This is a genomic window from Kocuria rosea subsp. polaris (assembly GCF_001483755.1).
Taxonomy (GTDB): Bacteria; Actinomycetota; Actinomycetes; order Actinomycetales; family Micrococcaceae; genus Kocuria; species Kocuria cellulosilytica.
In genome coordinates this window covers 280,863-336,433 of record NZ_LQBK01000002.1, presented here as the reverse complement: position 1 = coordinate 336,433, position 55,571 = coordinate 280,863, and the positions used below count along the sequence as shown (strand labels likewise).

51 protein-coding genes and 1 tRNA gene (2 of these 52 cut by a window edge) are annotated in these 55,571 nt (G+C 74.8%); 21 read left to right on the top strand and 31 right to left on the bottom strand.

The genetic code is table 11. The annotated features are described in order from the left end of the window. A protein-coding gene (locus tag AVL61_RS01750) for a putative acetyltransferase (RefSeq protein WP_231738237.1) crosses the window boundary here: on the top strand, positions 1-107 show its 3' end. It extends 184 nt beyond the left edge of the window; only the last 107 of its 291 coding nucleotides appear in the window; its start codon lies off the left edge, out of view; it ends in the stop codon at positions 105-107. Between the two features lie 13 nt (positions 108-120). Here the strand turns inward: AVL61_RS01750 and AVL61_RS17710 are convergent, their stop codons facing one another. The 6 genes from AVL61_RS17710 to AVL61_RS01720 form a co-directional block, all read right to left on the bottom strand. Next, on the bottom strand, positions 121-1,479 hold the full coding sequence (locus AVL61_RS17710; protein WP_231738236.1) for a PIG-L family deacetylase: 1,359 nt from the start codon (positions 1,477-1,479) through the stop codon (positions 121-123). A gap of 37 nt (positions 1,480-1,516) precedes the next feature. Next, a complete protein-coding gene (gene typA / locus AVL61_RS01740; protein WP_058872611.1) occupies positions 1,517-3,430 on the bottom strand; it encodes a translational GTPase TypA in 1,914 nt (637 codons plus the stop codon). 221 nt (positions 3,431-3,651) lie between these two features. Further along, positions 3,652-4,074 carry a glutaredoxin domain-containing protein gene (locus AVL61_RS18325; RefSeq protein ID WP_058872610.1) on the bottom strand — a complete coding sequence of 141 codons (423 nt, stop codon included), beginning with the start codon at positions 4,072-4,074 and terminating at the stop codon, positions 3,652-3,654. Beyond that, complete coding sequence (locus AVL61_RS01730) at positions 4,071-4,769, bottom strand: maleylpyruvate isomerase family mycothiol-dependent enzyme (protein WP_058872609.1); 699 nt, start codon at positions 4,767-4,769, stop codon at positions 4,071-4,073. Before AVL61_RS01730 ends, AVL61_RS18325 begins: the two co-directional genes overlap by 4 nt. A 75-nt stretch (positions 4,770-4,844) precedes the next feature. Beyond that, positions 4,845-5,966, bottom strand: a complete 1,122-nt coding sequence (locus AVL61_RS01725; RefSeq protein ID WP_058872608.1) for a winged helix DNA-binding domain-containing protein — start codon at positions 5,964-5,966, stop codon at positions 4,845-4,847. Further along, on the bottom strand, positions 5,963-7,354 hold the full coding sequence (locus tag AVL61_RS01720) for an MFS transporter (RefSeq protein WP_197412608.1): 1,392 nt from the start codon (positions 7,352-7,354) through the stop codon (positions 5,963-5,965). Before AVL61_RS01720 ends, AVL61_RS01725 begins: the two co-directional genes overlap by 4 nt. Before the next feature lie 164 nt (positions 7,355-7,518). Here AVL61_RS01720 and AVL61_RS01715 point away from each other — a divergent pair, with 164 nt between their 5' ends. Both AVL61_RS01715 and AVL61_RS01710 read left to right on the top strand, forming a co-directional pair. Further along, a complete protein-coding gene (locus AVL61_RS01715; protein ID WP_058872607.1) occupies positions 7,519-9,102 on the top strand; it encodes a cation:proton antiporter domain-containing protein in 1,584 nt (527 codons plus the stop codon). A 67-nt stretch (positions 9,103-9,169) separates the two neighbouring features. Further along, entirely contained in the window at positions 9,170-9,922 is a 753-nt protein-coding gene (locus AVL61_RS01710; protein ID WP_058872606.1) for a YoaK family protein, read from the top strand. A 24-nt stretch (positions 9,923-9,946) separates the two neighbouring features. Here AVL61_RS01710 and AVL61_RS01705 read toward each other — a convergent pair whose 3' ends face one another. After that, positions 9,947-10,825 (bottom strand): aminoglycoside phosphotransferase family protein, encoded by an 879-nt coding sequence (locus AVL61_RS01705; protein ID WP_058872605.1) that lies wholly within the window; start codon positions 10,823-10,825, stop codon positions 9,947-9,949. Positions 10,826-10,926: 101 nt separating this feature from the next. Here AVL61_RS01705 and zupT point away from each other — a divergent pair, with 101 nt between their 5' ends. Next, positions 10,927-11,712 carry a zinc transporter ZupT gene (gene zupT / locus AVL61_RS01700; protein ID WP_058872604.1) on the top strand — a complete coding sequence of 262 codons (786 nt, stop codon included), beginning with the start codon at positions 10,927-10,929 and terminating at the stop codon, positions 11,710-11,712. Positions 11,713-11,729: 17 nt separating this feature from the next. Here zupT and AVL61_RS01695 read toward each other — a convergent pair whose 3' ends face one another. Next, positions 11,730-12,338 (bottom strand): mismatch-specific DNA-glycosylase, encoded by a 609-nt coding sequence (locus AVL61_RS01695; RefSeq protein ID WP_058872603.1) that lies wholly within the window; start codon positions 12,336-12,338, stop codon positions 11,730-11,732. A gap of 141 nt (positions 12,339-12,479) precedes the next feature. Here AVL61_RS01695 and AVL61_RS01690 point away from each other — a divergent pair, with 141 nt between their 5' ends. The 4 genes from AVL61_RS01690 (at position 12,480) to arfB (ending at position 14,576) form a co-directional block, all read left to right on the top strand. Next, a complete protein-coding gene (locus AVL61_RS01690; RefSeq protein ID WP_058872602.1) occupies positions 12,480-13,148 on the top strand; it encodes an alpha/beta hydrolase family protein in 669 nt (222 codons plus the stop codon). A 92-nt stretch (positions 13,149-13,240) separates the two neighbouring features. Next, positions 13,241-13,684 (top strand): lipopolysaccharide assembly protein LapA domain-containing protein, encoded by a 444-nt coding sequence (locus AVL61_RS01685; protein ID WP_058872601.1) that lies wholly within the window; start codon positions 13,241-13,243, stop codon positions 13,682-13,684. 77 nt (positions 13,685-13,761) lie between these two features. After that, positions 13,762-14,055, top strand: a complete 294-nt coding sequence (locus AVL61_RS01680; protein ID WP_058872600.1) for a hypothetical protein — start codon at positions 13,762-13,764, stop codon at positions 14,053-14,055. 80 nt (positions 14,056-14,135) lie between these two features. Further along, positions 14,136-14,576, top strand: a complete 441-nt coding sequence (gene arfB, locus AVL61_RS01675; protein ID WP_058872599.1) for an alternative ribosome rescue aminoacyl-tRNA hydrolase ArfB — start codon at positions 14,136-14,138, stop codon at positions 14,574-14,576. 30 nt (positions 14,577-14,606) lie between these two features. Here the strand turns inward: arfB and ychF are convergent, their stop codons facing one another. Further along, complete coding sequence (gene ychF, locus AVL61_RS01670) at positions 14,607-15,692, bottom strand: redox-regulated ATPase YchF (RefSeq protein ID WP_058872598.1); 1,086 nt, start codon at positions 15,690-15,692, stop codon at positions 14,607-14,609. Positions 15,693-15,819: 127 nt separating this feature from the next. On the opposite strand from ychF, the gene AVL61_RS01665 reads away from it, so the two are divergent. The 3 genes from AVL61_RS01665 to AVL61_RS01655 all read left to right on the top strand — a co-directional run bounded on the left by AVL61_RS01665 (position 15,820) and on the right by AVL61_RS01655 (position 18,959). After that, on the top strand, positions 15,820-16,749 hold the full coding sequence (locus AVL61_RS01665; protein WP_058872597.1) for an ABC transporter ATP-binding protein: 930 nt from the start codon (positions 15,820-15,822) through the stop codon (positions 16,747-16,749). Between the two features lie 49 nt (positions 16,750-16,798). Next, on the top strand, positions 16,799-17,560 hold the full coding sequence (locus AVL61_RS01660; RefSeq protein WP_058872596.1) for an ABC transporter permease: 762 nt from the start codon (positions 16,799-16,801) through the stop codon (positions 17,558-17,560). A 91-nt stretch (positions 17,561-17,651) separates the two neighbouring features. Beyond that, positions 17,652-18,959 carry a DNA recombination protein RmuC gene (locus tag AVL61_RS01655; protein ID WP_058872643.1) on the top strand — a complete coding sequence of 436 codons (1,308 nt, stop codon included), beginning with the start codon at positions 17,652-17,654 and terminating at the stop codon, positions 18,957-18,959. Between the two features lie 21 nt (positions 18,960-18,980). On the opposite strand, the gene AVL61_RS01650 is transcribed toward AVL61_RS01655, so the two are convergent. Next, positions 18,981-20,063, bottom strand: a complete 1,083-nt coding sequence (locus AVL61_RS01650; RefSeq protein WP_058872642.1) for a 4-hydroxy-3-methylbut-2-enyl diphosphate reductase — start codon at positions 20,061-20,063, stop codon at positions 18,981-18,983. Positions 20,064-20,073: 10 nt separating this feature from the next. Continuing rightward, entirely contained in the window at positions 20,074-21,018 is a 945-nt protein-coding gene (locus tag AVL61_RS01645; RefSeq protein ID WP_058872595.1) for a hypothetical protein, read from the bottom strand. 64 nt (positions 21,019-21,082) lie between these two features. Between AVL61_RS01645 and xseA the strand changes: the two genes are divergently transcribed. Continuing rightward, complete coding sequence (gene xseA, locus AVL61_RS01640) at positions 21,083-22,384, top strand: exodeoxyribonuclease VII large subunit (protein WP_058872594.1); 1,302 nt, start codon at positions 21,083-21,085, stop codon at positions 22,382-22,384. Positions 22,385-22,460: 76 nt separating this feature from the next. After that, on the top strand, positions 22,461-22,736 hold the full coding sequence (locus AVL61_RS01635) for an exodeoxyribonuclease VII small subunit (RefSeq protein WP_058872593.1): 276 nt from the start codon (positions 22,461-22,463) through the stop codon (positions 22,734-22,736). Positions 22,737-22,920: 184 nt separating this feature from the next. Here AVL61_RS01635 and AVL61_RS01630 read toward each other — a convergent pair whose 3' ends face one another. Genes AVL61_RS01630 through AVL61_RS01615 form a run of 4 tightly spaced genes read right to left on the bottom strand, consistent with a single transcriptional unit; the run spans position 22,921 to position 26,604 of the window. Beyond that, positions 22,921-23,790, bottom strand: coding sequence for a PPK2 family polyphosphate kinase (locus AVL61_RS01630; protein WP_058872592.1), 870 nt, complete (start codon positions 23,788-23,790; stop codon positions 22,921-22,923). 50 nt (positions 23,791-23,840) lie between these two features. Next, positions 23,841-25,058 carry a pyridoxal phosphate-dependent aminotransferase gene (locus tag AVL61_RS01625; protein WP_058872591.1) on the bottom strand — a complete coding sequence of 406 codons (1,218 nt, stop codon included), beginning with the start codon at positions 25,056-25,058 and terminating at the stop codon, positions 23,841-23,843. 44 nt (positions 25,059-25,102) lie between these two features. Further along, a complete protein-coding gene (locus AVL61_RS01620) occupies positions 25,103-26,134 on the bottom strand; it encodes a glycine betaine ABC transporter substrate-binding protein (protein WP_058872590.1) in 1,032 nt (343 codons plus the stop codon). Further along, positions 26,131-26,604 carry an NUDIX hydrolase gene (locus tag AVL61_RS01615; protein ID WP_231738235.1) on the bottom strand — a complete coding sequence of 158 codons (474 nt, stop codon included), beginning with the start codon at positions 26,602-26,604 and terminating at the stop codon, positions 26,131-26,133. Before AVL61_RS01615 ends, AVL61_RS01620 begins: the two co-directional genes overlap by 4 nt. 126 nt (positions 26,605-26,730) lie before the next feature. Here AVL61_RS01615 and corA point away from each other — a divergent pair, with 126 nt between their 5' ends. Beyond that, positions 26,731-27,771, top strand: coding sequence for a magnesium/cobalt transporter CorA (gene corA, locus AVL61_RS01610; protein WP_058872588.1), 1,041 nt, complete (start codon positions 26,731-26,733; stop codon positions 27,769-27,771). A 9-nt stretch (positions 27,772-27,780) separates the two neighbouring features. On the opposite strand, the gene AVL61_RS01605 is transcribed toward corA, so the two are convergent. Further along, a complete protein-coding gene (locus AVL61_RS01605) occupies positions 27,781-28,512 on the bottom strand; it encodes a DedA family protein (protein ID WP_058872587.1) in 732 nt (243 codons plus the stop codon). Positions 28,513-28,635: 123 nt separating this feature from the next. Between AVL61_RS01605 and AVL61_RS01600 the strand changes: the two genes are divergently transcribed. Continuing rightward, positions 28,636-29,643 (top strand): mechanosensitive ion channel family protein, encoded by a 1,008-nt coding sequence (locus tag AVL61_RS01600; protein ID WP_058872586.1) that lies wholly within the window; start codon positions 28,636-28,638, stop codon positions 29,641-29,643. Next, a complete protein-coding gene (locus tag AVL61_RS01595; RefSeq protein WP_058872585.1) occupies positions 29,640-29,951 on the top strand; it encodes an antibiotic biosynthesis monooxygenase family protein in 312 nt (103 codons plus the stop codon). The genes AVL61_RS01600 and AVL61_RS01595 overlap by 4 nt, the downstream gene beginning before the upstream one ends. A gap of 11 nt (positions 29,952-29,962) precedes the next feature. On the opposite strand, the gene AVL61_RS01590 is transcribed toward AVL61_RS01595, so the two are convergent. After that, positions 29,963-30,865 (bottom strand): LysR family transcriptional regulator substrate-binding protein, encoded by a 903-nt coding sequence (locus AVL61_RS01590; RefSeq protein ID WP_058872584.1) that lies wholly within the window; start codon positions 30,863-30,865, stop codon positions 29,963-29,965. A 119-nt stretch (positions 30,866-30,984) separates the two neighbouring features. Here AVL61_RS01590 and AVL61_RS01585 point away from each other — a divergent pair. Further along, positions 30,985-31,057: transfer RNA gene (locus AVL61_RS01585), tRNA-Ala, on the top strand. A gap of 83 nt (positions 31,058-31,140) precedes the next feature. Here AVL61_RS01585 and AVL61_RS01580 read toward each other — a convergent pair. The 4 genes from AVL61_RS01580 to galU form a co-directional block, all read right to left on the bottom strand. Next, a complete protein-coding gene (locus AVL61_RS01580) occupies positions 31,141-32,811 on the bottom strand; it encodes a CYTH and CHAD domain-containing protein (RefSeq protein ID WP_058872583.1) in 1,671 nt (556 codons plus the stop codon). Between the two features lie 169 nt (positions 32,812-32,980). After that, positions 32,981-33,886, bottom strand: a complete 906-nt coding sequence (locus AVL61_RS01575; protein ID WP_231738234.1) for a hypothetical protein — start codon at positions 33,884-33,886, stop codon at positions 32,981-32,983. 155 nt (positions 33,887-34,041) lie between these two features. Beyond that, complete coding sequence (locus AVL61_RS01570; protein WP_058872582.1) at positions 34,042-34,674, bottom strand: GNAT family N-acetyltransferase; 633 nt, start codon at positions 34,672-34,674, stop codon at positions 34,042-34,044. Between the two features lie 14 nt (positions 34,675-34,688). Further along, on the bottom strand, positions 34,689-35,603 hold the full coding sequence (galU, locus tag AVL61_RS01565; protein ID WP_058872581.1) for a UTP--glucose-1-phosphate uridylyltransferase GalU: 915 nt from the start codon (positions 35,601-35,603) through the stop codon (positions 34,689-34,691). 161 nt (positions 35,604-35,764) lie between these two features. Between galU and AVL61_RS01560 the strand changes: the two genes are divergently transcribed. The 3 genes from AVL61_RS01560 (at position 35,765) to AVL61_RS01550 (ending at position 37,651) form a co-directional block, all read left to right on the top strand. After that, a complete protein-coding gene (locus AVL61_RS01560; protein ID WP_058872580.1) occupies positions 35,765-36,406 on the top strand; it encodes a 5-formyltetrahydrofolate cyclo-ligase in 642 nt (213 codons plus the stop codon). 63 nt (positions 36,407-36,469) lie between these two features. Continuing rightward, positions 36,470-36,805 carry an FmdB family zinc ribbon protein gene (locus AVL61_RS01555; protein WP_058872579.1) on the top strand — a complete coding sequence of 112 codons (336 nt, stop codon included), beginning with the start codon at positions 36,470-36,472 and terminating at the stop codon, positions 36,803-36,805. A 129-nt stretch (positions 36,806-36,934) separates the two neighbouring features. Continuing rightward, positions 36,935-37,651, top strand: coding sequence for an SAF domain-containing protein (locus AVL61_RS01550; protein WP_058872578.1), 717 nt, complete (start codon positions 36,935-36,937; stop codon positions 37,649-37,651). 311 nt (positions 37,652-37,962) lie between these two features. On the opposite strand, the gene AVL61_RS01540 is transcribed toward AVL61_RS01550, so the two are convergent. From AVL61_RS01540 to groES, 10 genes are all read right to left on the bottom strand, one after another. Then, positions 37,963-41,757, bottom strand: a complete 3,795-nt coding sequence (locus tag AVL61_RS01540) for a hypothetical protein (protein ID WP_058872576.1) — start codon at positions 41,755-41,757, stop codon at positions 37,963-37,965. A gap of 132 nt (positions 41,758-41,889) precedes the next feature. Beyond that, the gene (guaA, locus tag AVL61_RS01535; RefSeq protein WP_058872575.1) at positions 41,890-43,497 is read right to left on the bottom strand and encodes a glutamine-hydrolyzing GMP synthase; all 1,608 of its coding nucleotides are present in this window, start codon (positions 43,495-43,497) and stop codon (positions 41,890-41,892) included. 23 nt (positions 43,498-43,520) lie between these two features. Next, positions 43,521-44,117, bottom strand: a complete 597-nt coding sequence (locus AVL61_RS01530; protein WP_058872574.1) for a DUF3817 domain-containing protein — start codon at positions 44,115-44,117, stop codon at positions 43,521-43,523. Then, positions 44,110-45,126, bottom strand: coding sequence for an SURF1 family cytochrome oxidase biogenesis protein (locus tag AVL61_RS01525; RefSeq protein WP_058872573.1), 1,017 nt, complete (start codon positions 45,124-45,126; stop codon positions 44,110-44,112). Before AVL61_RS01525 ends, AVL61_RS01530 begins: the two co-directional genes overlap by 8 nt. A gap of 98 nt (positions 45,127-45,224) precedes the next feature. Continuing rightward, positions 45,225-46,346: a GuaB3 family IMP dehydrogenase-related protein gene (locus AVL61_RS01520; RefSeq protein WP_058872572.1), complete on the bottom strand. Its 1,122-nt coding sequence runs from the start codon at positions 46,344-46,346 to the stop codon at positions 45,225-45,227. A gap of 34 nt (positions 46,347-46,380) precedes the next feature. Then, positions 46,381-47,943 (bottom strand): IMP dehydrogenase, encoded by a 1,563-nt coding sequence (gene guaB, locus AVL61_RS01515; protein ID WP_082696881.1) that lies wholly within the window; start codon positions 47,941-47,943, stop codon positions 46,381-46,383. Between the two features lie 42 nt (positions 47,944-47,985). Next, complete coding sequence (locus AVL61_RS01510; protein ID WP_058872571.1) at positions 47,986-50,085, bottom strand: acyltransferase family protein; 2,100 nt, start codon at positions 50,083-50,085, stop codon at positions 47,986-47,988. A 202-nt stretch (positions 50,086-50,287) separates the two neighbouring features. Next, complete coding sequence (locus tag AVL61_RS01505; RefSeq protein WP_058872570.1) at positions 50,288-52,351, bottom strand: acyltransferase family protein; 2,064 nt, start codon at positions 52,349-52,351, stop codon at positions 50,288-50,290. A 172-nt stretch (positions 52,352-52,523) separates the two neighbouring features. After that, positions 52,524-54,131, bottom strand: coding sequence for a chaperonin GroEL (groL, locus tag AVL61_RS01500; RefSeq protein WP_058872569.1), 1,608 nt, complete (start codon positions 54,129-54,131; stop codon positions 52,524-52,526). 150 nt (positions 54,132-54,281) lie between these two features. Continuing rightward, complete coding sequence (gene groES, locus AVL61_RS01495) at positions 54,282-54,578, bottom strand: co-chaperone GroES (RefSeq protein WP_047801805.1); 297 nt, start codon at positions 54,576-54,578, stop codon at positions 54,282-54,284. Between the two features lie 431 nt (positions 54,579-55,009). On the opposite strand from groES, the gene AVL61_RS01490 reads away from it, so the two are divergent. After that, positions 55,010-55,571: the 5' portion of a siderophore ABC transporter substrate-binding protein gene (locus AVL61_RS01490; protein ID WP_058872568.1), read on the top strand. It continues 434 nt past the right edge of the window; the window shows 562 of its 996 coding nt (coding positions 1-562); it begins with the start codon at positions 55,010-55,012; its stop codon lies off the right edge, out of view.

Sequence of the window (55,571 nt, the reverse complement as noted above, 5' to 3'; positions counted from 1 at the left end):
TCACGGTGCGGACCCGCCGCGGGGACGTGCTGATCGGCGCCGGCGCGGTGCGCGCCGCCCGGGTGGTCCCGCCGGCCCCGCCGCGGCGCCGGCCGCGGCGGGACTGAGCAGCACCGGGGCTCAGACGGCGCGGGCCGGCCGCCGGGTGCGCAGCCAGCGGGCCGTGACCAGCACGGAGAGCAGGGTCACCGCGAACACCAGGACGAACCACGCGAGGCCGAGCAGGCCCACGGGCGTGCCGGGGTCCGTCACCACGATCACAGAGCCGTCCCCGCCGTAGGCGAAGAGCCAGGAGACGAGGTAGCCGATCAGCCCCGGCACGGCGGCGGCCCACACGCGGCGGGTGGCGGTGCCGACCCACAGGGACACGCTGAGCAGCAGGGCGGTCGCGAAGAGCAGGCCCCAGGGCAGCCACCACCCGGCGCCCGAGGACCAGACGGCGCTGTGCAGCACGGTGGCCACGGACGCGGCCACCGCTCCCGCCGCCACGGACGTCACGAGGGCCGAGAGCACGGAGGCCGGGGCGTGCCCGGGCGCCTCCTCGTCCTCCGGGACGACCGCGTCCGGGTCCCCGGCGAGCAGCCGGTAGGTCTCCAGGGCGCTGAAGGGCTGCCACACCCCGTTGGAGAGGGCGAAGCGCGCACCGTCCTCCGCCAGCACCAGCTGGGTGGCGTGGGCGGCCATGGCCGACCGCTTGCGCTCGGCGGAGCCGTGCACCGCGGCCTGCGGCCGGGGGTCGCCGGGGCGGGCCTCGCCCTCGACCGCCCACACGAGGGGGGTGCCCCAGGGCTCGGCGGCCGCCCCGTCGGCGTCCGTCCCCGGGCGGGCGGCGAGCTCGGCGCCGCGCCGGGCGACGGCGGAGGTCCGGACGTGGTCGGGGTGGCCGTAGCCGCCGTCGTCGTCGTAGGTCACGAGCACGTGCGGGCGCACGGCCCGGACCGCGGCCGCGACGTGCGCGGCGGCCTCGTCGGCGGCGGCCGCGGTGAGGCTGTGCGGCGAGGAGTCCTCGGCGGGGGCGGCCCGCCCGTCGGCGCCCCAGGACATGCCCGAGTCGTGGTAGTGGCCGGTGCCGCCGGCGAAGCCCACGGCCGGGTCGAGGGCGGGGGGCTCCCCCGCGAAGAAGCGGTCGGCCACGCCCAGGCGGGCCGCGGCGTCGTGGAGCTCGCCGACGCGGTAGCGGCCCAGGGCCGTGCCGTCGTCGGAGCATCCGGCGCGGCCCACCTCGAGCGCGTGCAGCGGCTCGGGGATGACCTCGCCGCGCTCGCCGCGGGTCATGGTGAGCAGCACGACCTGCGCGCCCAGCTGCGCGTACCGGCCCATGGTGGCCCCGGTGGCGATGGACTCGTCGTCGGGGTGGGCGTGCACGAACAGCAGCCGGGCGTCCTCCGGGCGCAGGCCCGGGGGCAGCAGCCCCGGCAGGGCGTCCTCGCGCACGAGGGCGCCCTGCTCGGGGTAGTACGGGACGGGCTGCTGGGTCACGGCCGGGCCTGCTGCACGGTGCTGCTGCGGGCCGGGATCAGGCGCGGGCCCGGGCCCGGTTGGCCTTCATCCGCTCGTTGGCGTCGAGGATCACCTTGCGGATGCGGATCGCGTCCGGGGTGACCTCCACGCACTCGTCCTCGCGGGCGAACTCGAGGGACTCCTCGAGGGTCAGCTTGCGCGGGGGCGTGAGGTTCTCGAAGGTGTCGGAGGAGGCCGCCCGCATGTTGGTGAGCTTCTTCTCCTTCGTGATGTTCACGTCCATGTCGTCGGCGCGGGAGTTCTCGCCCACGATCATGCCCTCGTAGACCTCGGAGGTGGGCTCCACGAAGAAGGAGCCGCGCTCCTGCAGGTTGATCATGGCGAACGGGGTGACCACGCCGGAGCGGTCGGCGATCATCGAGCCGTTGGTGCGGTACTCGATGTCCCCGGCCCACGGCTCGTAGCCGTCGGCGTAGGAGGACGCGATGCCGGCGCCGCGGGTCTCGGTGAGGAACTTGGTGCGGAAGCCGATGAGGCCGCGGGCGGGGACCTTGAACTCCATCCGCACCCAGCCGGTGCCGTGGTTGGCCATGGCCTCCATGCGGCCCTTGCGCCCGGCCATCAGCTGGGTCACGGCGCCGAGGAACTCGTCCGGCACGTCGATGGTCATGTGCTCGTAGGGCTCGTGCACCTTGCCGTCGACGGTCTTCGTCACGACCTGGGGCTTGCCGGCGGTCAGCTCGAAGCCCTCGCGGCGCATCTGCTCCACGAGGATGGCCAGGGCCAGCTCGCCGCGGCCCTGCACCTCCCAGGCGTCGGGGCGCTGGGTGGGGAGCACCTTGAGCGAGACGTTGCCGACGAGCTCCTTGTCGAGGCGGTCCTTGACCTGGCGGGCGGTGACCTTGGTGCCCTTGGCGCGGCCGGCCAGCGGGGAGGTGTTGATCCCGATGGTCATGGAGATCGCCGGGTCGTCCACGGTGATCAGGGGCAGGGGCTGCGGGTTCTCCGGGTCGGTGAGGGTCTCGCCGATGGTGATCTCCTCGATCCCGGCCACGGCCACGATCTCACCGGGGCCGGCGGACTCGGCGGGGACGCGGTCCAGGCCCTTGGTGGCCAGCAGCTCGGAGATCCGCACGTTCTTGAGCTCGCCGTTCGCCCGCGCCCAGGCCACGGTCTGGCCCTTCCTGAGGGTGCCGTTGAAGATGCGCAGCAGGGCGAGGCGGCCCAGGAACGGGGAGGCGTCCAGGTTGGTGACGTGCGCCTGGAGCACGCCCTCGGGGTCGTAGGAGGGCGCGGGGACGTGCTTGATGATCGTCGCGAACAGCGGCTCGAGGTCCTCGTTGTCCGGCAGGCCGCCGTTCTCGGGCTGCGTGAGGGAGGCCCGGCCGTCACGGCCCGCGGCGTAGACCACGGGCACGTCCAGGACGGCGTCCAGGTCGAGGTCCGGCTCGTCCTCGGAGATGTCCGAGGCCAGGCCCAGCAGCAGGTCCATGGACTCGTGCACGACCTCCTCGATCCGGGCGTCCGGGCGGTCGACCTTGTTGACCACGAGGATCACGGGCAGCTTGGCCTCGAGGGCCTTGCGCAGCACGAAGCGGGTCTGCGGCAGCGGGCCCTCGGAGGCGTCCACGAGCAGCACGACGCCGTCGACCATGGACAGCCCGCGCTCGACCTCGCCGCCGAAGTCGGCGTGGCCGGGGGTGTCGATGACGTTGATGGTGATGGTCTCCCCCTCGGCGGAGGGACCGTCGTAGAACACCGTGGTGTTCTTGGCGAGGATCGTGATCCCCTTCTCGCGCTCCAGGTCACCGGAGTCCATCACGCGCTCCTCGACCTCACCGTGGGAGGAGAACGCGTGCGTCTGCTGGAGCATCGCGTCCACGATGGTGGTCTTGCCGTGGTCGACGTGGGCCACGATGGCCACGTTGCGGAGGTCGGCGCGCTGGGCGGTGGTGGAGGTGACAGGCATACGCGTGGGTCTCTCTTCGGGTGGAGATGCGGGGGGAGGTGCAGCCCTCCCGATGGGTGCGGCCGGGGCGCCGCCGCGCACCCGGAGGGACCCGGGCGGGAGCGCCCGCACAGCGGGCCGTCGACCATTCTACCCCGCGGGACCGCCCGGACGGCACCCCGGACGGCTGTGACCCCGCCGACCCGCCGTCCCCGGGCGCGGTGCGGCGCCCGGCGGCGCGCTCAGGCCCGGTGCTCCAGCGCCGCCCGGACCGTCGCGGGGGGCGGATTGGTGTGCGGGACGCCGTCGAGCACGACGGTCGGCACGGTGGCGTCGCCCCCGTTGACGGAGCGGACGTAGGCGGCGGCCTCCGGGTCCGCCCAGATGTCGACCCAGCGCGCGCGCCGGGCGAGGGAGCCGAGGGAGGCCCGCAGGCGCAGGCAGTACCCGCAGCCGGGACGGTAGTACACGGTCACGGCGTCCGGGGCCGCACCCCGGCGCGGGAACACCAGCGGGGAGCACACCGCCACGCCCGCGGCCCCGGCGAGCAGGACGATCCCCGCCTCGCCCGGCTCTCCGCGCCCGAGCCGGACGGCCACGGCGGCGCCGGTCACGAGCAGGACCAGCACCGCGAGCCACCAGCTGCGCACGGAGCCCCGGCTCACCAGGAGGGCAGCACCGGCAGCGGGCCGTCGGCCTCGACGTTCTCGTCGTCGCCGCGGGCCAGCCACCCGAGCAGGCCCTCCCGGTCGGACTCCACGCGCAGGGCGCCGTCGCCGATCACCCACTCGTCGCGCTCCTCGGTCACCAGCGTCATGCCGGGGGCCCCCTTGGCCCGCATGGTGCGCACGGCCGCCTCGAGGGCGTTGAGCAGCGAGTCGGGATCGGCCTCCTCGATGGTCCAGGCGGTGTCGAGGTCGTGGTGGTGGACGACGACCTCGGCGATGCGCAGCGCCACGATGGAGGTCGCGGGGATCTGCTTGCCGTGCAGGTGCACCTCCTCGACCGCGAGCTCCCCCGCCAGCCGCTGGGACTGCTCGGCGAAGTAGGCCGCGGACTCGCGCGCCCGCTCGAGCAGCTCCTCCCGGGGCAGGTCCGCCAGCTCGGCGATCTCCTGGTTGCGGGCCTCGGGGGACGCGTAGGGGGCCTGCTCCTCTCCGGTGACGGCCCAGTCGATGAGGTTGACGAGCGCGCGCCCGTTGGACGCGAGGTGGGCGACGACGTCGGCGCGGCGCCACCCGTCGCACAGCGAGGGGGCGGCCAGCTCGTCGTCGGACAGGGACGCGGCGGTGGCCAGGAACATCTCGGTCTCGCGGCCGAGGCGGGAGAGGTCCGAGTGCAGGCGGGCGGGATTGATCATGGCCTCACCCTACCGAGGGCCGGGTGAGCCGGACCACCTCCCGGGCCTCCGGACCCATACCGGGTTCGTCTCGGCTCAGAGCGCCGGCAGCCGCGCGAAGGCCCGTTCGGCGGCCCGGCGGCGCGCGGGCGAGAGCTCCTCGAACGGGTCGAGCACGAGCGCGGGCCCCCCGGCGCGGCGGGCGCGCCCCCAGGTCCCCACGATCCGCCCGCCGGCCACGACGGTGGGCTTGAAGACGCCGTTGCCGCCGGGGACGATGCTGCTCGCCCGCTCCGGGGCCAGCACGTGGGACCGGTCCCCGTAGCCCAGGACGAACTCGTCGAAGGGCGGCAGCAGGAAGACCCCGGCGGCCCGCCGGTCGCCGGGGGCGGGGCCGTCCAGCACCTCGGGGGCGCACCACAGCTCGCGCCCGGCGCGGTCGTGCACGGCCACGACACCGTCCAGGCCGGCCAGGGCCTCGCGCACCGCGGAGCGCGGCAGGGCCGCCCACCGGGCGGCGTCCGCCACGGAGGCCGGGCCGTGGCCGCGCAGGTACCGGCGGACCCAGCGCGCGACGACGGGCGGGGCGCCGCCGGCGCCCGTCCCGGGCCCGGCCGCCCCCTCCCCGGCCGCTCCCTCCCCCGCCGCCGGGATCCAGTCCGCCACGGGGACCACGAGCTGGTCCCGCGCGTCCGCGCTCAGCGGGCCCATGCACAGGGTCGCGTCCAGGTGCAGGGCGAGCATCAGGTGGTAGCCCCGGCCCGGCTCCCCCAGCAGCCCGGCCTCCTCCCACGCGGCGTGCAGGCGCTCGCGGGGCTGCGGGCCGTGGCGCAGCGCGGCGAGCGCGGCCTCCCGCGCCGCGTCCAGCCGCTCGTCGATGCCCAGAGCGCGGCGGCGGGCCGCCGTCGAGGCGACGGTGCGGGGACCCAGCACCGCCAGCCAGTCCCGCAGCTCCTCGGCGGGCACCAGGTGCAGGGTCCCGCGCATCGGCCAGGTGCGCACGATCCGGCCGTCGTCGAAGGCCTGCCGCAGGCCGGCGGACCCGCCGGCCCGCCGCAGGCCGACCGAGACCAGGGCGCCGGGCAGGTCCTGCGCCTGGACGGCCCCGAGAGCGCGCACCACGTCCTCGGGCGCCACGTCCTCGGGCCGCACGAGCCCGTGGGCGACGAGCCGCGCGAGACCGATCTCGCGGTCGGTCAGGACGGCCGGGGCGGTCACTGCAGGGCCCGTCCCCGCTGCTCGGGCAGCGCGAACGCGGAGAGCGCCGCCACGAGGAAGGCCGCGCCGAACACGGCGAAGACGGTCACCACGTCGTAGTCCTCCCCGCCGAGCGCGAGCAGCACCGGCACGGCGAGGGGCGCCAGGATCGAGGCGATCCGGCCGAAGGCGGCCGCCGCCCCGGTCCCGGTCCCGCGCAGCGCGGTGGGATAGAGCTCCGGGCCGATCGCGTAGAGCGCGCCCCACGCGCCCAGGTTGAAGAAGGACAGAGCCATGCCGGAGCCGATCACCTGCCACGGGAGCACGATGCTGCCCATCGACACGATCCCGAACAGCACGGCGCTCAGCGCGGAGCCCCCGAGGAACACGGCCAGGGTGATCCGCCGGCCCCAGACCTCGATGAGCCAGGCGGCCGCGGCGTAGCCGGGGAGCTGGGCGAGGGTGATGACCAGGACGTAGCCGAAGGACGTCGTCAGGGTGAGGCCCTGCTGGAGCAGGAGCGTGGGCAACCAGGTGAACGCCCCGTAGTAGGCGAAGTTGATGCAGAACCAGACGGTCCACAGCGCCGCCGTGCGCCTCCGCAGCGCCCGGCTCCAGATCCCGGCCCGCCCCGTGACGCGGACCGGCGGGGACTGCTCGGCGGCCCGGGCCTGCTCCGTGGTCTCGGCCCGGGAGCGGCCCAGGGGCCGGGCGCCCTCGAACGCGCGCACCGCGGCCTCCGCCTCGTCCGTCCGGCCCCGGTGCTCGAGGAAGCGCACGGACTCCGGCAGGGCCCGGCGCACCACCACGGCGTAGAGGGCCGGGACGAGGCCCACGACCAGCGCCCAGCGCCAGCCGTCCGGGGAGGAGGGCACCACGAAGTAGCCCACGAGCGCGGCGAGGACCCAGCCGACGGCCCAGAAGGACTCGAGGACCACCACCACGCGCCCGCGGATCCGGCGGGGGGCGTACTCGGAGACGAGGGTCGAGGCCACGGGCAGCTCGGCGCCGAGGCCGAGGCCCACCACGAAGCGCAGGACCACGAGCGCGGCGAGGGAGCCGGCGAGCGCGGACGCGCCGGTGGCCAGGCCGTAGACCAGCAGGGTCAGGGCGAAGACCTGGCGCCGGCCGAGCCGGTCGGCCAGGAGCCCGCCGAGGCTGGCGCCCACGGCCATGCCCACGAAGCCGATCGAGGCGAGCAGGGACAGCTCCCCGGAGCCCAGGCCCCACTCCTGGGCGAGCGCGGCCATCACGAACGAGATGAGGCCCACGTCCATGGCGTCCAGGGCCCAGCCGACGCCGGAGCCCACGAGCAGCTTCCGGTGCTCGGTGGTGAAGGGCAGCCGGTCCAGCCGCTGGGACCGCGTCAGCACGGACCCGGCGCCGCCGGGCCGCTCGCTCTCCTGCATGCTCCGGTCCTTCCCTCGCCGCCCCGTGCTGCGACCACTGTAGGCGCTCGGCGGACCGGGCGCCGCCGGGCGGACCGGCGCATGCCGTCCCGGCCCCGCCCGGGCTCCGCCGCGCCCCTAGACTGGAGGGGTCCCCACCCACCGGCCCGGCGAGGGAGCCTGCTGTGACAACGGTCGCCGTGTACCTGGTCGTCGCCTTCGGCGCCGGCGCCCTCGCGGTCCTGCTCCGGCTGCCGCCCCTGGTGGGCTTCCTGGCCGCGGGCTTCGTGCTCAACGGCCTGGGCGTGGAGCGGCTCCCCGAGCTCGACCAGCTGGCCGACGTCGGGGTGACCCTGATGCTGTTCGGCATCGGCCTCAAGCTCGACGCCCGCTCGCTGCTGCGCAAGGAGATCTGGGGGACCGCCGGGATCCACATGGTCCTCAGCACGGCCCTCGGAGCGGGGTTCCTGGGCGTGCTCATGCTGGTGGGACTGCAGCTGCCGGGCGAGAACCTCCGCGCGCTGCTGCTGGCCGGATTCGCTCTGTCCTTCTCCAGCACCGTGCTGGTGTTCAAGGTGCTCGAGGAGCGCAGCGAGACCACGTCCCTCTACGGGCGCGTGGCGATCGGCATCCTCATCATCCAGGACATCGCCGCCGTCGCGTTCATCACGGTCACGAGCGAGCACCCCCCGAGCCCGTGGGCCGCGGCCCTGCTGCTGCTGCTCCCGGCGGCGTGGCTGTTCCGCCGGATCTGGGACCGGATCGGGCACGGGGAGCTGCAGGCCCTGTTCGGGATCGTCATGGCCCTGGTGCCCGGCTACATCGCCTTCTCCTCGGTGGGCCTCAAGGGGGATCTCGGGGCGCTGCTGGTCGGCATGCTCCTGGCCTCGCACGCCAACGCCGGGGAGCTGTCCCGCACCCTGTTCACCCTCAAGGACCTCCTGCTGGTCGCCTTCTTCGTCTCGATCGGCTTCCACGGGATGCCGACCCTCGAGATGGTCACCATGGGCGCGCTGCTGCTGGCCCTCCTCCCGGTCCAGGCGATGCTGTTCGTGCTCCTGCTCTGGGGGTTCGGGCTGCGCCGACGCACGTCGCTGCGGACCGGCCTGGCCCTGGGCAACCACTCCGAGTTCGCCCTGATCGTGGGGGCCATCGGGGTCTCGGCCGGGATGTTCGACGAGGACTGGCTGGTGATGCTCTCCGTGGCGGTCGCCCTGAGCTTCGTGGTCTCGGCCCTCGTCAACCGGCGCGGCTCCTCCCTGACCAGCGTCCTCGCCCGGCGGCTGCCGGAGCACCCCGACGAGAAGCTGCACCCGGAGGACCGCCCCATCGACATCGGCCACGCCGAGGTCCTGGTGCTCGGCATGGGCCGGGTGGGGCAGGCGGCCTACCGGGAGCTCGCCGACGAGCACGGATTCGCCGTGGTGGGCATCGAGAACGCCACGGACCGTGTGGCGCGGCTGCAGTCGCAGGGCTTCGACGTCCAGGAGGCCGACGCGACCGACCAGGAGTTCTGGGAACGGGTGATCGCGACCGGCCACGTGCGGATCGCGGTACTGGCCATGCCCTTCCACGGCTCCATCCTCGTGGCCCTGCGCCAGCTCACGGAGTCGGGGTTCGCGGGGGCCGTGGCCGCCGTGGCCCAGTACGACGACGAGGTGCAGGAGCTGCGCGGGCACGGGGTCCGCACGGTCTTCAACCTCTACAGCGGTGCCGGCCTCGCCCTGGCCGCGGAGACCGTCGAGGCGCTCGGCAACCGCTCCGACTGACCGCCGGGCGCCCCGGCCCGGCCCGGGCGGCGGCCCGCTCCCCGGCGCGGCGGGCTAGGCTCGCGGCATGAGGGCCCGGATCGACCGCTATCTGCTCAACGTCGCGGGACCCCGCCGCACCCCCGCCCTCAACCGGCACCTCGCCTACCTGCTCGCGCTGGTGGCCGGGGTGCTCAACTCCGTGGGATTCGTGGCCGTGGCCGTGTACACCTCCCACATGACGGGGCTCACCGCGATGGTGGCCGACCACCTCGTGCTGGGCGACCTGCGGCTCGTGGCGCTCGGCGCGCTGGCCGTGGCCGCGTTCACGGGCGGGGCCGCGTGCTGCGCGCTGATGTTCAACTGGGCGCGGCGCCGCGGGCTGCACAGCCGCTACGCCAACGTCCTGCTGCTGGAGGGCCTGCTCATGCTCGGCTTCGGCCTGCTGGCGGAGAGCCTGACCTGGGAGCACCGGGACCTGCTGTTCGTCCCGGTGCTCGCCTTCACCATGGGGCTGCAGAACGCGGTCATCACCAAGATCTCGGGCGCCACGATCCGCACCACCCACGTGACGGGCATGGTCACGGACATCGGCATCGAGCTCGGCAAGTTCCTCTACCGCAACCGGCTCGCGGACGCGGACCCGGTGACCGGCGACGCCGGGAAGCTCAGGCTGCTGGCCGCGCTCGTGGGACTCTTCTTCGCCGGCGGGGTGCTCGGGGCCCTGGGCTACCTGGCGATGGGCTTCCCGGTCCTCGTGCCCACCGCGCTCGCCCTGCTCGTGGCGGCGTGGCGCCCGCTCGCCGCGGACCTGGGCTTCCGCCGCTCCCCCGCCGCCTGAGCCCCGGCCCGGGGCTCGGGCGGCTCACGCGCCCCGCTGCACGGCCTTGCACAGCTGGACCAGCCGGCTGATCTCCCGGTGCGCGGCGCCGGTGGGGCGGAGGACCTCGTCCCGGGCCGCCACCGTGCACCGGACGAGCGTCCACGCCCGGAGCCGCTCCTCGTCGGCGCCGGCCGCCAGGACGAGGGCCTCCATCCGGTCCGCCAGGGCCGCGGCCAGCGCCCCGCCGCGGCCGGCCTCCTCCGCGCGGTGCCACAGGGCTGGGACCAGCGCGAACTCCGGGGTCCCGACCACCGCGTCGGCCCCCGTGGCCAGCCACGGGGCGCGCGCCGACGCGCGCACGGCCCCGTAGTGCAGGTCCTGGTGCACGAGCGCCGCGTCCAGGTCGTCGCGCCGGAGCCGCTCGAGGCTCTTGACGGCCTGCAGGCGGAAGCGGCGCGGGAACCGGGCGTCCAGCTCCGCGGCCCCCGCCAGCTCCGCCTGCCACCGCCGGGCCGTCCCCGACAGGCGCGGGAACGGGGGCCGCGGCGGCCGGGCGAGGACGCGGGTCAGCTCGCCGAGCACGCGGCAGGCCTCCAGGACCGGCAGGGCGTGCAGGTCCCGGTCGGCGGTGCGCTCGAGCAGCAGCGCCCGGTCCGCCGGCTCCGCCCGGAGCAGCCGCACGGCCCCGCGGCCGGCCCACACGCGCAGGGCCAGGTGCTCGTGCTCGGCGCCGGGCCGCGGCGGGGCCAGCCGCAGCACGGCCGGTTCCCCGGCGCGGGTGCGCACCGGCTGGACCAGGGCCCCGTCGTCGTCCCGCGCGGGCCCGTCGGGGACCAGCTCCCACGCGGCCGTGTACCGGTCGGCGAGGAGGGCCGGCGGGCGGCCGTGCGCTCCCGCGGTGCTTCCGGTGGACGTCGTCATCCGGCCATTGTGGCCCACCGCCGGGCGGCGGCCGGGGGCGCCCGTCCCGTTCGCTAGACTGCGAGCGCCCCACCCCGGTCAGGAACGGAGTCGACCCGCCCGTGAACGAGCTGCTGTTCGCCTTCGGCCTGACGCTGTTCGCGGGTCTGGCCACCGGGGCGGGCGCCTTCCTGTCCCTGGTCACCCGGCGCACGGACGCGAAGTTCCTGGCGGTGAGCCTCGGCTTCTCGGCCGGCGTGATGATCTACGTGTCCATGATCGAGATCTTCGTCAAGGCCCAGGTCGCCCTGGTCGCGGAGCTCGGAGAGCGCTCCGGGGCGTGGGCCACGGCGGGCGGGTTCTTCGGGGGCATCGCCCTGATCGCGGTGATCGACCGGCTCGTGCCCGCCCGGGCCAATCCGCACGAGTACCCGCACGACGACGCCGGACGGCAGCGCCGGCTCATGCGGATGGGCACGATGACCGCGGTGGCGATCGCGATCCACAACTTCCCCGAGGGCTTCGCGACCTTCGTGGTGGCCATGCAGGAGCCGTCCGTGGCGATCCCGGTGGTGGTGGCCATCGCCCTGCACAACATCCCCGAGGGGATCTCCGTGGCGGTGCCGATCTACCACGCCACGGGCAACCGCCGGAGGGCGTTCCGCTGGGCGTTCCTCTCGGGCCTCGCGGAACCGGTCGGCGGGGTGCTCGGGTACCTCGTCCTGCGGCCGTTCCTCGACGACGTCGTCTTCGGCGTGGTGTTCGCGGGCGTGGCCGGGATCATGGTCTTCATCTCCCTGGACAAGCTGCTGCCCACGGCCCAGGAGTACGGCGAGCACCACCTGTCGGTCTACGGGCTGGTGGCCGGGATGGCGGTCATGGCCGTGAGCCTGCTCCTCTTCGTCTGAGCCGCCGCCGCGGCCGGTCACGGGAGCGGCCGGGCGGGCAGGAGGCCCGCCGCCCGTCCCGCCTCGGCGAACGCGGCGGCCAGGCCCGCCCGGGACGCGTGGGCGTTGAGCCCGCTGGGGCTGGGCAGCGCCCAGAGCTGCGCCCCGGCCAGGTCCCGGTCCTGGCGCCCGAGCGCGGCCCTCGGCTCCGCGAAGGCGTGACGGTAGGCGGTGACGCCGGCGACCGCGACGACGGCGGGGCGCAGCTCGGCCACGAGCTCGGCCAGCCGCTGCCGGCCGGCCACGAACTCGGCCGGGTCCAGCTCGTCGGCCCGGGCCGTGGCCCGGCGCACCAGGTTCGTGATGCCGAGGCCCCGGTCCAGCACGTGCTGCCGGTCCTCCGCGCGCATCCCGGCCGAGCAGTCCACGAGCCGGCCCGTGAGCCCGGCGTCGTGCAGGGCCGGCCAGAACCGGTTGCCGGGCCGGGCGAAGTGCGCCTGGGTGGCGGCGGCCCACAGGCTCGGGTTGATGCCGCAGATCAGCAGCCGCACGTCCGGGCCCAGCAGGTCGGGCAGGGTCGTGTTCCGGGCGGCCTCGAGGTCCGCCCGGCCGGGCCGGGCGCCGCCGGACGCGTGCGGGGATGCCATGCCGACATGCTAGGCCCCGGCCCGGTCCGGCGGGCACCCGCCGGGCCGGGGCGGCGGACCGGCGCCTCCGCGCGGGGTCCCCCGCGGGGCCGGGGGCCGTGCGCCCCGCACGGCGACGGCCGCCCGGCTACCGTGGAGGCCATGCCCCGACCGACCGAGCTGACCGTGCCCACCGAGACCGGCCCGGGACGCCTGCTGGTCTCCCCCGCCGAGGACCCCGCGGCCCTGCTGTGGCTCGGGCACGGCGCGGGCGGGGGCGCCGGAGCCCCCGACCTCGCCGTGCTCGCCGAGGAGCTCCCCCGCCACGGTGTCACGGTCGTGCGCCACGAGCAGCCGTGGGTCCTGGCCGGCCGGAGGGTCGCACCGCGCCCGGCCGCCCTCGACATCGGGTGGCTGGCCGCCCTGCCGGCTGTGACCGAACTGGCCGCCGGGGTGCCCGTCGTCGTCGGGGGCCGCAGCGCGGGCGCGCGCGTGGCGTGCCGGACGGCCGGCGCGACCGGCGCGTCCGCCGTCGTCTGCCTGGCCTTCCCCCTGCACCCGCCGCGCCGGCCGGAGCGCTCCCGGGCCGAGGAGCTGCTGCGCCCGGAGGTCCCCGTGCTCGTGCTGCAGGGCACGCGGGACGCCCTCGGCACCGCGGACGAGGTCGAGGCCGCCGCGGCCGGCGCACCGGCGGTCGAGGTCGTCCCGGTGGCGGGCGCGGACCACGCCCTGAAGGTCGGCCGGTCCGGGCCCGTGGGCCAGGCGGACACGCTCGCGCTGCTCCCCGCCACGGTGCGCCGCTTCCTCGGCCGCGAGCTCCCGGCCCGCTGAGCCCCGGCGGGTCTTCAGCGCCGCGCCGACCAGGACTACGGTGAGGAGCACAGCGTCACCGCGATCCGTCCGCGACCAGGGAGAGAACCGTCATGGCCCGCACCCCAGCATCCCCCGACCCGAACCGGCCCTCCCCCGCCCCCGGGGACGAGCCGCGGAGCCCCGCGCCGGACGCCTCCGCCGCGCAGCCCCCGGCGGACGGCCGGGAACCGGCCGTCCGGCAGCGGGCCGGCACCGACCCCGCGCTGGACGAGCACCAGAAGCAGGGCGTCTCGGGGGCCATGTGGACGGCCCTGATCCTCGGCCTGCTGGTCCTGGTCCTGCTGCTGGTCTTCATCCTGCAGAACAACGTGGCGGCGGAGTTCACCTACCTGGGCTGGCAGTTCAGCCTCCCGCTCGGCGTGGCCATGCTGCTCGCGGCCGTCGCCGGCGCCCTCATCATGGGCCTCGTCGGATCCGTCCGGCTCTTCAGGCTGGGCCACCGGGTGCGCAAGCTGGAGAAGGAGCGCGCCGACATCAAGCGCGCCCTGCGCTGAGAACCCACCGGCCGGTCCGTTGCGCGGGGCCGAACAGGCAGTAGCCTGACAGCACCCCGAACGACAGGACGGACCCCATGAGCACTCCCGCACCCCCCGACGACCGCCCGATGCCCGAGGAGGGCGACGAGATCGCCCCCGCGACCGTCGTCGACCTCACGGGCGGCCCCGCCCACATCACCCCCGTGCTCGTCGACGGAGAGGCCCGCTACACCGTGGACCTGCCCGACCAGCCCCTGGCCGAGGACGACGTGGCGAGCCTCGCCGTCGCGCTGCAGGTGGCGCAGTCCGGCCCCGCCGTCCTCGTGGACGTCGAGGACTACCTCGAGGCGGAGGCCCCGCCGGGAGAGGACACCGACTACCAGCTGTGAGCGGCCGGTGCGTGCGCCGCCCGTCGTCGCACGCACCGCCCGATGCCTCCCGGGCGCCGCGGGTGCGGGACAATCGTCGGGTGGACGATCTGCACGTGCCCCCGGGCCCCGGAGCGCCCCGCGGCCTCCGGGTGCCGGTGGGAGAGCTGCTCGAGCAGTTCTCCCATGCCTCGGGACCCGGCGGCCAGGGCGTCAACACCTCCGACTCGCGGGTGCAGCTCTCCCTGGACCTGGCCACGACCACCGCGCTGACCGACAGCCAGCGCGCCCTCGCGCTCGACCGGCTCGCCGGCAGACTCGCGGGCACCGTGCTCACCGTCAGCGCCGCGGAGCACCGCTCGCAGCGCCGCAACCGGAGCGCGGCGAGACAACGCCTGGCCACGCTCCTGCGCGAGGCCCTGGTCCCGGACCCCGTCCGGCGGGCGACCCGGCCCACGAGAGGCTCACGGCGGCGGCGGCTCGAGGGAAAGCGCCGCCGCTCCGAGACCAAGCAGTACCGCCGGCGGCCCGGCCCCGACTGACGTGCGGGCCGGTGCGGACGCCCGGCCTGCTCAGACGTTGAAGCGGAACTCCACCACGTCGCCGTCGCGCATGACGTAGTCCTTGCCCTCGATCCGGACCTTGCCGGCGGCCTTGGCGTCGGCCATGGAGCCGGCGGCGTCGAGGTCCTCGAAGGAGACGATCTCGGCCTTGATGAAGCCGCGCTCGAAGTCGGTGTGGATGACGCCGGCGGCCTGCGGAGCGGTGGCGCCCACGGGGATGGTCCAGGCCCGCGACTCCTTGGGCCCGGCGGTGAGGTAGGTCTGCAGCCCGAGGGTGTGGAAGCCCGTGCGGGCGAGCTTGTCGAGACCGGCCTCGTCCTGGCCGGACATCTCCAGCATCTCCTTCGCCTCCTCCTCGTCCAGCTCCACGAGCTCGGCCTCGAGCTTCGCGTCGAGGAACACGGCGTCTGCGGGCGCCACGAGCTCGCGCAGCTGCTGCTGCTTCGCCTCGTCGCCGAGCACGCCGTCGTCGGCGTTGAAGACGTAGATGAAGGGCTTGGCGGTGAGCAGGCTGAGGTCGCGCAGCTGGTCGACCTCGAGCTTCTCCTGCTCGGCGGCGCCGAAGATGGTGTCCCCGCGCTCGAGGATCGTCTGCGCCTGCTGCATCGCGGCGAGCTTGGCGGGGTCGGCCTTCTTGATCTTGACCTGCTTCTCGAGGCGCGGGATCGCGTTCTCGAGGGTCTGCAGGTCGGCGAGGATCAGCTCGGTGTTGATGGTCTCCATGTCCGAGGCGGGGTCGACCTCGCCGTCGACGTGGATGACGTCCGGGTCGTCGAACGCGCGCACCACCTGGGCGATCGCGTGGGCCTCGCGGATGTTGGCGAGGAACTGGTTGCCCAGGCCCTCCCCCTCGGAGGCGCCCTTGACGATGCCGGCGATGTCCACGAAGGACACGGTCGCGTGCAGGATCCGGTCCGAGCCGTGGATCTCCGCGAGCCGGTCCAGCCGCGGGTCCGGCAGGTTGACCACGCCGATGTTCGGCTCGATGGTCGCGAACGGGTAGTTCGCCGCCAGGACGGTGTTGCGGGTCAGCGCGTTGAACAGGGTGGACTTGCCGACGTTGGGCAGTCCGACGATTCCGATAGTAAGAGCCACGGGAGACCATCCTACCGGCCGGGCGGACCGCCACGCCCCGCGAGGCCCGGGGCCCGTGACGCAGCTCATGGGCGTGTCGTGGCGGGCAGGGCTTCCGGGACGGCGCGCGGTGGAGCAGAGTCGGAGCATGAGAACCTCCCCGGCCCCCAGGACGGCGCCGCCCGCGGGCGCCACCGGCTCCCCCGCCGTCGACGTCGCCGGCGTCCGGAAGGGCTTCGGACGCGGTGAGCGCCGCGTCCGGGCCGTGGACGGCGTGAGCCTGCGCGTGCAGCGCGGCGAGGTCGTCGCCCTGCTCGGGCCCAACGGCGCCGGGAAGACCACCCTCCTCGACATGGTGCTGGGCTTCACCGACCCCGACGACGGCACCGTGCGCACCCTGGGTGCCGCACCGCGGGAGAGCGTGCGGGCCGGCCGGATCGGCGCGGTGCTGCAGACCGGGGGGCTGCTCGACGACCTGTCCGTGCGGGAGACGGTCGCGATGGTCGCCACCCTGCACCGGGACCACCTCGCCGTGGACGAGGCCCTGGAGCGGGCAGGGGCCGCCGGGTTCGCGCGGCGGAAGGTCTCCAAGTGCTCGGGCGGGGAGCAGCAGCGGCTGCGCTTCGCGCTGGCGCTGCTGCCGGAGCCGGACCTGCTGGTCCTGGACGAGCCGACCGCCGGGATGGACGTCGGTGCCCGCCGGGAGTTCTGGGCCGCGATGCACGCCGAGGCGGAGCGCGGCCGGACGGTGGTGTTCGCGACCCACTACCTCGACGAGGCCGAGGAGTTCGCCGCCCGCACCGTCGTGCTCAAGGGCGGGCGGGTGGTCGCGGACGCCCCCACCGCGCAGGTGCAGGCCCTGGCCGGCCACCGGGTGGTCAGCTTCCGCTGGGACGGGCCCGGGCCCGTCGTCGTCCCGGGAGCGACCCCGCTGGAGCCCGCCGGTGGGCGCACCCGGCTCACGGGCCCCGACACCGACGCCATCGCCCGGCAGCTGCTCGCGACCCCGGGGGCGAGCGAGCTCGAGATCACCCACGCCGGTCTGGAGGAGGCCTTCCTGGGCCTCACCGCCGACTGACCCGCCCACGAGACCCCCTGCCCCGACCCGTCCCCGGAGGACCAGCGCCATGAGCATCGCCTACGCCGCCCACGACCTGCGCCGCAACGTGCGCATGGTCGAGAACACCTTCTTCGTGGTGGTCCTGCCCGCCGTGCTGTACGTGATGTTCACGGCGCTGGGGGACTTCTCGGACCTGCCGGTGGGCCACGGCAACGCCGGTGGGTACAACATGATCTCGATGGCGGTCTACGGGGCGGTCACCGCGACCACCTCGATCGCCGGCTCCGCCGCGGTGGAGCAGGCCCGCGGCTGGGGCCGGCAGATCGGGCTCACCCCGGCCCCGCGGCACGGATACGTCCTGGCCAAGGTGGCCGTGGCCCTGGCCATGGCCGTGCTGCCGGTCCTCGTGGTCTACGCGGTGGGCGCCCTGACCGGCGCCGAGCTGGGCGGCTGGCGCTGGCCCGTCACGGGCGCGATCGTCGTGGCCGGCTCCTCGGTGTTCGCCCTCTACGGCCTGGCGGCCGGGCTGCTGTTCCGCTCCGAGTCCGCGGTGGGGGCGGCCTCCGGGATGCTCGTGGTGCTCAGCTTCTTCGGCAACCTCTTCGTCCCCCTCACCGGCGTGATGCTCGACATCGCGCGGTTCACCCCGCTCTACGGGCTGGCCGGGCTGGCCCGGTACCCGCTCGTGGAGGGCGACGTCGTGGCGACCAGCGGGCCGCCCGTGGAGTCCGATCCCCTGTGGGCGCTGCTGCTCAACACCGGGGTCTGGGCCGCGGTCTTCGCCGCCGTGGTGCTGCTGGCCGTGCGCCGGACCACGATCCGGCGCTGAGCGCTGACCGCGCGGCGGGCGGCGCCGCGGACCGGGCGGCGGTCGGCGCCGCTGCCGTGCGGTGTCCGGCCGGCGTGCCACACTGCTGGGCATGACCGTCAGCCTCGTCGTCGTCCTCGTCCTGCTCGCCCTGCTCGTGGGCGCCCTCCTGGGCGCCGCCGCGGCCCGGGCCCGTGCCGCCCGGGACGCGCGGGACGCGGAGGAGGAGCGGGCCGGGCTCCAGGCCGAGCTCGCCGCCGTCCAGGACCGGCTCGTGGAGCTGGCCTCCGAACGGGCCGCGGCGGTCGAGGCGCGCGCCCAGCTCGAGGACCGGCTGCGGGACGCCGACGCCCGCTCGGTGCAGGACAACAACGTGCTGCGGGCCCTGGCCCCGGTGGCCCACCAGCTGCGCTCGGTCGAGGAGCACGTGAGAGCGCTCGAGCGGGACCGGGCCGAGCAGTACGGCGGCATCACCCAGGCCCTGGCCCACACCCGCGAGGTGGGCGACCACCTGCGCACCGCCACCACGTCCCTGTCCTCCGCGCTGCGCTCGGGCTCCGCGCGGGGCACGTGGGGCGAGGTGCAGCTGCGCCGGGTGGTCGAGGCCGCGGGGATGACCGCGCACGTCGACTTCCGCGAGCAGGTCGCCTCCAACGGCACCACCGCGGACGGCGAGCGCAGCGCGATCCGCCCGGACATGGTCGTGCACCTGCCGGGGGGCCGCGACATCGTCCTGGACGCCAAGGCGCCCATGACCGCCTACCTGCGCGCCCAGGACGCCGAGGACGACGCCGGGCGCCGGGCGCAGCTGGCCGGCCACGCGAAGGCCGTGCGCGGGCACGTGGACGCGCTGGCCGCGAAGAAGTACTGGGAGGCGCGGGACGCCTCCCCCGAGCTGGTGCTGTGCTTCCTGCCCGCCGAGTCGGCGCTGTCCGCGGCCCTGGACGCGGACCCGACCCTGCTGGACCACGCCGCGAGCCGCAACGTGGCGCTCGTGTCCCCGGTCTCGCTGCTCGCCTCGCTCAAGGCCGTGGCCTTCACGTGGCGGCAGAACGGGCTCACGGAGAACGCCAAGGAGCTCTTCGACCTCTCCCGCCAGCTCTACGAGCGGCTGGGCACGGTCGGCAAGCACCTCGACGACATGGGCCGGTCGCTGCAGAGGTCGGTCGAGACCTACAACCGGCTCACGGGCTCCGTGGAGACCCGGGTGTTCCCCACGGCCCGGCGGATCAACGACCTCGACCCCACGCTCGCGGAGGACGAGCGGCTCAGCACGCGGCCCCTCGTGGTGGCGCCGCGCCCCCTCACCGCCCCGGAGTTCACCGCGGCGGCGCAGCTTGCGGAGCCGGCGGAGCGCCCGTCCCGCACCGATCCGGGCGACGGGGTGCCGGAGCGGCTCGACGAGCGCGCGGCGGGCTGAGCGGGCGGGTCCGTCCCGGCCTCAGCGGGTGGGGCGGGCCCCCCGGCCGCCGAGCCGGTGGGAGGTGTCCCCGGCGGCGGTGAGCCGGGCGCGCAGCTCCTTGGGCAGGGAGAACAGGACGTCCTCCTCGGCGGTGACGACCTCCTCGACCTCGCCGTAGCCGTAGTCGGCGAGCAGGCGCAGCACGTCCTTGACGAGCACCTCGGGCACGGAGGCGCCGGAGGTGACGCCCACGGTGGCGACGCCCTCGAACCAGGACTCGTCCACCTGGTTCGCGAAGTCCACGCGCTCGGCGCGGCGGGCGCCGTACTCGAGGGCGACCTCCTTGAGCCGCACGGAGTTCGAGGAGTTCGCCGAGCCCACGACGATCACGAGGTCCGCGTCCGGGGCGATCTTCTTGATCGCGGTCTGCCGGTTGGAGGTCGCGTAGCAGATGTCGTCGCTGGGCGGGTCCTGCAGGGAGGGGAAGCGCTCGCGCAGCTTCTGCACGGTCTCCAGGGTCTCGTCCACGCTGAGGGTGGTCTGGGACAGCCACACGACCTTGTCGGGGTCGCGGACCACGACCTGGTCGACCTCGTCGGGACTGTTCACCACCTGGATGTGCTCGGGCGCCTCGCCGAAGGTGCCCTCGACCTCCTCGTGGCCGTCGTGGCCGATCAGCAGGATGTCGTAGTCGCTCTTCGCGAAGCGCACGGCCTCGCGGTGCACCTTGGTCACCAGCGGGCACGTGGCGTCGATGGTGTGCAGGTCGCGGGACCGCGCGGACTCCACGACCGCCGGGGAGACGCCGTGGGCGGAGAAGATCAGCAGGGACCCCTCCGGGACCTCGTCGGTCTCCTCGACGAACACGGCGCCCTGCTCCTCGAGGGTGCTGACGACGAACTTGTTGTGCACGATCTCCTTGCGCACGTACACCGGGGCGCCGTAGTGCTCGAGCGCCTTCTCCACGGCGATGACCGCGCGGTCCACGCCGGCGCAGTAGCCGCGGGGGGACGCGAGCAGGACCTTCTTGGGACCGTCCACGGGGGCGGCGGCGGCCACGTCCTCGGGGGTGCGCCGGGAACGGGGGACGGTGGGCATGGAGAGCGCAACGGTGGTCGGCATGGCCTCCATGCTACGCGGTGGGGCGGCGCCCGCGCCGTGATCCACCCGACACCAGGATCGCCCCGACCAGGCCCACCACGCCCGTGATCCCGGCGGCCCAGGCCGCCGTGACCATCTGCTCGCCGAGGGAGCCGGTGAGCAGGACGGCGACCCGGTCGACGGCGAGCCGGACCACCGGGTCCGAGCCCAGGACGCCGGTCGCCCGCTCCGAGCCGTGCTCCACGAGCAGCCACACCCCGCCCAGACCGGCGAGCGTGCCCAGCCCCATCACGGCGAGCGTGGCGAAGCGGTGCCGGGTCACCAGCAGCGCGAGCACCGCCAGCACCGCGGCGGTCCAGGTGAGCGGGACGGCGAGGTCCGTGAGCCGGGTGCCGGCCTCGATCAGGCGCCCGGTGCGGGAGCCCGGCACGGTCATGGTGCCCTCCCGGTCGGAGAGCCCCACGTCCACGCCCGCGGTGCGCTCCACGGCCGCGTCCACCTCGTGGAGCATCGGGCCGAGGTCGAGCACGAGGTCCCGGGGCGGCTCCGCCACCCCGCCCTCGGAGGGGACGTTCGCCGCGTGCGTGCGGGCCAGGCTCTGCGTCCACGCGCGCTGGTAGGCCGGGTCCGACGTGAGGCCGACGGCGACGTCCGCGGCGCGGCGCGTCAGGTTCTCCAGGGCCCGGTCCAGGAAGGGCACCCCGGTGGCCCGCTCGCCCAGGAACCGGTCGGTCGCCTGCCCCACGGCCGTGCGGGCCAGCTCCTCCTGGAAGTCCCGGTCCTCCGCGAGGGTGCCCACCACCCGGGTGAAGCCGTCGCGGGAGACCACGGTGTCCTCGGCCCAGTGCAGGGGCACGAGCAGCGCCACGAGGGAGGCGGTGGCGAGGCCGAGAACGGTGCCGAGACCGGTGCGCAGGACCGTCGTGGCGCGTCGTCGGGAGCGGGGTCCGGAAGCGGGGGGTGCTGAGGGGCTCACGGGACCACTGTACGCAGGACGGGCGGGGCGCACGGCTGTCCCCGTCGGGTGGTAAGCATGAGGCATGACGTATCTGGAGCCGCAGCAGGACGCGCCCACGGGCAGTGCGCGGGAGCTGCCGTCGCGGGCGGACCGCACCACGCCGGAGAACCCGTGGCCGCTGCGGATGCTCTCGGAGAACCTGCACGCCTACATCGCCCGCTGCGCGCCCACGTGGGTCGAGGGCCAGATCATCGAGCTCAACCGGCGCGCCCGCGTCACCTACGTGACCCTGCGGGACGTCGACGCCGAGATCTCGGTGCCCGTGACCCTGTTCGCCAACGAGACCGCCCACCTGGACCGCCCGCTGGAGAAGGGGATGCGCGTGGTCGCCCAGCTCAAGCCGGACTTCTGGGCCAAGACCGGCCGGCTGTCCATGCTGGGCCGCGGCATCCGGCCGGTGGGCCTCGGGGACCTGCTGGAGCGGCTCGAGCGGCTGCGGCGCGCCCTCGCCGAGGAGGGGCTCTTCGACGCCGCCCGGAAGCAGCCGCTGCCGCTGCTGCCCCGCCGGGTCGGCCTCGTCACGGGGCGCAGCTCGGACGCCGAGAAGGACGTCATCCGCAACGCGTCCCTGCGCTGGCCCGCCGTGGACTTCGAGGTCCGCGAGGTCGCGGTGCAGGGCTCCGGCGCGGTGCGCGCGGTGACGCAGGCGCTGCGCGAGCTCGACGCCATGCCCGAGGTGGACGTCATCGTGATCGCCCGCGGCGGCGGTTCTTTCGAGGACCTGCTGGCCTTCAGCGACGAGTCGCTGATCCGGGCCGTGGCGGCGGCCCGGACCCCGGTGGTCAGCGCCATCGGGCACGAGAACGACCAGCCGCTGCTGGACTGGGTGGCCGACCTGCGGGCCTCGACCCCCACGGACGCCGGCAAGCGGATCGTCCCCGACGTCGTCGAGGAGCGCGCCGGGGTGGCCCGGGCGCGGGCGGGCCTGGACCGCGCCGTGCGGGCGTTCCTGGACCGGGAGTCCGCCGGCCTCGCCGCCGTGCGCTCCCGGCCCGCCCTGGCCCAGCCGGAGGACATGATCCTGCTCCGGGAGGAGGACGTGGACCGCTGGCGCACCCGGGCGCTGTCCGCGGTGGACTCCCGCACGCTGCGCGAGCGCGACGCCGTGCGGCACCTGCGAGCCCGGGTGCGGGCGCTGTCCCCCCAGGAGACCCTGCAGCGCGGCTACTCCGTGGTCGTGGACGCCTCCGGCGCCGTGGTCACCGACGCCGCGGCCGTGCGCGCCGGCGACCCGCTGGGGGTGCGCCTGGCCGCGGGCGAGCTCGGCGTGCGCGCCGAGACCGTCTCCGCCCGGCGCCCCGGCGAGCGCCCTGCCTCCTCCTGATCCCCCGCAGCACCGACACCCCGACCGCCCCGAAGATTCCGAGCGTCCCGAGCGTCCCGAACGAGAGGTCCCACCCATGGCGAGCACCGACCACCCCGCAGCACCCGACCTGTCCGACATCCCCGGCCTGGGCTACGAGCAGGCCCGCGAGGAGCTCGTGCAGGTCGTCTCCCGGCTCGAGACCGGGGGCACGTCCCTCGAGGAGTCCCTCGCCCTGTGGGAGCGCGGCGAGGCGCTGGCCACCCGGTGCGAGCAGTGGCTCGACGGCGCCCGCGAACGGCTCGACGCGGCCCGTGCCCGGCGCGCGGACACCGACGGCGACGGCGAGGAGGAGGGCGCCGGGCGCGGCTGAGCCCGGCTCCCCCGTCAGGTCGGAGCCCGGCAGGGGTCAGGCCTGGCCGGTGGTCCCGACTCCGGCAGGAGTCAGGACCCGGCCGGGGGTGCCGACCTCGGCAGGGGTCGGCTCCGCAGGGGTCAGCTCGGCAGAAGCCAGCTCGGCGCGGGTCAGCGCGGCGGGAGTCAGAGCTCGGCGGGGGTCAGAGCTCGGCGAGGCGCCGGCGCGCCTCCTCGACGTCGTAGCCGGGCTCCGGCCAGTCGAGCCGCAGGCCCCTGAGCGCGGAGATCAACAGGTCCTGGACCACGGCCCGGGCGTACCACTTCCGGTCGGTGGGCACCACGTACCAGGGCGCGTGATCGGCGTCGGTCGCGTCGATGGCCCGCTCGTAGGCGGCCAGGTAGGTGTCCCACCGGCTGCGGGCCTCGAGGTCCGAGGGGTCGAACTTCCACTGCTTCGTCGGGTCGTCGATACGGGCGAGGAGATTCTCGCGCTGCTCGTCCAGGCCCAGGTGCAGGAACACCTTGACGACGATCACCCCGTCGTCGGCGAGCTCCTGCTCGAAGTGGCGGATCTCGGTGTAGCGCCGCTCGAGCTGACGGTCGTCGAGCACGTCGTGCACCACGGGCACGAGCACGTCCTCGTAGTGGGAGCGGTCGAACGCGCCGATCACCCCCGGGCGGGGCAGCTGGCGCCGGACCCGCTGGAGGAAGTGCTGGGCGGCCTCCTCCTCGGTGGGCCGGCCGAAGCCGTGGGTGTGCACGCCGTGCGGGCTCAGCCCGCCCAGGACGTGCTGGATGACGCCGCCCTTCCCGGAGGTGTCCATTCCCTGGAGCACCAGCAGCACCCGGTGCCGGGCGCCCACCGTGGCGTTGGCGTAGATCTGGCGCTGCAGCTCGGACAGCTCCGCGTCCCGGGCGGCCCGCAGCGTGGTGCCGGCCTTCTTGCCCCCCGCGAACCCGGGGGTGGAGCGGGTGTCCACGGCGTCCAGGGACAGTCCCGGCCGGGCGCGCAGCAGGGGCCGCACGTCCTGGACGAACCCGGTGCCGGGGCTCCGGTCGGCTGCGCGCATGCTGGACCTCCTGGGGGTGCGGGGCGGGCCGCGGTGCGCGGCGCCGCCGGTCACTGGCGGTAGTTGCTCAGGAACTCCTCGATCCGGTCCAGCGCCGTGGCCAGCATCTCCACGGACGGGAGGGTGACGAGCCGGAAGTGGTCCGGCCGCGGCCAGTTGAACGCCCGGCCGTGGCTGACGAGGATCTTCTGCTCCTTGAGCAGGTCGAGGGCGAACTTCTCGTCGTCGACGATGTTGAACTTCTCCACGTCGAGCTTGGGGAACAGGTACAGGGCGCCGTCGGCCTGCCGGCAGGACACGCCGTCGATCTCGTTGAGCCGCCGGTGGGCGAGGTCCCGCTGAGCCTTGAGCCGTCCCCCGGGCAGGATCAGGTCGTTGATCGACTGGTAGCCGCCCAGCGCCGTCTGGATCGCGTGCTGGGCCGGGACGTTGGCGCACATCCGCATGTTGGCCAGCAGCTTGATGCCCTCGATGAAGCTCTCGGCCTTCCAGTTGGGCCCGGTGATCGCCAGCCACCCGGCGCGGTACCCGGCCACCCGGTAGGCCTTGGAGAGACCGGAGAAGGTCAGGCACAGCACGTCCTCGCCGGTGAGGGTCGCGGTGTTGACCATCTCGGCGTCGTCATAGGTGATCTTCTCGTAGATCTCGTCGGAGAACAGAATGAGCTCGTGCTCGGCGGCGAGGTCCACGATGGACTGCAGCACCTCGCGGGAGTACACCGCGCCGGTGGGGTTGTTCGGGTTGATGATCACGATGCCCTTGGTGCTGGGCGTGATCTTCGCCGCGAGGTCCTCGAGGTCGGGGTTCCAGTCGTTGTCCTCGTCGCACCGGTAGTGCACGGGGGTGCCGCCGGACAGCGCCACCGACGCCGTCCACAGCGGGTAGTCCGGGGACGGGATGAGGATCTCGTCGCCGGGGTTGCACAGCGCCTGCAGCGTCATGGTGATCAGCTCGGAGACGCCGTTGCCCAGGTAGACGTCGTCGGTGTCGAGGTTCATGATCCCGCGCGTCTGGTAGTACTGCACCACGGCGGTGCGCGCCGAGTAGATGCCGCGGGAGTCCGAGTAGCCCTGCGCGTTGGGCAGGTTCTTGATCATGTCCACGAGGATCGCGTCGGGTGCCTCGAAGCCGAACGGCGCGGGGTTGCCGATGTTGAGCTTGAGGATCCGGTGGCCCTCCGCCTCCATGTGCTCCGCCTGCTCCAGCACGGGGCCGCGGATGTCGTAGAGGACGTTCTTGAGCTTGTCGGACTGCTTCACCACTGACATGCGGTACACCTTACCCCCGGGCCGGGCGCCGCCCGGGGCGCCGCTCAGGTGTCGTCGCCGCCCTCGAGCCAGTACCGCGCGGCGTCCTCCGGGGTGTACGGGTCGCGGGCGGAGGTCATCCGGGTCATCAGCACCAGGTCGTCCGTGCCGATCTGCGCGGAGACCGCGTCGACGACGTCCGCGGCCGCGTCCGGCAGGTCCTCGGCGGCCACGGGGACCACGCGCTGCGGGACGAAGTTGTTGAGCGGGTCGGCCAGGACCACGAGGGCGTTGTCCTCGATCGCGGGCGAGGCCGTGAACAGGGCCGCCGCCTGCACGCGGTCCTGGAGCAGCGCGTCCACGAGGTCCTCCTGGGCGCCGAACGGCACAAACCTGCCGGGCACGCACTCGTAGGCCTCCGCCAGCCCCTGCGGGCCGTAGGAGCGGCCCGCGAAGTCGAGGTCGGTGCCCAGCGCCAGCTCGTCGCACACCGGCCCCAGGTCCTCCAGGTCGGTGAGCCCGTGCTCGACGGCGGTCGGACGGGTCACGACGACCGCCACCGTGTTCTCCGCCGGGGCCGGCTCGAGGGTCCGCAGCCCCTCGGGCAGCACGTCCCGCACACCGGCCAGCACGTCGTCGTCGTCCGCGCGCTCCCCCCCCAGGCCCAGCAGCTCGGAGAGGTCCTCGGCGAGCCCGCCGTCCTCGGCGGCCGGGGACGGCGTCGGGGTGGGCGTCGAGCCGTCCGTGGGCGCCGCCGTGGCCGGGCCCACCGGGGCCCGGCCGCGCAGGTGCAGGTACAGGTTGCCGGAGTAGTCCGCGGCGACCTCCACGTCCCCCCGCTCGAGGGCCCCGAGGTAGTCGGCGCGGTCCGTCCCGGCGTCGACCACGCTCGCGTCGAAGCCCGCCTCCCGGAGCCGCCCGGCGTAGACGTGGGCGAGCACGGCCGTCTGGCCGGTGGGCCCCGCGGCGATCCGGACGGGCTCCGCGGCGGGGGTCGTCACGGCGACCGGGGGCGGCGGGGGGTCCTCCCCCGCCCCGCCGCACCCGGTGAGCGCGGCGACGGCGAGCAGTCCCGCGGTCGCACGACCGCGGCTCACCGGCCCTCCGCCGGGTCCGCGGGGCCCGCAGCGACGAGCCCGGCCAGTTCGAGGCCGACGGGCACGAGGCCGACCAGGGGCAGTTGCGGCAGCGCGGACAGGGGGAACCAGCGGGCCTCGTCGGAGGACCCGTCCAGCTCCGAGGTGAGGGTCCCGCCGGTGATGTGGGCGCGGTAGATCACGCGCAGCGCGTGGAAGGGCCGGCCGCGGCCTTCCAGTCGCTCGTCGGGCCCCATGTGCCGGCTGTGCACGCCCAGGAGCTCGTCGAGCTCCACGGTGAACCCGGTCTCCTCGTGGACCTCCCGGACCGCGGTCTGCGCCGGCTGCTCCCCGATCTCCATGCCGCCGCCGGGCAGGCTCCACGCCCCCCGCAGCGTGGGGTGGCGAGGGTTCCAGTGGCTGAGCAGCACCGCCCCGTCCTGGACGATGACGGCGTAGGCACCCACGCGGGTGTCCATGGGGAAACTCATGCCCCCATTCTAGGAACGTCCGGCGCGGGCCGGGGACGGCGCGCGCCGGACCCGGGGCGCGCCCGGCCCCCCGGGCCGGGCGCGCCCACCGGCGGCGCCGCGGTCGCCCCCGGGGATAATGGCCGGGTGAGCATCGTCGACAACGCCGTCTACCGGGGTGGGCAGCGCATCGCGTCCCCGGCCACGCTCGAGGAGACCTACCGCCTGCTCGCGCGGCTGCGGGCCGAGGACCCCCGCTGCGCCGAGCCCGGGGAGCACTGCCTCCTCGTCTGGATCGGCCTGCACCGGCCCTCCGCGAGCGAGCTCGACTCCCTCGCCGAGCACTTCGGGCTGCACGAGCTCGCCGTGGAGGACATCCGGCAGGCCGAGCAGCGGCCCAAGCTCGACCGCTACGGGGACATGCTGTTCACCGTGCTGCGCCCGGCCGTCTACCAGGACGCCACCGAGACGGTCGACTTCGGGGAGATCCACATCGTCACGGGCCCCGGCTTCGTGCTCACCGTCCGGCAGTCCGAGCACGGGCGGGTGGGCCGGGTCCGGTCCCGGGTGGAGGCCCAGCCTGCGCTGCTGGGCACCGGCGCGGAGGCCGTGCTCCACGCCGTGCTCGACCAGACCGTGGACGACTACTTCCCCGTGGTCGAGGGGCTCGAGAACGACATCGACGAGATCTCGGACGCCCTGTTCTCCGGCTCCGGGGACGGCCTCGTCTCGCGGCGCATCTACCAGCTCACCCGGGAGGTCAGCGCGTTCCACCGGGCGGTCGCCCCGCTGGAGATGGAGCTGCGGCAGTTCCTCGAGGAGCTCGCCGAGACCGGCGCGGCCCAGGAGCTGCGGCACGGCCTCCGCGACGTCCTGGACCACCTGATCCTCGTCACCAACAAGGTCGAGGCCTTCCAGGCCTCGCTGACCAACGCCCTCATGCTGGACTCCACCCAGCTCGCCGCCCGGCAGAACGAGGCCGCCATCGAGCAGAACGAGCAGATGAAGCGGATCTCGTCCTGGGCGGCGATCCTCTTCGCCCCCTCGATCATCGGCTCCGTGTACGGCATGAACTTCCGCTTCATGCCGGAGCTGTCCTGGGTGTGGGGCTATCCGATGGCCCTGGTCCTGATGCTGCTGACCGGCGTGGTGCTCTACACCGTCTTCCGCCTCAAGCGGTGGCTGTGAGCGCGGCGGTCAGGACCGGCCGCGCTCGCGGCGGGCGGCGTCGGACAGGCCCCGGCGGTTGCGCAGCACCCGCTTGAGCACCCACCAGCCGGCGAGGACCGCCACGGTGACGATCACCACCCGGGAGAAGATGCCGGCGTACTGCTCGGCGATGTGCCAGTTCTCGCCGAGGTAGTACCCGGCGAGCACGAAGATGGTGTTCCAGATCAGCGAGCCCGCCGTGGTGAGCAGGACGAACACGCCGAAGGACATCCGCTCGATGCCCGCGGGGACCGAGATCAGCGAGCGGAAGACCGGGATCATGCGCCCGAAGAAGACCGCGGCCCTCCCGTGCCGCTCGAACCACGCCTCGGTGCGGTCGAGGTCGTGCAGGTCGACGAGCGGCATCCGGTCCACGACGGCCCGCAGCCGGCGGCGGCCGAGCGCGGCGCCGACCCAGTAGAGGGCCACGGCGCCGACCACCGCGCCGAGCGTGGTCCAGAAGATCGCCCCCGCCACGGAGAAGCTGCCCTGGCTCGCGGTGAACCCCGCCAGCGGGAGGATCACCTCGGACGGCAGCGGGGGAAAGAGGTTCTCGAGCGCGACCAGCAGCCCGGCGCCCGGGGCCCCGATGGCCTCCATGACGTCGACGGCCCAGTCGGCGATCCCGCTCAGCGTCTCGGCGCCGGAGTCCTGGGCTGCGAGGACGTCCGGGCCGGGAGCTGCGGTGGGGGCGGTGGGGGCGGGGCTGGGTGCGGTCATGGGTCCTCGGTGCTGGGCGGGGGCGGTGGCGGCCCGGTGGGTGCGACCACCATTGTGCCCGACCCGGCCCGGGAGCGGCTGGACGGGCGCCGGGCCGCCGACGCGGTTCGTTACGCTTCCCCCATGCCCCTCCCCGTCCTCCTCCCCCTGTCCTCCCCCGTCCCCGGCCTCGACCCGATGTGGGAGTTCTGGCTCGACAAGCCGCTGCGGATCCTGCTGGTGCTGCTGGGCGCCTCGATCCTGGCGGCGGTGGTGCGTCTGCTGATCCGCCGGGTCACCGGGGGGATCGCGAAGGGCAGCCGGTCGCGGATCGTGCGCCGGATGGAGCGGGGCCGGCCCCGCTGGGTCGAGGACGCGGGCCTGGCCGGCGCCCGGCAGGTCCAGCGCGCCCACACCATCGGCTCGGTGCTCTCGTCCGTGGCGACGGTGGTGATCTGGGCGGTCGCCCTGGTGATGATCATCTCGGAGCTGGACTACGACATCGGTCCCGTCCTGGCGTCCGCCGGCATCGCCGGCGTGGCCCTGAGCTTCGGGGCGCAGTCGCTCGTGAAGGACTACCTGTCCGGGATCTTCATGGTCGCGGAGGACCAGCTCGGCATCGGGGACGTCGTCGACCTCGGGGAGGCGAGCGGGACCGTCGAGTCCGTGGGGCTGCGCGTGACCCAGGTCCGGGACGTCAACGGCACCCTGTGGCACGTGCGCAACGGGGAGATCCTGCGCGTGGGCAACCAGTCCCAGGGCTGGGCCCGCTGCGTGCTGGACCTGCCGGTGCCCTACGACACGAACATCGAGCTGGTGACGGAGCTGATCCTGCACGAGGCGGGCCTGCTGCGGGACGACCCGAAGGTGGGCGAGTACATCACCGAGGACCCGGAGGTGTGGGGCGTCGAGGCCGTGACCGGCGAGTCCGTCACCGTGCGCGTGGCGGTGCGCACCGTGCCCCTCAAGCAGTGGGACGTGGCCCGGGCGCTGCGGCTGCGGCTCAAGAAGATGCTCGACCGCGAGGGCCTGCACGTGCCCCTGCTGAACCAGACCGTGATCCGACAGGCCGATGCCGGCGCCGCCCCCGGCCCGCCGGAGACGGGCCAGGTCCGGGCCGTCCGGCGCGATGTGCCAGGATCGGACGCATGAGCATCGTCAAGATCAACGCCATCACCGTCCCCGCCGACTCCGGCGACGAGCTGGGCCGGCGCTTCGCCGCCCACAGCGGGTCCATGTCCGGGGTCGCCGGCTTCGAGGGCTTCGAGCTGCTGCAGCCCACGGACGGGCGCACGCAGTGGCTCGTGCTCACCCGGTGGGCCGACGAGCAGTCCTACGACGCCTGGCGGTCCTCGCAGGACTTCGCCCGCTCCCACGGCGGCGGGGAGGGCGAGCGCCCGCGTCCCGTGGGCACCTCCTCGGAGCTGTGGTCCTACTCGGTGGCCGTCGAGCAGCAGTAGGCCGTCCGCGCTCAGCGCCGGCCGCGGCCGCCGGTCCGGCGGCCGCCCTGGGGCCCGCCGCGACCACCGCGGGCGCCTCCCCGGGGGCCGCCCGCCCGCCGCGCCCCCTGCGGGGGCTGCCCCCCACGGCGCGACGACGACGCCCGCGGCTGCTTCCCGCCGGACGGGGGCCGGTCCTCGGCGGACCGGGACGTGGCAGCGGCCCCGCCGCGGGAGCTGTTGAGCCCCCGCCCGCGGACCACGCCCACGAAGTCCTGCACGAGCTCCTCCTGCTCCGCCGGCAGGTCCTGCGGCCACACGAGCGCCACGGGGACCGCGGCGGCATCGGGCACCACCCGGTGCACGAGGTCCTTGCGGTGGTGCAGCCGCGCGAGGGACATGGGCACGACCACCAGGCCGAGCCCGGCGGCGACGAGCTCGACGGCGTCCCGGGCGTGGCGCACCGGGGGCGGCGCGTCGGCGGCGACCGCCTCCGGGGAGCGCAGCCGGTGCCGCTCGGGCAGGGTCGCGGAGTCCTGCAGCAGCACCTCGTGCACGAGCTCGGCGACCGGCACCTCGTCGAGCAGGGTCAGCTCGTGGTCCCGGGGCAGCACCACGACCTGCTGCTCCGCGTACAGCTCCACCGCCCGGTACCGCTCGCGCAGCGCGGTGAGGTCGTCGACCCCGGTCCGCGGGTGCGCGGGCAGCCGCACGAAGCACGCGTGGGCGCGCCCCGCGGCCAGCTCGTCCTGCCACCCGTCCGCCTCCAGCGGGCGCTCGGCCAGCACCCGGACCGGATTGCGGTCCCGCCACCGGAAGAACCACTTGCCGGGCATCACGCCGGGGACGAAGGCGACCACCAGGTCGGCCGTCCCCCCGGCCGGCGGGGCGGCCGGCTCGGCTGCGGGGTCCTGGGGTCCGGGCGTGTCGTCCATGGCGGCCAATCTACCCACTGCCCGGCCCGCTCCCGGCCACCGGCGGACGTCGTCCGGGACGCGCCGGCCGCCCGGGATGCGAAACCGGCGCGGGATGTATAGGATGGAACGGTTGCTCCGGGGCTATAGCTCAGTTGGTAGAGCGTTTCGTTCGCAATGAAAAGGTCAGGGGTTCGATTCCCCTTAGCTCCACGGATCGAGGAAGCGGGACATCCCACCGGGATGTCCCGCTTCGTCGTTGCCGGGCCTCCTCCCCCGTGTCCCCGGGGGCCTCCTCAGCCGAGGTCCTCGCGCAGCTGGGACAGGAGCACCCCCACCACGTCCACGCCGCCGTCCGTCCCGGCGCGCAGCCGTACGACCTCCGCGCCGTGCAGCGCCCCCACGGCGTAGCGGTCCTCCCCCGTGCGCCGGAGCGCGCCCGCCGTGTCGGCGAGCCATCGCTCCAGCACCGCGGCGTCCATGATCCGGCCCAGCTCGTCCTGGTAGTCCTCGGCGTCCCGGGCCGCGCGCCGAAGCTGCTTGCCGGGCCGCATCCCGGTCCGGTCCAGGACGGCGTCGACGTAGCGCACGCGCTTGACCGCCTTGCGAACGTCGTGCAGGTGCTCCAGCCGCTGCGGCCCGCCGGCCTGCTCCGTCCCGCCGGCCTGCTCGGCCTCGGCGACGCGCTCGGCGACGCGCACCACCTTCCGCAGCGCCCGGTGCACCAGCACGTCGGAGACCTCGCGCGCCGAGAGCCGGGTGCACTCCCCGGTCACGGGCGGAGCCGCCGCGACGTCCTGGACGTCCGCGAGGAGCTGCAGGTGCTCCCGGCCCGTCACGTGCCGCCGCACCTTCCCGGCCGCCGTCCGTGCCTGCTCCTCCGCCCGCCGCTGCAGGGCTTCCGCCTCGGCCGGCCCCACCCGGCCGTCGAGCTCGGCCACGCGCCCGGTCATCAGCTCCGCGGTGACCTCCGCGTCCCGCGCCTCGGACAGGGCACGGGCGAGCCGGCGCAGCCCGGCGTCGAGCTCCTCCGCCGCGTCCCCCTCGAGCAGCGGCGCGGCGGCCTTGAGGACGCTGCGCAGGGAGCGCGACGTCACGCGCATCTGGTGCACCGCGTCCGGCACGTCGAGGCGGACCTGCAGGTCCCAGAGCACGAGCTGCTCCGCGAGTTCCCCGAGCACGGCCCGCAGCACGTCCGGCCCGGGCTCCTTGCCCGCCTTCTTGCCCCGGCCCTTGCCCTTGCCCTTCTGGCCCTGGCCCTTGCCCTTCGTGTCCTTCTTCCGCTTCCTCTTCGTCCCCGTGCTCTCCGCCTGCTGCTCCTGCTCGGGCGGCACCGGGGTGCCGCCGTCCTCCTCGCCGAGGGCGCGCGCGATCTTCGCCCGGGAGGTGGACGGCGTCCCGCCGGCCGCGCGGACCACGGCCTCGACCGCGGCGAAGATCTGCTCCTGGCGCTCCTCGGGGACCGTGCCGTCGAGGAGCTCGACCTCCCACTCCGACCAGGACCGCTCCGTGCCGGTGCGCTCGTCGACGGCCTCGACGACGTCCGCGGCGAGCTCGGCGACCTCCGCCCCCGTGCTGTCGCTGATCGTGCGCACCTGCCGGACCGTGCGGAGCGTCGCGACCGGGCGCAGCTCCTGACCGCCGGTCAGCCCCGCGAGCAGGTTCCGCACGGACGCCGGCATCCGGTCCGGCGTGCGCAGCAGCGGCACCTGGAACTCGTGGCGCCCGCCCGGGCCGGAGAACTTCACGTGCCATCCGTCGTCGGCCCCGCCCCGGCGCCGGCGCAGCGCGACCAGCCGCCGGCCGAGGGCCATGTCCTGGGTGTCGTGGTAGACGGCCTCCATGCGGTGCTCCACGGGGTCCGCCGAGACCGTCCACCCCTCCAGTCCGCTCCAGTCCACACGGGCCTCGGCGCCCTCCGGGAACTCGTACTTGCGCTCGACCTCGCGGTGGGCGACGGCGGTCATGGGTGTCCTCCTCGTCGGGGCCACCGGCCGCCGGGCCCGGCGGCCGGCCGTTGCGGCGATGATACCGGGACGGCGCGCCACCCCCGGAAGCGCGAACCGCCGCACGGTCCCGGAGGGAGCGTGCGGCGGTTCGGGCGGCCCGGCGCACCGGGCTGCGCGGCGCGTGCGGTCAGGCGCGGCGGCGCTTGAGGACGTCGTCGAGGTCGAGGGCGGCGCGTCCCTGCTCCTCGCCCGCGCGCACGGCGTCCTTCAGGCTCGTGGAGCGGGAGGTGGGCTGCTCCGGGACCGGCAGGGGCTCCGGTTCCGGCCGCTGGACCACGGGGGCCTCGGCGTACGTCGGCCGCGGCACGGGGACGGGCTCCCAGGTCCGGCCCGGGGCCGCCGGGGCGGACTCGCGGGCCACCCGCAGGGCCTCGGCGCGCAGCTCCTCGACCGTGAAGGCCGGCGGGGCGGGCGTGCGGGGCTGCTCCTCGGCGGCGGGCAGGTCGAGGTCCTCGGCGGCCCGGCGCGACTGCTCGCGGACCTCCTCCGCCACGGCGTGCTCGTTGTCGAACAGGGCGACGTCCTCGCGCGGCGCGTGCGGCTCCTCCTGCTCCTCCGGGGTCCGGACCGCCGGGCGCGCGGCGCGGCGGGCGGCCCGGTCCTGGACGGCCAGGTAGCGCAGGGCCAGGACGGAGCCGACGGCGAGCAGCAGCAGGAACACCGGCCACGGCCAGCTGACCGCGGCGGAGAACGGTGCGACGACGGCGGTGAGGAGCCCGCCCAGGAGGGCGGCGCATCCGACGAGCAGGATCCCGGCGCGGTCCCGCCGGATGCGCAGGGCACCGGTGCCGGAGCGGCCGGGGCCGCCGTCGGCGGGACGGGGGTCGGTGTCGGTGGTCGCCATGATGTTCCTTCGTCGGCGGGACGCGGGTGCGGGCTGCGCGATGGGCGCGGGGAGGTGGTCCGGGGCGGGATCGGCGCCGGGCTGCGCCTCCTCGGCGTCCTCCCGGCGGCGCTGCAGCCGGGGCACGACCCAGAACAGCGAGAGCGCGCAGACGACGGCCAGCACGGCCGAGCTGCTCACCCAGATCATGGTCGCGGTCCTGCCTTCGTGGTCGCTGGATCGAGCGGACGTGAGCCGCCGGCGCGCTGCGCCGGCGTGTCCGGGGCCCGGGCTCGGGCCGTGAGGGACAGCCTACTACCGCACGGGCGCGCCTGTGGGTATCCCTGTGGACGCGGCCGGTCCGGTCACTGCCACACGGCGGGCCGGTCGGACCCCGTGAACCGGCGGACGAGTCCCTCGGGCGCCTCGGGCGCGGTGAGCGCGAAGCTGCGGTGGTCCGTCCAGCGGCCGTCGATGTGCAGGAAGTCCTTGCGCAGCCCCTCGTCCCGGAACCCGAGCTTCTCCACCACCCGCAGGGACTTGGTGTTCTCCGGCCGGATGTTGATCTCCATCCGGTGCAGCCCGAGGCCCTGGAAGCAGTAGTCGGTGGCCATGGCCACGGCCATGGGGGCCACGCCGCGGCCCGCCTGGTCCCGGTCCACCCAGTAGCCCAGGGACGCGGACAGGAACGACCCCCACGAGATCCCGGAGACCGTCAGCTGGCCGACCAGGCCGAACCCCTCCGTCCCGGGAACCCGCTCCGTGATCAGGAAGGGCAGCGCCGTGCCCTGCCGCGCCTGCTGGTCCAGGGACCGCACGAACTGCCCGAACGTGGGCGGCTTCCCCCCGGGGGCGGGGTTCGTGGCCTCCCACGGATCGAGCCAGTCCCGGTTGCGGGCCCGCACGGCGTCCCACTCCCGGCGGTCCCCCCGGACCAGCGGGCGCAGCCTGAGCTCTCCCCAGGAGACGGTGACGGGCCAGCGGAGCTGCCCGGCCACGGGAGCGCGGCCTCTCAGCCGACCGGCAGGGACCGGGCGTACTCCCGGAGCCACTCGCACAGCTCGGGCCCGAGGTCCTCCCGCTCCGAGGCCAGGATGATGTTGGCCTTGAGGTAGCTGAGCTTGTCACCGGTGTCGTAGCGGCGGCCCTTGAAGACCACGCCGTAGACCCCGCCACCCTGGCCCTCGCGGCCGGCGAGGGTCTGCAGCGCGTCGGTGAGCTGGATCTCGTTGCCGCGCCCGGGGGCGGTGTTCTCGAGCACCTCGAAGACGTCGGGGTGCAGGACGTAGCGGCCGATGATGGCCAGGTTGGAGGGCGCCTCCGCCGGGGAGGGCTTCTCGACGAGCCCGTTGATCCGCACGAAGTCCTCGCCCTCGACCGCGGTGACGTCGGCACAGCCGTAGGAGCTGATCTGCTCCTGCGGGACCTCCATGAGCGCGACCACGGAGCCGCCGGTGCGCTCCTGGACGGCGATCATCTCGGTGAGCAGGGAGTCCCTGGCGTCGATGAGGTCGTCGCCCAGCAGCACGGCGAAGGGCTCGTCGCCGATGTGGATCTTGGCGCGCAGCACCGCGTGCCCCAGTCCCTTGGGGTCCGCCTGGCGCAGGTAGTGGATCTCGCCGAGCTCGGAGGCGTGCTCGACCTCGCGGAGCAGCTCCGTCTTGCCGGACTCCTCGAGCTGGTGCTCCAGGGCCGGCACGCGGTCGAAGTGGTCCTCCAGCGCCCGCTTCGAGCGGCCGGTGATCATCAGGACGTCCTGGAGACCGGCGTCGACCGCCTCCTGGACCACGTACTGGATGGCCGGGCGGTCCACGACCGGCAGCATCTCCTTGGGCATGGCCTTCGTCGCGGGCAGGAACCGGGTGCCGAGCCCGGCGGCGGGGATGACGGCCTTCCGGACCGTCCGGGGGTTGCTGTTTCCACTCATGGGCTCAGGCTAACGGATCGGGCGGGCGGGCCAGCGGATTCCCGGCACGGCACGGTTGCCCGCCGCGGCGGCCCCGGCTAGCCTCGCACCACCGGCCCGGGAGGGCCGGCGCGTCCCGGGCGCCTCCCCGGCCCGAGCACCGGACAGGAGCGGACACGACGATGACCCATCCCGGGGGCCCCGCCGAGGTGAAGGCCCGGCTGCGCCGCGAGCTGCGGGCCGCTCGTTCGCGGCGCCCGCGGGCCGCCCGGGAGCACGCCGCCGTCGGCTTCGACCGGCACCTGGCGGAGCTGCTCGCCGACCGGCCGCACCTCGACGTCGCCGCGTACCTGCCCCTGCCCACCGAGCCGCCCCTCGAGCCCGCCCTGGTCACCGCCCACCACCGCGGCCACCGGATCTGGGTCCCCGTGTGCGAGCCCGGGCGCAGGCTCTCGTGGGCGCGCTGGTCGCCGGGCACCCCCGAGCGCTCCGGCGGCACCGGCGGTCTGCGGGAGCCCGTCGGCGCCCGCCACGGCGCCGAGGTCATGCACTCCGTGGGTCTGCTGCTCGTGCCCGCCCTGGCCGTGGCGCCCGGCGGCGCCCGGCTGGGCTTCGGCGGCGGCTACTACGACCGCTTCCTGGCCACGCTGCCCCGCACGGCCCACCCGGAGCTGCGCACCGCCGTGTGCGTCTTCGCCGACGAGGTCCTCCCCGACGGGGTCCTGCCCGTCGAGGAGTTCGACGCCCCCGTGCCGCTGGCCCTCACGGAGAACGGGCCCACGCCCCTGGACGGGCCCGCCGGTCCGGGCCGGGGAACACGGTAGAATCAGCAGTCGCCCCCTTCGAGTGCCAGGGAGCGCGCTCGTCGACCCTTTCCAGGAGGACCCATGCCCGTCTACGCCTACGCCTGCAAGGACTGCGGCCACGCGTTCGACATCCGCCAGTCGTTCAGCGAGGACGCCCTGACCGTCTGCCCGGAGTGCGCCGGAGGCCTGCGCAAGAAGTTCAACACGGTGGGCGTGGTGTTCAAGGGCTCCGGCTTCTACCGCAACGACTCGCGCTCCGGCGGCGCGGACTCCGGCGCCTCGACGCCCGCCGCGTCCGGTTCCTCCGCGTCCGGCTCCTCCGCGGAGACCGCGCCCGCGGCGGCCACGGCGGGCGCGGGCGCGTCCTCGCCCGCCACCGCGTCCGCCGCCGCGTCGACGGGCGGATCCGCCGACTGAGGCGTTCCCGGACGCCGTCCCGGCGTCCGGACTGCACGGAGCGCGCCTGCCCTGCGAGGCCCCCCCGCCCTCCCCCGGGCGGCCTCCGCACGACCGGTTCCGGCGCGTCCGCGCCGTAGGGTGCGGCGCATGAGCCGACGCCGACGGACCCTCAGACGCCGCTATCCGCTGTCCCTGCACCTGCGCTCGGTCGTGTCCCGGCGCCGCCGGCTGGTGGCCGCGCTGCTCCTCGGCCTCGCCGTGGGCCTGGCGGTGCTGCGGCTCGGCCCGCCCCAGGCCAGGACCGTGCCGGTGGTCACCGCCGCCGGGGCGCTGCCGGCGGGCTCGGTGCTCTCCCCGGAGCGGCTCACGGTGGCCGCCTATCCGCGCGGGCTGGCCCCGGAGGGCGCCGTCGCCGACCCCGCGGAGCTTTCCGGGCGCGTCCTCGCGGGCGCCGCGGGCCCGGGGCAGCCGCTGACGGAGACCGCGCTCGTGGGCCCGGGACTGCTGACCGGGCAGGCCCGGGGGGTCACGGCGGTGACCCTGCGCATCGACGATCCCGGGGTGCTGCGGCACGTGCGCGCGGGCGACCACGTGGACGTCGTGCACCTGCCCGACGGCGCCGCACCGGGCGACCGCCACGTCCTGGGCCGGGGTCTGCCCGTGCTGTGGGTCGCCGCCGGGGGCGCCGGCGGGGACGGCGGTCTGCTGGCCGGGCCCGCGGCGCCCGAGGAGGAGGGGCTGCTGGTGGTGGGGGCGCCGCACGAGGACGCCGCGCAGCTGGCCGGCGCCGGCGGCACCGGGCGCACCACCGTGGTCCTCGTCCCGGCGCCGGTCAGCCCCAGTGCGGAGGCCGCTGCGCCCTGAGCCACTCCTCGTGGGCCCGTTCCCCGGCCGCCCCCGCGGGCTCCCCGTCGGTCCCGGGCGCCCCGCGCGGCGGGACCTCGAGGCCGGGCAGGCGCGGCTCCGCACCGGTGAACGTGCCCCCGGTGGCCCGCCGCGGCCCGCGCCGGCGCGGGCGCGGCGCCGCGGACCCGTCCTGCCGCGGCGGCGGATCCGGCTCCCCCGGCCCGGCGGTCCCGCCGCGCGGGGCGTCCGGCTCCCCCGGCCCGGCGGTCCCGCCGCGCGGGGCGTCCGGCTCCCCCGGCCCGACGGTGCCGCCGCGCGGCGGGTCCGGCTCAGCCGGCACGGGAGCCCCGACGGTCGCCGGCGGGCAGGCCGAGATAGCGCCGGATCAGCTCGGCGACGGTGTCCGGGTCGGTGAAGACCTCGATGGTCCACAGCGTGAGGTAGTTCCAGCCGCTGCGCTCGAGCTGCTGGGGCCGCAGCCGGGACCGCTCCCGCACGGACAGGGCGGCGTTCTCCGCCGAGCCGTCGGACTGCCCGGCCACGGGGATCCGCAGCGGCCGGTCCTCGGCGCGGGCGCGGCCCGGCAGCGCGGCGCCCGCGGACATCGACTCCGTGCCGGCCCACGCGACCAGGTCGAGGACCCCCGCGTAGTCCAGCCGCACGGAGGCCCCGCGCTCGGTGAGGCGGCGGGCCAGGTCGACCACCAGGGCGTCGTCGTGGGTGTCCCGCGCGCCCTCCTCCCCCGGGGGCGGGCCGCCGAGGTGCGCGGCGAGCACCCGGGCGAAGTCGCGCGCCCCGTGCTGGAGGCCCTTGCCCTCCACCTCGCCCGGGTGCAGCGAGGTCACGATGCGGGTGGTGTGGCGGGCCCGGGTCATCCCGAGCACGAAGTGCTGGCGGCCGTGCCGCTCGGACAGCGCCCCGAGGTACGGCACGGTGCGGCCGTTGGCGGTCTTGCCGAAGCCCAGCGAGAAGATGACGGTGTCCCGCACGATCCCGGCCGCCCGGTGCAGGTCCACCACGCGGAAGGACTCGGGCCCCGGGGCGAAGAAGTCCGCGGCACCGGGCTCCTCGCGCATCCGCTGCCGGACGGCCTGGGCGATCCGCGCGGCGTGCACCGCGCTCGCGGTCACCACGGCCAGGGAGCGGCGGGGGTGCCGGGCCGCGTGCTCGAAGACGAGCTCCACGACGCGCCGCACCTCGGCGGCGGGCGCCTGGATGCCCTCGATCCCGGCGGTCAGGGCGCCCACCCCGTCCGGGACGTACTCGACGTCGAGGACGGGGGTGGCCCCGGTCACGGACTCGCCGTGCGGGATCCTGCTCAGGCGCCCGCCGTAGAACTGCTCGTTGAGGTGGCGGAAGACCTGCTCGTCCATCGACCGGTACACGGTCCGCAGCGCCCGCTCCGGCACCACCCGGGACAGGGCGTCGAAGGCGCTGTCCACCTCGACCACCGGCTGGGTGCCCGGTGCGGGGACCGCGGTGGGCGCCACCGTGAACGGCTGCGGGCGGCCCAGGTGCGGGTCCCCGAACGCGATGACCTGCCGGCACCGGGTCAGGGCCGGCAGCACCGCCGCGAGCGGGGAGCTCTCGGCGTCGAGCACCACCACGGCGTCGAACTCGTGGTCCTCGGGCAGCGCCGCGGAGAGCACCAGCGGGCTGGCCGTCCAGACGGGCATCAGGGAGCCGATCAGCTCGCCCGCGGAGGCGGCGACCTCCTCGAGCGGCGCGGCGCCGGCGCGGAGCATCCGGCGCAGGGCGGCCGCGGCCCGCGGGGAGCGCCGGACGGTGCGCTGCCAGCGGTCGGCGAGCTCCCACAGGAGGCGGCCGGCGCCGGAGGCCACGTGGGCGGCGTCGGCGCGGCGGAACACGGACTCCGCCCGGCGCAGGGCGTGGCCCTCCGGCATGGCCAGGAAGTCGTCACCGGTGATCATGGCCTCGAGCGTGGACTGCCACCAGGCGAGGTCGAACTCCCCGGGGACCTCCGCCCGGGGCACGGTCCGCCGGACCAGGTCGTCCACGAGCTCGCCGAGGCCCTGGCCGCGCAGCTCGTCGAGCAGGACGGTGCGCTCGGGCAGCACGGCGAGGTTCTCCTCGTCGTTGATGAGCCGGTCCAGGGTCTCCCGCAGCCGGTCGATGGGCTGCCCGAGGAGGTCGTCGCCGGTGGGCGAGCCCTCGAGGGCGATGGCCAGTCCCTCGAGGTCCTCCACGAAGCGGGCCTGCACCGCCGCGAGCTCCTCGACCCGCTCGGAGACGACCGGGTGCTTCGACGACGTGGCCCACTCGCGCCACCGCTCCCGCTCCGACTGCACGCGCAGCAGCGCGCTGTGCAGGTCCGTGAGGTGCACCCCGTGCCGGATGTACTCCTTCGCGGCCTTGCGCAGCCGCGAGCGCTGCAGCCCGGTCATCTCGATCCCGTGCTCGCGCCGCCAGCCGGACCCCGCGGTCGCGGCGACCAGGTCGGTCACGGGGCGGTCGTAGATGTCGGGGGTGAAGCGGGTCAGGGAGTCCTGGACCTCCTGCAGCAGCCGCAGCTGCCGGCCCCATTCGGGGACGGTCGTGCCGCCGCGCAGCCCGCTCGTGGCCAGCACGTGCCGCATCCCGGTCTCGAGGGTGGTCAGCTCCAGCAGCAGGGACTGGGCGAGCCGGTGCGCCTGGCGGGCCTCGTCCTCGTTGACCAGCCGCGCCCCGGTCCAGGGCCCCGCCAGGGTCCCGGCGTCGAAGGCCCCGAGCTCGGCGGCGCGCTCGAGCCGGGCGACCACGTCGCCCCGGTCGCCGACGGCGTCGAGCACCGAGCGCGGGAAGCGCACGGACGTGGCGGGCGCCGGGCGGCGGGAGGTCAGCTCGGCGAGCGCCTGCACGGCCCGGTACGGGGAGACGGACCACCGCGGCCGGACCGTGTGCAGGGACCGCACGTGCTCGGCGAGCTGGTCGCGGCTGGTGCGCAGCGTCTCGTGCAGCTCGGTGAGCTCCGGGCGCTCGGCGCGCTCGTTGCGGGCGACCGCCCGGATGAGCTGCTGGGCCACGTCGGCGTCGCTGAGCTGGGAGGACAGCGGCAGGACGGCGGTGCCCAGGCCCAGGCCGTCCATCCGCCGCCCGAAGGCGGCGAGCGTGGTGCGCCGCTCCCCCAGGACCAGCACGGTCCGGCCGGCGGCCACGAGGGTGCCCACCGTGTTGACCGCGGTGTCCAGCTGGCCGGTGCCCGGGGCGGCGGTCACCACGAACGAGTGCCCCTGCGCGGCGAGGTCGAGGACCTCCTGCTGGGGGCCGTCGGCGTCGAGCAGCAGCAGCTCGTCGGCGGGGTCGCGCTCGTCGAGCGGGGGCGCCTCGTCGACGATCTCCTCGACCTGGGGGACCCGTCCGACCGCGGAGTCCTTGAGCCGGGCGAGGTCCCGCACGACGGCGGTGCGGGCCACGACGGAGAGGTCGGCGGGACGGTCGTGCAGGTCCGCGAACGTGGAGACGAGCAGCTTGTGCTGGACGTGCATCCCGGGCACCGTCCCGGCGAGGGTGCGCAGCGTCTCGAGGGCGGGGGCCGGGTCGAGCCGCCGGGTGCCGTAGGCGAGCCGGGCGAGCTCCCCGGAGGTCAGGTCCACGCCGTGCTCCGCGGCCAGCCGGCGGACCATGGCGGGGTTGAGCCGGGCGGGGCCGACGAGCTGGAGCTCGAAGTCGTCGAGGTCCGGGCGCGGCTTCAGGGCGAGAGGGGCGAGCAGGACCGGGGCGATCCAGCGGCGCTGGCCGGCGCCGGTCGGGTCGGAGCCCCGGGGCCGGGCGAGCCAGGACGCGGTGCCGGCGGCGAGGTACGCGGCGTCCAGCCCGTGGTTGACCGACAGCTCGTGGGTCTTGGTGCGCAGGGCCCGGGCGGCGCGCACGGCGTGCCCGTACGCCTCTGGCTCGTGCACGATCGTGGACAGGCGGGTGGGGCGGCCCATGAGCAGCTGCGCCTGCCCCGAGGAGTTCGCCTCGGTGAGGTCGATGCACACGTTGTCGACCTGGTTGAAGTCCAGCAGCGTGTCCGGGCCGGTGTAGGCGTCCATCTGGCGGGTCCAGGGCTGCAGCGAGACGCGCGGGGGCTGCGCCCCGGAGGGGTCCGACTCCTGGGGGGTGCGGTCGGCTCCGATCGACATGGTTCTCCTCCTGCGCCACGGCCCGCGGGCCGGGCACCGCTCACGGACGGGTCGAGCGGTCCGTGCGGACCGCTCGACCCCGGCTGCTCGTGCTGCGCCCGTGCGGGGCGGGCCTCGGGCCCGCCCCCGGGCCTACTCCCACTCGATGGTTCCGGGGGGCTTGGACGTGACGTCCAGGACCACCCGGTTGACCTCTTCGACCTCGTTGGTGATGCGGTTGGAGACACGGGCCAGCAGGTCGTAGGGCAGGCGGGACCAGTCGGCGGTCATCGCGTCCTCGCTCGAGACGGGGCGCAGCACGATCGGGTGCCCGTACGTGCGGCCGTCGCCCTGCACGCCCACCGAGCGCACGTCCGCCAGGAGCACGACCGGCATCTGCCACACCTCGTCGTCGAGCCCGGCGCGGGTCAGCTCCTCGCGGGCGATCGCGTCCGCCCGGCGCAGGATCGCGAGGTTCGTCTCGCTGACCTCCCCGATGATGCGGATGCCGAGCCCGGGGCCGGGGAACGGCTGGCGGCCGACGATCTCGTGGGGCAGGCCCAGCTCGCGGCCCACGGCGCGGACCTCGTCCTTGAACAGCGTGCGCAGCGGCTCGACCAGCTCGAACTGCAGGTCCTCGGGCAGCCCGCCCACGTTGTGGTGGCTCTTGATGTTGGCGGCGCCCTCCCCGCCGCCGGACTCCACGACGTCGGGGTAGAGGGTGCCCTGGACGAGGAAGCGCACGGGCTCGCCGTCCTGGGCGGCGTTCCGGGCGACCTCCTCGGCGGCGGCCTCGAAGGAGCGGATGAACTCCCGGCCGATGACCTTGCGCTTCTGCTCGGGGTCGGTGACGCCGGCGAGCGCGGTGAGGAAGCGCTCCTTCTCCTCGGCGACGTGGAGGTTGACGCCGGTCGCCGCGACGAAGTCCTTCTCGACCTGCTCGGCCTCGCCCTCGCGCAGCAGCCCGTGGTCCACGAACACGCACGTGAGCTGGTCGCCCACGGCCCGCTGGACCAGGGCGGCGGCCACGGCGGAGTCCACGCCGCCGGAGAGCCCGCAGATCACGGACGCGGTGCCGACCTGCTCCCGGATCCGCTGGACGTGCTCCTCGATGATGTTGCCGGTCGACCAGGTGGGCTCGACCTGCGCGCCGTCGAACAGGAAGTGCTCGAGCACCTGCTGCCCGTGCACGGAGTGCTTGACCTCCGGGTGCCACTGCACGCCGTAGAGCCGGCGGGCGTCGTCGGCGAAGGCGGCCACGGGGGTGGTCTCCGTGGAGGCGAGGACCTCGAAGCCGGCGGGGGCCTCGACGACCGAGTCGCCGTGGCTCATCCACACGGTCTGGGTGCCCGGCGAGCCCTCCAGGATGGAGGCGGTGGGCCCGCCCACGGCGGTGGCGGTGGTCGCCCCGTACTCCCGGGCGCCGGTGTGGGCGACGGTCCCCCCGAGGGCCTGCGCCATGGCCTGGAAGCCGTAGCAGATGCCCAGGACGGGCACCCCGGCCTCGAAGAGCGCCGCGTCCTGCTGCGGCGCGTCCTCGGCGTAGACGGAGGAGGGGCCGCCCGAGAGGATGATCGCCGCGGGGTTCTTGGCGAGGATCTGCTCGGTCGACCAGGTGTGGGGGACGATCTCGGAATAGACACTGGCCTCGCGGACCCGGCGGGCGATCAGCTGCGCGTACTGCGCGCCGTAGTCGACCACCAGGACCGGGCGCTGCTCCAGATCGGTGCGGGTCTCAGCTGTTTCGGTCACGCCCTCCATCCTAGGCCAGGCGCGGGACCGGCTCAGTACCGCTTCGCGGCCTTCGGGTGGGCGCGCAGCTCCGCGGTGGTGGAGGCGTGGATCTTGCGCTCCACCACGAAGGAGAGGAACGGCACCACGCCGCCCAGCGCCATGACCACGAGCTGCGGGAAGGGCCAGCGCATGAGCGTCCAGATCCGGAAGCAGGAGATGAGGTAGACCACGTAGAACCAGCCGTGGACGATGAGGATCCACGTGGAGATGTTGACCCCGCCCGCGAGGTTCTCGAGCTCGAGGTCCTGCCAGCCGAGGGCCACGGTCTGTCCCGTGGCCCGGTCGGTGCCGCCCGCGATCAGGTCGTAGCCCAGTCCGTAGCGGGTGATCATCTCGGCCACGAGCAGCAGCAGGAAGGTCCCGGAGATCCAGGCGCAGACCATGTAGAAGCTCAGGGCGCCGCGGATCTGGGCCTCGGTGCCCCCGAAGCGGCGGCGCGGCTGCAGGGCGGCCGCCCGGCGCGGGACCCGGCCCGGGGACGCCGCCTCCGAGGGGCGGGCGTCCGGGGGCAGGGGGACGCGCACCCCGTCGGTGCGCTCCTTCGGCACGGGTGCCGGCGAGGGGGTCGGCTGCGTGGGTTCAGTCATGGTGGGCTCCGGTCCTGTCCTGGGTCCTGTCGTGGGTCCTGGGCTCGCGCGCCCGGTCGCCGGGCTGGTCGTCGAACCAGTAGTACTCCCCCGCCTCGGGGTCGTAGTAGTAGTAGCGTCCGCTGGCCTCGTCGTAGTAGTAGCCGCTCTCGTGGTGGTCGCCGGGGCGGCCGCCGCGGGAGGCCCCGCCCTCGAAGTAGAAGTACTCCTCCGGGTGCTGCTCGCGCTGCCACTCGTCGCGCACGAACCGCCACCAGATGTAGAGGGCGAACCCGGCGAAGACCACCCACTCGACCGCGTAGAAGACGTTGAGCAGGTTCACGGACTCGTCCGTGGGCTGCTGGTCGATGTCGAGCCGGGACAGCTCCGGGCTCAGCAGGGCGGCGTCCGGGGCGAGGGTCCCGTCCGCGGTGAGCGGCGGCGGCGCGGTGGCGGGGGTCTCGGCGAAGGCGGCCACGTACCCGGACCACAGCGGGACGTCCCAGAGGTTGCTCAGCTGGGCCGGGGACACCGTGCGCACCTGCCCCTCGGGCAGCTCGTCGCCGGGCACCGGGCCCTCCGCGGGCAGGTACCGGCCGACGACGTCGACGGCGCCCTCCGGCTCCTCCGGCACCGCGGCGGGGTCGGCGCTCCAGCCGCGGGCCACCGCGAGGGTCAGCTCGCCGCCGGCGTCCGGCCACAGGTCCTCGCTGCCCGGGACGGTGAGGGCGCTGACCGCCCACCAGCCCTCCGCGCCGTCCTGCAGGCGCCCCGGGACCAGGACGGTGGACCCGTCCCGGTACTCGCCGGTGACGGTGACGAGCTGGTCGGCCTGCGCGGCGGTGACGGGGGCGCCGGCCTCGGCGGCCTCGGCGAGCGGGACGGCCACGTCCTTGGCGGGGTCCGCGACCGTGCGGGACTGCTCGCTGGACTCCAGCTGCCACTGGCTCAGCAGCACGAACCCCACGGCCAGCCCGAGGCTCACGATCAGGGCGAGGATCGAACGGGGGCGCAGGACGGTCGTGAGCACCCGTCAAGGCTAGTGCGCGTTCCTGGGCGTTCGCCAGTTGCGCGCGGGCCCGTGCCCCGCCGGCGGGACGGGGCACGGGCCCGCCGGCGGGGCGCGGGTCAGCCGCGGATGACGACCTCGGCGCGCTGGAACTCCTTGAGCTCCAGGTACCCGGTGGTGGCCATCGAGCGGCGCAGGGCGCCCACGAGGTTGGAGGTGCCGTCCACGTGGCGGGACGGCCCGAAGAGGACCTCCTGCAGGGGCCCCACGGTGCCCACGCGGGTGCGCAGCCCGCGCGGCAGCTGCCCGTGGTGGGCCTCCGCGCCCCAGTGCCAGCCCTGGCCGGGCGCCTCCTCGGTGCGGGCCAGCGCGGTGCCGAGCATCACGGCGTCCGCGCCCATGGCGAGCGCCTTGACGATGTCCCCGGAGACCCCCACCCCGCCGTCGGCGATGACGTGGACGTAGCGCCCGCCGGACTCGTCGAGGTAGTCGCGGCGGGCCGCCGCGACGTCGGAGATCGCCGTGGCCATGGCCGCGTGGATGCCCAGGGTGTTCTGGATGCGCATGGACGCGCCGCCGCCGAAGCCCACGAGCACGCCGGCCGCGCCCGTGCGCATGAGGTGCAGCGCGGGCGTGTAGCCGGCGGCGCCGCCCACGATGACCGGGACGTCGAGGTCGTAGATGAACTTCTTGAGGTCCAGCGGCTCCTGGTTGCGGGAGACGTGCTCCGCAGACACCGTGGTGCCGCGGATCACGAAGACGTCCACGCCGGCGTCCAGGACGGTGCGGTAGTGCTCCACCGTGCGCTGCGGCGTCAGGGACCCCGCGACGATGACCCCCGACTCCCGGATCTGCGCGAGCCGGGCCGTGATCAGCTCCGGCTGCACGGGGGCCTCGTAGAGCTCCTGCATCCGGCGCGTGGACGCCGGGGCGTCCTCCCCGGAGAGCTCCGCGATCTCGTCGAGCACCGGCTGCGGGTCCTCGTAGCGGGTCCACAGCCCCTCGAGGTCCAGCACCCCCAGTCCCCCGGCCCGGCCGAGGGCGATGGCCGTCTCCGGGGACGTCGCCGAGTCCATCGGGGCGCCCAGGAACGGGATGGAGAACCGGTAGGCGTCGATCTGCCAGTCCGTGGACACGTCCCGGGGGTCGCGCGTGCGGCGCGACGGGACGAGGGCGATCTCGTCCAGGGAGAAGGTGCGGCGGGCGCGTTTGGAGCGGCCGATCTCGATGTCGTAGCTCATGGTGTCCTTTCCGAACGGTGCAGCGGACGCTCGCTCAGCGCTGGTAGTTGGGTGCCTCGACGGTCATCGTGATGTCGTGCGGGTGGGACTCCTTGAGCCCGGCCGGGGTGATGCGCACGAACCGGCCCTGGTGCTTGAGCTCCTCGATGCTGTGGGCGCCCACGTAGAACATGGTCTGGCGCAGGCCGCCGTCGAGCTGGTGGACCACGGCCGAGAGCGGGCCGCGGTACGGGACCTGGCCCTCGATGCCCTCGGGGATGAGCTTCTCGTCGCTGGCGACGTCGGCCTGGAAGTAGCGGTCCTTGGAGTAGGAGGTGTTCTTGCCGCGGGACTGCATGGCCCCCAGCGAGCCCATTCCCCGGTAGGTCTTGAACTGCTTGCCGTTGACGAAGATCAGCTCGCCCGGGGACTCGTCGCACCCCGCGAGCAGGGACCCGACCATCACGGAGTCCGCCCCGGCCACGAGGGCCTTGCCGATGTCGCCGGAGTACTGCAGACCGCCGTCGGCGATCAGGGGCACGCCCGCCGGGATCGCCGCCTTCGCCGCCTCGTTGACGGCGGTGACCTGGGGGACGCCCACACCGGCGATGATGCGGGTGGTGCAGATCGAGCCGGGGCCCACGCCCACCTTCACGGCGTCCGCCCCGGCGTCGACGATGGCCTGGGCGCCGTGGCGGGTGGCCGCCTGCCCGCCGATGACGTCCACGTGCGCGGCGGCGGTCTCCGCCTTGAGCCGGGCGATCATGTCCAGCACGCCCTGGGAGTGCCCGTTGGCGGTGTCGATGAACAGGGCGTCCACACCGGCCTCGACCAGGGTCATGGCCCGCTCGAAGCCGTCGCCGAAGAAGCCGACGGCGGCGCCGACGCGCAGCCGGCCCTCGTCGTCCTTGGTGGCGTGGGGGTACTGCTCCGCCTTGGTGAAGTCCTTGATCGTGATCAGGCCCGTGAGCCGGCCCGCGTCGTCGACGAGCGGCAGCTTCTCGATCTTGTTGGACGCCAGCAGCTGGTGCGCGTCGTCCTTCGCCATCCCGACCTTGCCGGTGATCAGCGGCATGGGCGTCATGACCTCGTGCACCCGGCGCCGCGGGAACTCGCTCTCCGGCAGGTACCGGGTGTCGCGGTTGGTGATGATGCCCAGCAGCTTCTGCTCGGCGTCCACGACGGGCAGGCCGGAGACCCGGTAGTAGCCGCACAGCCGGTCCAGGTCCTCGAGGGTCGCCTCCGGGGAGATGGTCACGGGGTCGGTGATCATCCCCGACTCGCTGCGCTTCACCCGGTCCACGTGCTCGGCCTGGTCCTGGATCGAGAGGTTGCGGTGGATCACGCCGATGCCGCCCTGGCGGGCCATGGCGATCGCCATCGAGGACTCGGTGACGGTGTCCATGGCGGCGGACAGCAGCGGCACCTCCAGGTCGATGCGCCGGGACAGGCGGGTGCGCGTGGACGCCTCGGACGGGATGACGTCGGTGTTGCCGGGCAGCAGCAGGACGTCGTCGTAGGTCAGGCCGGTGAACCCGAAGGGGTCCTCGGACAGGGCGGTGGGGACGGCGGTATCCGACACGGTGGGGCCTTTCAGCTTCGAGGGAGTCGCGACCATTCTACGGGCCGGGTCCCGGCCGGCGGACGGCTGTGGCCGTGCTCACGGCCCGGCGGGGAACCCGGCCCGGTCCGCGTGCAGCGCCGCCTCGACCCGCTCCGCGAACATGGGGGCCAGCGTCCGCACGTACTCGACGGTGAGGTGGTTGTTGTCCCAGTAGGTGAAGACGTTGCCGACGACGGGGGTGCAGGTGCCGTCCGGGCAGATGAGGTCCCCGAGGTCGACCAGGGAGACCCGCGGCAGCTCGGCCACCGGGGCCAGCGGGCTGTCCGGGCCCAGGATCGTGTGGGAGGCGGTGCACTCGGGGGCGTCGGCCCCGTGCTCCGCGGCGCAGCGCGCGGGGACGAAGTCGAACCGGGGGTTGTCCCGCAGCGCGACGACCTGGATGCCGCGCTGCGCCAGCCCGCGGATGCGCTGCTCCATCCCGGGGGTGAACTGCTCCTCGTTCTCGTCCGTGCTGCGGGTGCCCTGGACGAGCACCAGGTCCGGGTCCACGGCCTCCACCACGGGGTCGGTGCCCTCGAGCCAGCGGGCGCACGGCTCGTGGTCGGCGACCTGCTCCTCGGGCAGCCCGTACAGGCAGTTGCCGCGGATGTAGGTGACCACGCGCCAGTCGTTGCGCTGTGCCAGGTGCTCGACGGCCGGGATCCACTGGTGCACGTGGCTGTTGCCGATCACCAGCATCGTGGCGGAGGGGTCGGGGTTCGGGACGGTGTCGAAGCACCACCGCCGGAAGCGTTCGCCGACCCCCGCGGCGGGCGGACAGGGCTCGCCGAGCCCCGGCTTCGCGTACGGCTCCCCGGTGATCACGGGGATGGTCGCGGCGGCCGGGTCGCCCTGGTGGCGGAAGCCGGGCAGCAGGGCGGCCGCCCCGGGGTTGTTGCGGTCGGCGGACGCGGCGATCTCGAGGGCCCGCCGGTCCTCGGCCACGCGGTCCGCGGTCACGGGCACCGCGACCGCGGCGAGGCACACCACGATCACGGCGGCCAGCCGCAGCCGGCTCCGCTCGGGCCAGGACCAGCGCTTGAGCGGGTCCTCGACCAGCCGGGTGGCCAGCACCGCCAGCACCAGGCAGACCAGCACGATCGCCACCCCCGACCGGGGCCCGGCCATGGGCCGGTCCCGGAGCACGAGGTAGGTGATCAGCACCGGCCAGTGGATCAGGTACAGCGCGTAGGCGGAGTCGCCGAGCCGCACCAGGGGGCGGGAGGCGAGGAGCCGGTCCAGGCCGAAGCGCGATCCGGACTGCCCGGCCACGATCACCGCCGCCGCGGAGAGCAGCGGCCACAGCGCGATCCACCCGGGGAACGCGCCCTGCACGTCGACCAGCACGCCCACCGAGACCATGCTCACCATCCCGGCCCAGCCGAGCACCACGCGCAGCCGGCGCCCGGGCCGCAGGTGGGGCACGGCCAGCGCCAGCAGCGAGCCGAGGGCGAACTCCCACAGCCGGGTGCGGGTGTCGAAGTAGGCGAACTCCTGCTGCGTGGCGGTGGCGTGCACGGACCAGGCCAGGGAGGCCGCGAGGATCAGCCCGAAGGCCACCGCCAGCACCGGCACCGGCCGCCACCGGCTCCGCCGGGAGACCAGCCACGCCGCGGCGAAGACCAGCGGCCACAGCAGGAACACCTGGCCCTGCACCGACAGGGACCAGAAGTGCTGGAACGGGGAGGCCGTCGAGTGGTCGGCCGCGTAGTAGTCCACCGCGCTCAGCGCCAGCGCCCAGTTCTCCGCGTAGAACACCGAGGCGAGCGCCTCGTCCCGCCACCGCCCGGCGTCGTAGGCCGGGTAGAACAGCTCCACGAGGACCAGGGTGGCCAGGATGGTGAGCACCGCCAGGGGCAGCAGCCGCTTGAACACGTGCAGCCAGTACCGTCCCAGCGCCAGGGGCCGGCCGGCCTCGAGCTTGCGCACGAAGGACAGGGTCAGGAAGAACGCCGAGATCAGCAGGAAGACGTCCACGCCCCCGGAGACCCGGCCGAGGAACACGTGGTAGACGACCACGAGCAGCACCGCGACCGCGCGCAGGCCCTGCACCTCGGGGCGGAACCCCGAGTACCGGCCGGCGCCGCGCCGCGCCGCGTCCGGGCTCTCGGCGGTCCCGGTGGACGGCTGCGGGGCGGTGGCGTGCACGGTGGCCACGGGGGCACCTCCAGGGGGCGGCCCCGGCGCGGCCGCGGGCGGCACCGGGGAGGGGGGGAACGGGGGAGGACGAGCGGGGGGGGGAAGAGCAGGGGGGCAGGCGGGGGGCGCCCGTCGTGACCCTATCGCACGGCCGGTGCCGGGCCGGTGCACGCACGCCGGGGTGCTGTCCCCGGGGTCGGGCGCGGGGCGCGGGCCGCGCTCAGGGGGACGTCGCGGCGAGCAGCGGGCCGGGCAGCCGCGCCTCCACGGCCGGCGCCATCGTCCGGGCGTAGGTCCACGTGAGGTGATGCGGGTCGAAGAAGACGTACGCGTTGCCCACCACGGGACGGCACAGCCCCTCCGGGCAGATGAGGTCGGTGAGGTCGAGGGAGGTGAACCCGGCTCGGTCCGCGAGGGCGTCGGCCGGGTTGACGGGGGCCAGCACCTGCTCGACGGGCACGCGGCAGCGGTCGGCGTCCTGGCCGTGGCGCTGGGCGCACTCGTAGGGGTTGAAGTCGAACCGGGGGTTGTCCCGGAAGCCGACGACGTCGATGCCCTGGCCCGTCAGCCGCTCGACCAGCTCGGGGAACCCGCCGACCAGGGCCTCGGCGGAACCGTCCATGCGGGCCGCGTAGGTCGAGGTCGTCATGACCGCGTCCGGCGCGAGCCGCTCCACGTACTCGATCGCCGCGTCGTTGCCCGCGTGGCAGGCGTCCCCCTCCGGGCGCACCGCGAAGGCGCAGCCCGGCTGCAGCACGGCGACGAGCTGCCAGCCGTGCTCCTCCGCCACGGGGATCAGCGCGCCCATGAACTGCTCCATGTGGGAGTTGCCGACCACCGCGACGGTGCGCGAGGGGTCGGACAGGGCCGGGGTCTGGCGGCAGTACTGCTCGAGGACCTCCTGCTCGGGGGCGAACTCCCCGGAGCAGGGCTCCGGCAGTCCCACCCACTCGTCGCCCAGGGCGGAGGCCAGCGGCAGGGTGGGGGCGTCCGGGTCCCCGCGGAACTCGAAGCCCGGCTCCAGCACCGCGGCCCCGGGACTGTTGCGGGCGGCCTCCTGCGCCAGCCGCTCCTCCCGGCGGGCGTCGGCCTGCTGCCAGGCCAGCACCGGCACGACGACCAGCGCCAGGCTCACCGCCACCGACACCGCCAGCCGCCGCTTGTCCCGCTCCGGCCACGCCCACCGCTGGAAGGGGCGCTCCACCAGCTTCGTGGCGAGCACCGCCAGGACCAGCGAGACCACGATGATCGCCGCCCCGGAGCGCGGACCGGCCACCGGCCGGTCCCGCAGCACCAGGTACGTGATCAGCAGCGGCCAGTGCACCAGGTACAGCGCGTAGGAGGCGTCCCCCAGCCGCACCAGCGGCCGCGAGGCCAGCACCCGGTCCAGGCCGAGGGGCGAGCCGGACTGCCCGGCCACGATCACCGCCGCGGCGGACAGCAGCGGCCACAGCGCGATCCACCCCGGGAACGCGCCCTGCACGTCGACGAGCATCCCGACCGAGACCATGCTGGCCATCCCCGCCCAGCCCAGCACCACCCGCACGGCCCGCGGCGGGTGCAGGTACGGCACCGCCAGGGCCAGCAGCGAGCCCAGCGCGAACTCCCACAGCCGGGCCCGGGTGTCGAAGTAGGCGAAGGCCTGGTTCGTGGCGGTCGCGTGCACGGACCAGGCCAGGGAGGCCGCGAAGATCAGCCCGAAGGCCACCGCCAGCACCGGCACCGGCCGCCACCGGCCGCGGCGGCACACCAGCCACGCCGCCCCGAACACCAGCGGCCACAGCAGGAACACCTGGCCCTGCACCGACAGGGACCAGAAGTGCTGGAACGGCGAGGCCGTGGAGTCGTCGACCGCGTAGTAGTCCACCTCGGCCAGGGCCAGCGCCCAGTTCTCCACGTAGAGCACGGAGGCCAGCGCCTCCGTGCGCACGCGGTCGATCCGCGCCTCCGGGAAGAACCACCACGCCAGCAGCAGGGTGCCGAGGATCGTGAGCACCGCGAGGGGCAGCAGCCGCTTGAACACGTGCAGCCAGTACCGTCCCAGCGCCAGGGGCCGGCCGGCCTCGAGCTTGCGCACGAAGGACAGGGTCAGGAAGAACGCCGAGATCAGCAGGAAGATGTCCACGCCGCCCGAGACCCGGTCGAGGAACACGTGGTAGACGACCACGAGCAGCACCGCGACGAACCGCAGCCCCTGCACCTCCGGGCGGAACCCCGCGTACCGGGCCACCCGCCGGGCCGTGTCCGTGCCGACGGGCGCGTCCTGCTCACGAAGGCTCGTCATGGGCTCCTCCTGGGAACACCGTGCCGCCGGGGCGCGGCAGTGGTCGGGCGGACCTCCGCACTCTACCGGAGGCCGCGGTGCGGACCCCGCAGACGGCGGCGGACCCGCCCCACCGGTGGTGGGACGGGTCCGCGGGGCGAGCCGGCTCGGCGCCGGCCGTCAGTGCCGGCCGTCAGTGCTGGTGGCCGTGGCCGTGCCCCTCGTCGTCGGCGGGCTTGTCCGTCACGAGCGTCTCGGTGGTCAGCACGAGCGCCGCGATGGAGGCGGCGTTCTGCAGGGCCGAGCGGGTGACCTTGACCGGGTCGATGATGCCCGCGCCGACCATCTCGACGTACTCGCCGGTGGCGGCGTCGTAGCCGTGGCCGGGCTCGAGCTCGGCCACCCGGGCGGCGACCACGGCCCCGTCCTGGCCGGCGTTCTGGGCGATCCAGTACAGCGGCTGCCGCAGGGCGCGGCGGACGATGCCCAGGGCGGTCGCGGCGTCACCGGTGAGCCCGAGGTCGGACTCGTCGAGGACCTTCGCGGCCTGCACGAGCGCGGTGCCGCCGCCGGAGACGATGCCCTGCTCGAGGGCCGCGCGCGTCGAGGACACGGCGTCCTCGATGCGGTGCTTGCGCTCCTTGGCCTCCACCTCGGTGGCCGCGCCGACCTTGATCACGGAGACGCCGCCGGCCAGGCGGGCGAGGCGCTCCTGCAGCTTCTCGCGGTCCCACTCGGAGTCGGTGCGCTCGGCCTCGGCGCGGATCGTGGCGACCCGGTCCTGGATCTCGGCCTCGGTCCCGCCGCCGTCCACGAGGGTGGTCTCGTTCTTGGTCACCGTCACGCGGCGAGCGGTGCCCAGCTGCTCGAGGGTGACCTGGTCGAGGCTGATGCCCAGCTCGGTGGTGATGAGCTGGCCGCCGGTGAGTACGGCGAGGTCCTGCAGGATCGCCTTGCGGCGGTCGCCGAAGCCGGGGGCCTTGAGGGCCACGACGTCGAGGGTGCCGCGCAGCTTGTTGACCACGAGGGTGGAGAGGGCCTCGCCCTCGACGTCCTCGGCGATGATGGTCAGCGGCTTCTTGGCCTGGAGGACCTTCTCGAGCACGGGCATGAGCTCCGGCACCGAGGAGATCTTGCCCTGGTACAGCAGCACCAGGGAGTTCTCCATGACCGCTTCCTGGCGTTCGGCGTCGGTCACGAAGGACGGGGACAGGTAGCCCTTGTCGAACTGCATGCCCTCGGTGACGTCGAGCTCGACCTCGGTGCTCGAGCCGTCCTCGATCGTGATGACGCCGTCCTTGCCGACGGTCTCGAAGGCGCGGGCGATGAGCTCGCCGATCGCCGGGTCCTGCGCCGAGATGGCGGCCACGTGGGCGACGTTGGCGCCCTCCACGGGGCGGGCGTTCTCCAGCAGGCGGTCGGTGACCGCCTCGACGGCCTTCTCGATGCCGCGCTTGAGGCTCAGCGGGTCGGCGCCGGCGGCCACGTTGCGCAGGCCCTCCTTGACGAGCGCCTGGGCGAGCACGGTGGCGGTGGTGGTGCCGTCGCCGGCGACGTCGTTGGTCTTGGTCGCCACCTCCTTGGCGAGCTGGGCCCCGAGGTTCTCGTACGGGTCGTCGAGCTCGACCTCGCGGGCGATGGTCACGCCGTCGTTGGTGATCGTGGGGGCGCCCCACTTCTTGTCGAGCACCACGTTGCGCCCGCGCGGGCCGAGGGTGACCTTGACGGTGTCGGCGAGCTTGTTGACGCCGTTCTCGAGGGACTTGCGGGCGGCATCGTCGAATGCCAGCTGCTTGGCCATGGGCAATGGCTCCTTCTGGGTGGCTGGGGTCGCCAGCGGTTTCGGGGATCGGGATCGGCGAAGGGTGCCCGCCGCGGGCCCCGCGGGGCGTGCGCGACGGGCACCCTTCGTCCGGACTGCGCGGTCTGCGCCGGGTCTGTGCCGCCCGGTCTACTTCTCGACGACGGCGAGCACGTCGCGGGCCGGGAGCACCAGGTACTCCTCGCCGTTGTACTTGACCTCGGTGCCGCCGTACTTGGAGAAGATCACGACGTCGCCCTCCTTGACGTCGACCGGGATGCGGTTGCCGGAGTCGTCGACCCGACCGGGGCCGACGGCCAGGACCTTGCCCTCCTGGGGCTTCTCCTTGGCGGTGTCCGGGATGACGAGACCGGACGCGGTGGTCTGCTCAGCGGCGAGCGGCTGAACGACGATGCGATCCTCGAGAGGCTTGATGGAGACCGACACGATCTCTCCTTGTCTGTAGGGGTGGAAAACGGTGGGCGACCGCGGGCGGAGCCCGCTGTCGAGCTTCGGGCCGGTTGGCGCACCAACCGTCGTCGCGGTGCCGATCGATCGCCTGGCCCTTAGCACCCTCACCCGGAGAGTGCCAAGGCCAACTGTAGGAGGGGGCTGGCAGTCGGTCAAGGCGAGTGCCAGCGCGCCGGTGCCCGCGGGCCCCGATGGGAGGAATTAGGTCACACCGGTGTTCCCCAATGATTTGCCTCACGCCCGTCCGACGCTCTAGGTTGAGCGGTAAGGCAACCCTTACCTCGGCCGAGCAACGGTGCCCTCCCCGTCGTCCCCGCACACCGGTGTGCGGGTACGTCGCGCCCATCGGACCCCGCCGACGCCCTCCCTCCCGGAGCGCGCCGGCGTCCTCTGCACGAAGGAAGACCATGAACCGCTCCACGCACCCGGCCGCCCTCCTGGCCGTCGCCGGCGTCCTCGCCCTCACCGCCTGCGGCACGGCCCAGGGCGACGAGCCCGCCTCCGCCGGGACCTCCGCCGCCTCGACCGCCACGGTCGAGGTCGAGGACAACTTCGGCACGCAGACCGTCGACGTCCCGCCGCGGTCCGTCGTCGCCACCGACAACCGCACGTTCGAGACGCTCGCCGAGTGGGACGTCGAACTGGCCGCGGCCCCGCGCGCCCTCATGCCGGACACCATCGCCTACGCCGACGACGAGTCCGTCATCGACCTCGGCAACCACCGCGAGCCGGACCTCGAGGCCGTCGTCGCCGCGGACCCCGACCTCATCGTCAACGGCCAGCGCTTCGCCGACTACCGCGAGGACTTCGCCGACCTCGTGCCGGAGGCCACCGTCGTGGAGCTGGACCCGCGGGAGGACCAGGCCTTCGACGCGGAGCTGAAGCGGCAGACCTCCGTCCTGGGCCGGATCTTCGACCGCGAGGACGAGGCCGAGCAGATCAACGGCGACTTCGACGCGGCGATGCAGC

Excerpts from the sequence above, each read along its gene's own strand:
- AVL61_RS01690 (WP_058872602.1), top strand. The coding sequence starts at position 12,480 with ATGCCCCGACCGACCGAGCTGACCGTGCCCACCGAGACCGGCCCGGGA.
- AVL61_RS01665 (WP_058872597.1), top strand. The coding sequence starts at position 15,820 with ATGAGAACCTCCCCGGCCCCCAGGACGGCGCCGCCCGCGGGCGCCACC.
- AVL61_RS01720 (WP_197412608.1), bottom strand. The coding sequence starts at position 7,354 with ATGCAGGAGAGCGAGCGGCCCGGCGGCGCCGGGTCCGTGCTGACGCGG.
- typA (WP_058872611.1), bottom strand. The coding sequence starts at position 3,430 with ATGCCTGTCACCTCCACCACCGCCCAGCGCGCCGACCTCCGCAACGTG.
- AVL61_RS01650 (WP_058872642.1), bottom strand. The coding sequence starts at position 20,063 with ATGCCGACCACCGTTGCGCTCTCCATGCCCACCGTCCCCCGTTCCCGG.
- AVL61_RS01575 (WP_231738234.1), bottom strand. The coding sequence starts at position 33,886 with ATGATCTGGGTGAGCAGCTCGGCCGTGCTGGCCGTCGTCTGCGCGCTC.
- AVL61_RS01530 (WP_058872574.1), bottom strand. The coding sequence starts at position 44,117 with ATGACTGAACCCACGCAGCCGACCCCCTCGCCGGCACCCGTGCCGAAG.
- AVL61_RS01625 (WP_058872591.1), bottom strand. The coding sequence starts at position 25,058 with ATGTCAGTGGTGAAGCAGTCCGACAAGCTCAAGAACGTCCTCTACGAC.
- AVL61_RS01705 (WP_058872605.1), bottom strand. The coding sequence starts at position 10,825 with ATGACGACGTCCACCGGAAGCACCGCGGGAGCGCACGGCCGCCCGCCG.
- AVL61_RS01655 (WP_058872643.1), top strand. The coding sequence starts at position 17,652 with ATGACCGTCAGCCTCGTCGTCGTCCTCGTCCTGCTCGCCCTGCTCGTG.
- AVL61_RS01730 (WP_058872609.1), bottom strand. The coding sequence starts at position 4,769 with ATGATCAATCCCGCCCGCCTGCACTCGGACCTCTCCCGCCTCGGCCGC.
- groL (WP_058872569.1), bottom strand. The coding sequence starts at position 54,131 with ATGGCCAAGCAGCTGGCATTCGACGATGCCGCCCGCAAGTCCCTCGAG.
- guaB (WP_082696881.1), bottom strand. The coding sequence starts at position 47,943 with ATGGTCGCGACTCCCTCGAAGCTGAAAGGCCCCACCGTGTCGGATACC.
- AVL61_RS01710 (WP_058872606.1), top strand. The coding sequence starts at position 9,170 with ATGAGGGCCCGGATCGACCGCTATCTGCTCAACGTCGCGGGACCCCGC.
- AVL61_RS01595 (WP_058872585.1), top strand. The coding sequence starts at position 29,640 with ATGAGCATCGTCAAGATCAACGCCATCACCGTCCCCGCCGACTCCGGC.
- AVL61_RS01580 (WP_058872583.1), bottom strand. The coding sequence starts at position 32,811 with ATGACCGCCGTCGCCCACCGCGAGGTCGAGCGCAAGTACGAGTTCCCG.
- AVL61_RS01680 (WP_058872600.1), top strand. The coding sequence starts at position 13,762 with ATGAGCACTCCCGCACCCCCCGACGACCGCCCGATGCCCGAGGAGGGC.
- AVL61_RS01630 (WP_058872592.1), bottom strand. The coding sequence starts at position 23,790 with ATGCGCGCAGCCGACCGGAGCCCCGGCACCGGGTTCGTCCAGGACGTG.
- AVL61_RS01685 (WP_058872601.1), top strand. The coding sequence starts at position 13,241 with ATGGCCCGCACCCCAGCATCCCCCGACCCGAACCGGCCCTCCCCCGCC.
- AVL61_RS01635 (WP_058872593.1), top strand. The coding sequence starts at position 22,461 with ATGGCGAGCACCGACCACCCCGCAGCACCCGACCTGTCCGACATCCCC.
- guaA (WP_058872575.1), bottom strand. The coding sequence starts at position 43,497 with ATGGAGGGCGTGACCGAAACAGCTGAGACCCGCACCGATCTGGAGCAG.
- AVL61_RS01590 (WP_058872584.1), bottom strand. The coding sequence starts at position 30,865 with ATGGACGACACGCCCGGACCCCAGGACCCCGCAGCCGAGCCGGCCGCC.
- AVL61_RS01695 (WP_058872603.1), bottom strand. The coding sequence starts at position 12,338 with ATGGCATCCCCGCACGCGTCCGGCGGCGCCCGGCCCGGCCGGGCGGAC.
- AVL61_RS01560 (WP_058872580.1), top strand. The coding sequence starts at position 35,765 with ATGACCCATCCCGGGGGCCCCGCCGAGGTGAAGGCCCGGCTGCGCCGC.
- AVL61_RS01660 (WP_058872596.1), top strand. The coding sequence starts at position 16,799 with ATGAGCATCGCCTACGCCGCCCACGACCTGCGCCGCAACGTGCGCATG.
- AVL61_RS01605 (WP_058872587.1), bottom strand. The coding sequence starts at position 28,512 with ATGACCGCACCCAGCCCCGCCCCCACCGCCCCCACCGCAGCTCCCGGC.
- AVL61_RS01550 (WP_058872578.1), top strand. The coding sequence starts at position 36,935 with ATGAGCCGACGCCGACGGACCCTCAGACGCCGCTATCCGCTGTCCCTG.
- AVL61_RS01540 (WP_058872576.1), bottom strand. The coding sequence starts at position 41,757 with ATGTCGATCGGAGCCGACCGCACCCCCCAGGAGTCGGACCCCTCCGGG.
- AVL61_RS01555 (WP_058872579.1), top strand. The coding sequence starts at position 36,470 with ATGCCCGTCTACGCCTACGCCTGCAAGGACTGCGGCCACGCGTTCGAC.
- AVL61_RS01600 (WP_058872586.1), top strand. The coding sequence starts at position 28,636 with ATGCCCCTCCCCGTCCTCCTCCCCCTGTCCTCCCCCGTCCCCGGCCTC.
- xseA (WP_058872594.1), top strand. The coding sequence starts at position 21,083 with ATGACGTATCTGGAGCCGCAGCAGGACGCGCCCACGGGCAGTGCGCGG.
- AVL61_RS01505 (WP_058872570.1), bottom strand. The coding sequence starts at position 52,351 with ATGACGAGCCTTCGTGAGCAGGACGCGCCCGTCGGCACGGACACGGCC.
- AVL61_RS01520 (WP_058872572.1), bottom strand. The coding sequence starts at position 46,346 with ATGAGCTACGACATCGAGATCGGCCGCTCCAAACGCGCCCGCCGCACC.
- galU (WP_058872581.1), bottom strand. The coding sequence starts at position 35,603 with ATGAGTGGAAACAGCAACCCCCGGACGGTCCGGAAGGCCGTCATCCCC.
- AVL61_RS01615 (WP_231738235.1), bottom strand. The coding sequence starts at position 26,604 with ATGAGTTTCCCCATGGACACCCGCGTGGGTGCCTACGCCGTCATCGTC.